We start from the raw sequence: 57,671 nt of genomic DNA, 5'->3' as shown, positions 1-57,671 counted from the left end.
TTTTTCAAAAACCGGAACCTTACAAAGCATACTGCCCGAGCTGGTGATTGATACACCAGCTCGGGCAGTATGCCTATTTTGTTACGAAGATGTGCCTAAATGTTTAGCAACGCGTGCTTAACCGACGCGTTTAACCAAACAGCGCAGCAGCTGCGCGGTAACGGCCATCCGGCACAACCTTCAACTCAGCAACCGCATCGTCGATGTCGATACGCTCGATGTTCTCACCGTGCAGAGCGACGATCTTGCCGAAGTCCCCCTCGTGTACTGCTCGGGTGGCGTGGACACCGTAGCGGGTAGCAAGCACGCGGTCGTACGCAGTCGGCGTACCGCCACGCTGAATGTGACCCAGCACCGTGGTGCGAACGTCGTACCCGGTGCGCTTCTTAATCTCCGCACCAATAACCTGACCAATGCCGTTGAAGGTTTGGTGGCCGAACTGGTCGACACCGCCCTCTTCGTACTCCATGGTGCCCGGCTTCGGGGTGGCGCCCTCAGCGACGACGATAATGCCGTACTTCTCACCCATCTGGAAACGGCGCTCCATCGACTTCACAATCTCGTTGATGTCGAATGGCTTTTCCGGAATGACAATGTGGTGAGCACCGCCGGCCATACCCGCATGCAAAGCGATCCAGCCCACGTGTCGACCCATGACCTCAACAATCATGACGCGCTGGTGGGATTCCGCAGTGGTGTGCAGACGGTCAACCGCGTCGGTGGCAACAGCCACAGCCGTGTCGAAACCGAAGGTGTAGTCCGTACCGTTGACGTCATTATCAATAGTCTTCGGAACACCGACGACCGGCACCCCATTGTCCGAAAGCCACTTGCCGGCCTTCAGCGTACCTTCGCCACCGATTGGGATCAGGGCATCGATGCCCGCATCAGAGAGATTTTCCTTGATGCGGTCGAGGTTAGACATGAGAATGTCCGGATGCACGCGGCCGGTGCCCAGCATCGTGCCGCCACGCAGCAGCATACGGTCAATCCGCTCATCGTCGTAAAGCTGGACCCTACGGTCTTCCATAAGACCAATCCAACCGTCCTCAAAACCGACGACGGTTGAGCCGTACTCGCTCGAGCTGGTACGGACAATTGCACGGATAACGGCATTCAGACCGGGACAATCTCCACCGGAGGTAAGGGTCGCAATTCGCATGATGCCCACCTTAGTCGCGTTAGTCAGTTCGTGCTTGACGGCCTTGGTCGAAACTACTTCTGCAGGTACTCCTGCCCTGGTAGCTCAGACGGTAGCTCCATCTTCGTCGTCACCTCCGACGCCGGCACAAGACCATATTCCTCGAGCGCCTTGCGCACGTACTCTGCGGCATCGACGTTCAGCGGAGACTCCGTCCACAATGCAATCGGCAGGTTAATAAAGCGGTTCTCCTTGACCGCCTCGAGATCCTTCGTTGCCGGATTCGTGCGCAAAACCTTGATTTTCTCTTCGAAGGTCTGACCTGGGTAGTCCACAAGCGCGATGAAGTCAGGATTCATCTCCGCGACATGCTCCCAGGAGGTCGTAGTCCAAGTGTCCTTAATCGACTCGGTCGCATTGATTGCACCGGCCTTTTCCAGGATGCCCTGCGGTGCGCCAAAGGAACCCGAGGTAATTGGTGCTTCACCGACAGAATCAAAGAGGAAGCCCACTGGCTTCTTATCTCCCTTTGGCGCGGCATCCAGGGCTTGCAGTCGGTTATCAATATCTGCAATAACCTTGTCGCCCTCACCGTCGTGTCCGGTCAAGGTAGCGATATTCTTCAAATCAATTTTGACAGCTTCCCACGGATCCACCAGACCACGAGTATGCCCCGGGTCGCCACTGCCTTCCTTGCCCGCCGAGGCTGCGTCACCAGTACGGCAAGATTCCGTCAGGGTGTAGGCACCGATACCGTGCTCGGAAAGCGATTCCGGGGTAATGCCCTTGTCTTCACTAAAGCCATAGCCCCAGCCCGCCAGCATCACATCCGGTTCGGCCGCAATGACCTGCTCCAGATTCGGGTATTCCTTCGCAACTTCTGGCTTCTGCGCAATTGCATCGCCATAAGCTGCGGTCAACACCGGCAGATGCGAGGCCATAGAGCTCACCGCTGTGATCTCATCCGCAGCACCGACAGCCAGCGCCAGCGAAGCAATATTGCCGTCATTAATCAGCAGCTTTTTAGCTACACCCGGGTAGCTGACTTCTTCACCGCAGTTGGTGAGGGTAAGGCCTGACGACGAGGCCTGCGTTCCCTCATCAGAGCCACAGGCGGCGGCTCCGAATGCCAGAGCAGCCACAGCGATACCAGCTGCTGAGGCACGAAGGGGACGTCGGAAAGCATGTGCGTTATTCAAGGGAGTACTCCTAGTTGATGGTGGCAGCATCCAGCTCGCTATCGATTGCGAGGTGGCGGCGGCCAGCGGGGGAATTGAGCTGACAGGATTCAACCTGAAAGATTTGGGCGACAAAGTCGCGGGTAAGCACTTCTGCGGGAATGCCGTCGGCCGCGATACCGCCGTCCGCGACCACGATGACGCGGTCGAAGTGGTTCATCACCAGGTCCAAGTCGTGGATCGCGGCAATGACACACGCTCCGCTGGAGCGGGCCAGACGGAGGACGGATTGTTGATGGCGCACGTCGAGGTGGTTAGTGGGCTCGTCGAGAAGCATGATTGGCGAGTCCTGGGCGATGGCACGCGCCAGACACACGCGACGACGTTGCCCACCCGAGAGTTGCCCACACAGGCGTTGCGCAACCGCTTCCAACCCCACGAGCTCCAGCGCACGGTCGACGTGGGAATTGTCCTCGGCGGTGTTGCCACCAAAAAGGCGCTGGTAGGGCAAGCGCCCCAGGGAGACAAAGTCGCGCACGCGCATTTCGGCGGGTGGAACCTCGTTTTGCGCGACGAAAGCCAGATCGCGGGCGCGGTGCTTCGAGCTGATTGAGCTCATCGATTTGCCGTTAATCTCGACCTCGCCCGTGGCCGGTTTCGTGATTCCACCGAGCGCACGCAGCAACGTGGATTTACCCGCGCCGTTAACACCAATGATGGCGGTCATGGGTTCTGCACCGAAGTTGAGGTTGACTCCGCTGACAATGGTGCGCCCAGCGATATCACAGCGCATATCTTTAGCGGCGAGTACAGATTTTGGTAGAGCGCTCATTTACTCAGCACCTCCGTAGCTGTAGTGCGAGCGGCTCATGAGGTAGAGGAAAAGTGGTGCGCCAACCAATCCCGTGACTACTCCCAGCGGCATTTCCTGGCTTCCGCCCACTACGCGCGCGATGATGTCCACCCAGATGAGAAACAGTCCACCCATGAGGGCAGCAACCGGTAGGACAACGCGGTGCGTGGCCCCTACCAAGATGCGGGTCAAGTGTGGAATCACCAGGCCGACAAACCCGATGCCGCCAGAGACCGCAACGAGCGTGCCAACGAGGACAGCCTGGAGCACAAATACCTGTGTGCGTAGCCGAGAAACATCAATACCTACGGCCGCTGCGGTGCTCTCACCAGTTGCCAGCGCATCCAGATGACGGGCTTTGACCAGGAAAAACAACAGTACTGCGATGAGGACAATGAGCGGGAAGAGCGTCTTCAGCCATGTCGCACCGGCAACAGAGCCCAGCATCCAAAACATCACGGACTGCGCGGCCCTCGGGTCTGGCCCAGCGAAGACCATGAAGCTACTCAGCGCGGAAAACGCAGCGGAGAGCACAACGCCGGAGAGCACCAAACGCAGCGGAGTCAGCCCACCGCCTGCAGTGGCGAAAGCACCGACCGCGAGGGTGGCCATTACTGCACCGAGGAGTGCACCGAATGTCAGCGGCGCGATGGGGCTACCGGAGAAAGCACCAAAGATAATCACCGCGGTCGCACCGGCACCGGCGCCGGCGGAAATACCTAGCAGATATGGGTCTGCCAACGGGTTACGGACCAATGTCTGCATAGCCACACCGGAGACAGCTAGCCCCGCCCCTACAATCGCTGCGAGAATACCCCGGGGAGCGCGGAGATTCCAGACGATGGTGTCCGAACTGGCGGGCACAGATTCATCGAGCTCAATGCCGAAGATGTGATGCGAAATGACCTGTGTCGTGGTGGACCAGGTGATATCCGCCGAGCCGAAGACCACCGCAGCGACCAGACTGACGGCAATGGCTATGACAATGACCAGCCCATAGATCCAAGGCATAAACCGCGGTGGGTTTTTAAATCTAACTCTCTCCATGTTTGCGTACCTGCGCATGTATGAAACTCTCCCCGACACGACAACAACCGCCGCTCTCCCACTTCAGTGAGAAAACGACGGTTGCAGAAAACCGACTAACGCTTATTGAGCGCTTCTATGCAATCGAGCCGCGAACCTTTTCGTAGGCAGCGCCGACCTTGTACAGACGATCGTCACCGTGGCGCGGAGCCATAATCTGCAGGCCTACCGGCAGACCCGTGTCTTCAGCCAGGCCCGACGGCACGGACATGCCACACATGCCGGCCAGGTTGAGCGGCAGAGTACACAGGTCGAACATGTACATGCTCAGCGGGTCGTCAACCTTCTCGCCCAACTTAAACGCAGTGGTCGGAGTGGTCGGCGAGATCAGGACATCCACCTGTTCGAAGGCCCGCTCGAAGTCCTGCTGAATCAGGGTACGGACGCGCTGTGCCTGGATGTAGTAGGCGTCGTAGTAACCGACCGATAGCGCGTAGGTACCGATGATGATGCGTCGCTTAACCTCATCGCCGAAACCAGCGGCACGGGTCATAGCCATGACCTCATCGGCCGAGTGCGAACCGTCATCACCAACACGCTGGCCGTAACGCATGCCGTCGAAACGAGCCAGGTTGGAGCTGACCTCACACGGCAGAATCAGGTAGTACGCGCTCAGTGCGTGGTCGAAGTTCGGGCAATCGACCTCGACCACCTCTGCGCCAGCTTCCTTAAGCTTGTCGACGGCCTCGTGGAAGCTGTCCAGTACGCCGGCCTGGTAACCCTCGGTGCGGTCGAACTGCTTGACGATGCCGACCTTAACCCCCGTGAGGTCACCGGTAGCACCTTCCTTGGCAGCAGCAACCACATCGGCAATCGGCTGCTCCGTGGAAGTCGAGTCATTCTCGTCGTGACCAGCAATGATTTCGTGCAGCAGCGCGGTGTCCAGAACGGTTCGCGCGGTCGGCCCACCCTGATCCAACGAGGAGGCGCAAGCGACCAGGCCGTAGCGGGATACCGTGCCATAGGTCGGCTTCACGCCGACCGTTGCGGTCAGAGCTGCTGGCTGACGAATCGAGCCACCGGTGTCAGTACCGATAGCCAGCGGAGCCATACCGGAGGCCAGCGCCGCGGAAGAGCCACCACCGGAACCGCCTGCGGTGCGCTCAACATCCCACGGGTTGTGAGTCGGGCCGTAAGCGGAGTTTTCAGTCGACGAGCCCATGGCGAACTCATCCATGTTGGTCTTACCCAGAATTGGGATGCCAGCTGCACGCAGCTTGGCAGTAACCGTTGCGTCGTAAGGGCTCATGTAGCCCTCGAGCATCTTGGAAGCGCAGGTGGTCGGCGCATCGGTGGTAGTGAAGACATCCTTCAGCGCCAGCGGAACACCGGCCAGCGCGGAGGCCGGCTCCTCGCCAGCATCCAGCGACTCATCGACCTTGCGAGCTGCAGCCAGGGCCTCTTCGGCACCGACGTGCAGGAATGCGTGAATGTCCTCATCAATTGCCGCGATACGGTCGAGGAACGCCTGGGTGACCTCTACCGAGGTCAGCTCACGAGCGTGAATCTTCTGTGCGAGCTCAAAAGCGCTCAGCCCCAGAATCGGGTCCTCAGCAACAGCGGCATGCAGGTTCGGGTTAGCTGCAATCATTTCTTCCACGTACTCCTACTCGCCGAGAATCTGGGGAACTTCGAAGCGCTGGCGGTCCTGCGACGGCGCCTGGTCCAGCGCCTGCTCCGCAGTCAGCGTCGGCTTGACGACGTCCTCGCGCATCACACCGGACAGCGAAGAGGGGTGACTCATCGGTTCAACATCATCCGCAGCCACCTTTTGAACGGCCTGGACGTGGTTAATAATGCCGTCGATCTGACCGGCGAACTCGTCGAGTTCCGCGTCAGTCAGAGCCAGACGGGACAATCGCGCTAGGTGGGCGACCTCATCGCGTGAGATAGCTGGCACGCTAGTACCCCTTTCATTTCTTCGTACGAAGCTAGTGCACAGAAGTTTAGTTGAAACTGATTTTGAACCGCGCGAGCGGGCTGTACTTGCCAACAGTAGTCGTTGTCGCCAAGTAGTTGTCCGCAGGGTCTTACATTTCAAAGGTTTACCCTGTAGCCTAAATCACTACTTCTATAGTTACACCGCAAGCATCACTATCAATTATTCGAAAGGTTGTGCACACAGCCATGAGTTACCTCCTTCGCATCCAGCTTCCCGACGAACCAGGCGCACTTGGCTACGTCGCGGCTGCCCTGGGCGAAGTAGAAGGTGATATTCGCAGTGTCGATGTCGTAGATTACGGCGCTAATGGCGTTGTTGTTGACGACATCGTGGTTGACCTGCCCATGGGCCTGCTACCAGACACACTGATTACAGCGGCTCAGTCCATTAGCGGAGTGGAAGTCGATTCAATTAGGCCTTTCTCCGGCTCGGTTGACCGCCGCGGACAGATTGCACTGCTGGCCAAGTTCTCACAGCACACGAAGAACTTGGATCGTGCCCTCGGAGATGTCGTCGACGGCCTGCCTCAGACTATGACTGCCGGCTGGGCTATCGTCCTCGGCGAACAGAGCGATGGCCGCTGGGTACGTCGCGCTTCCTCTACCGCTGCTCCAGAGGATAACGGCCGGACTCTGCCGGAAGCCCCAATTGACTCGCCGCGAAACCTGGATCCGGACGAGGAAACGTGGCTGCCGGAGGACTGGACAGTTATGGACTCCTCCATTGCCGCCACTCCGATGGGCAAGGGCCTCGTTCTCGTTATTGGCCGGCCCGGCGGGCCGGACTTCCTACCAAGTGAGGTTGAGCACTTGGGCCGGATTGGCACGATTGTCGGCGCAATCATCGACTAGCAGCGGCTAATGGGCTGCCCTCTTCTGAGGGCAGCCCCCTTCCGCTCGAAGCTCTTACCCTAAGGCTCCTCCCCTATGGAGCGCAGTGATTCACGCTTAGCGGTAAAGTCTGGAACTGATACCAGTCAATAAGGAGCTTCTTTGATGTCGAACTTGAGTGACCTCGTCGGATCCCACATTCGTGCCGAGTCCGGCCGTGTCCCCCAGTCGTCCACTGAGATGGAATTCTGGTCCGGTCTGTCACGGGTTGTTGTCGATAACCTAGCGGACAACTGGCAGCGCACCACGGAGGCATACGCTGCTACCCGCCAGCAGCACTACTTCTCCGCCGAGTTCCTCATGGGTCGCGCCCTGCTGAATAACCTGCTCAATGCAGGTCTGGTGGATGAGGCCTCTGCTGCCGTGAAAAAGTACGGCAAGAATCTGACAGACGTGCTCGAGGCTGAACACGACGCCGCTCTCGGTAACGGTGGCCTGGGTCGTCTGGCCGCCTGCTTCCTGGATTCCTGTGCCACGCAGAATCTGCCGGTGACCGGTTATGGCATCCTCTACCGCTACGGTCTGTTCAAGCAGACCTTCGAAGATGGCTTCCAGGATGAGCACCCGGACCCGTGGATGGAAGAGGGCTACCCCTTCGTCATTCGTCGCGAGGAACTGTCCAAGATTGTCACCTTTGATGACTTGGTGGTGCGCGCTGTTCCATATGACATGCCAATTACCGGCTACGGCACCGATAACGTCGGCACGCTGCGCCTGTGGCACTCGGAGCCGATGCGTGAGTTCGACTATGACGCCTTCAACTCGCAGCGCTTCACCGACGCCATTGTCGAACGGGAGCGCGTCCATGACCTGTGCCGCGTGCTCTACCCGAATGACTCGACCTATGACGGCAAGGTCCTGCGTGTCCGCCAGCAGTACTTCTTCGTCTCCGCTTCGCTGCAGACGATGATCGATTCTTACATCGAGAATCACGGCGAGGACCTGCGCGATTTCCACAAGTACAACTCCATTCAGCTCAATGACACCCACCCGGTGCTCGCTATCCCAGAGCTGATGCGTCTGCTCCTGGATGAGCACGATATGAGCTGGGACGACGCCTGGAACGTCGTGTCCAACACCTTCGCCTACACCAACCACACCGTTCTGGCAGAAGCGTTGGAGACCTGGGAATACTCCATTTTTGACCGTCTCTTCGGCCGCGTTCTGGAGATCACCCGCGAGATTGACCGCCGCTTCCGCGAAGACCTGGCGGAGCGCGGCTTCGACCAGGGCAAGATTGACTACATGGCGCCGATTTCTCACGGTCGCATCCACATGGCGTGGATCGCCTGCTACGCCGCGTACTCCATCAACGGTGTTGCTGCCCTGCACACGGAGATTATTAAGCGCGAAACGTTGAAGGACTGGCACGATATCTGGCCGGAGCGCTTCAACAACAAGACCAATGGCGTCACCCCGCGCCGCTGGCTCAACCAGTGCAACCCGCGCCTGTCGGCACTGCTGACTCGCCTGTCGGGTTCGGACGCCTGGGTCACTGACTTGGACAAGCTCGCTGAGCTCGAAAAGTTTGCTGACGACGAGGCCGTGTTGCGTGAGATTCTCGACATCAAGCACGAGAACAAGAAGGACTTCGCCACCTGGCTGGAGCACCGCCAGGGTATTTCGGTGAACCCGGACGCCATCTTCGATACCCAGATTAAGCGTCTGCACGAGTACAAGCGCCAGCTTCTCAACGCGCTCTACATCCTCGATCTCTACTACCGCATCAAGGAAGACCCAGCGCTGGACGTGCCACCGCGCGTGTTCATCTTCGGTGCCAAGGCCGCCCCAGGCTACGTTCGCGCGAAGGCCATCATTAAGTTCATCAACGCTATCGCGGACAAGGTCAATAACGATCCGGACATGGACGGTCGCCTGCAGGTCGCCTTCGTTGAGAACTACAACGTCACCCCGGCAGAGCACATCATCCCGGCCACCGACGTCTCCGAGCAGATTTCCACTGCCGGTAAGGAGGCTTCGGGTACCTCGAACATGAAGTTCATGATGAACGGCGCACTGACGCTGGGCACCATGGACGGCGCAAACGTCGAAATCGTCGACGCCGCCGGCGAAGAGAACGCCTACATCTTCGGTGCGCTGGAAGAGGAACTGCCGGAGCTGCGTCGCACCTACAGCCCGCGTGGCACTTACGAAACGGTGCCGGGTCTCAAGCGCGCGGTCGATTCGCTTGTCGACGGCACTTTTGCTGACGGTGGCAGCGGAATGTTCCACGACCTGCACTTCTCGCTGCTGGAGTCCAACGGGTACGAGCCAGCCGATGTCTACTACGTCCTCGGCGACTTCGCTGACTACCGCGAGACCCGCGACCGCATGGCCGAGGACTACCGCGACGAGCTGGCGTGGGCCAAGAAGTGCTTCCTGAACATCATCCGTTCGGGCCGCTTCTCCTCCGACCGCACTATCCGCGATTACGCCAATGAGGTCTGGAAGCTGGAAGAGACCAAGATTTAGGCCCGGCTGGGTCAAATCCTGGCTGGGCCAAGCCCCAGCTAGGCCTGACCAGTTTCCAGCAATCGCTTGAACCCATCCTCGTCGAGGATGGGCAAGCCCAGCTCCTCGGCCTTTGTGGCCTTGGAACCGGCGTTTTCGCCAACCACCACGTAGTCGGTCTTCTTCGACACCGACCCTGCGGCCTTACCGCCACGGGAGATAACGGCTTCCTTCGCGCTGTCGCGAGTGAAGTCCTCCAAAGAGCCGGTGACTACCACGGTCAATCCCTCTAGCACCTGATCTGGACGATCGGCGACCTCATCGGCCATACGCACACCGGCAGCTTCCCAGCGCTCGACAACCTCGCGGTGCCAGTCCACCTCGAACCAGTCAGCCACGGAATCGCCGATGATCTCGCCAATGCCATCGATGGCCGAAATCTCCTCGCGGCTCGCAGCGCGCAGCGCCTCCATCGAGCCGAACTTCTGTGCCAAGGTCCGCGCCACTGTTGGACCCACATGACGAATGGACAGGCTGACCAATACGCGCCACAGCTCTTTATCCTTAGCTGCCTCGATGTTGGCCAACAGTTTCTTACCATTGGCGTTCAGGGTTTTCCGCGAAGCCGTAGTGTAGACCTCAGTGCCGAGCAAATCTTCCTCGGTGAGGTCGAAGAGGCGGGACTCGTCGGCAAGCACGCCGCGATGAATCAAATCGGCAGCGCCCCTCTCCCCCAGGTTTTCGATATCGAACCCGGAGCGGGAGGCGAGGAATTCAATTCGACGCCGCAGCTGACCTGGACAGTAGCGGGTATTGGGGCAACGCCAATCGGCATCGCTGTCCTTTGCCGGAGCCAAACGAGTACCGCACTCGGGGCAGAGAGTCGGGTAAATGTACTTTCGCTCGCTACCATCTCGGAGATCGGCTACGGGGCCGAGTACCTCTGGAATCACGTCACCGGCCTTGCGGATGGTCACACGGTCCCCGATGAGCACACCCTTTCGGTGCACCTCGGAAGGGTTGTGTAGCGTCGCCATCTCGACAGTTGACCCGGCCACGAAGACCGGCTTCATCACGGCATATGGCGTCGCACGACCAGTTCGGCCGATGGAGACTCGAATGTCCAGCAGGTCCGTGGTGACCTCTTCTGGCGGATACTTGTAGGCAATCGCCCAGCGCGGCGCCCGCGAGGTCGCGCCCAACGCGCGCTGCTCGGAAAGGGAGTCAACCTTGACCACAAGCCCGTCCATCTCGTGGATGGCGTCGTGGCGGTGCTCGCCCCAGTACTGCATCTGCTTAACGACGTCATCCGCGGAATGAACCTGCTTTGTATACGGCGACACGTGGAAACCCCACTCGTCCAAGGCACGATATGCCTCGTGCTGGGACTGTGGACGCCAGCCCTCGATATGACCAATTCCATGGCAAATCATGGACAACCGGCGCTTGGCCACTTCTGCAACATCCTTCTGTCGCAGGGAACCGGCGGCGGCGTTACGGGGGTTGGCAAACGGCTTCTGACCCGCTTCGACGCGATCGGCGTTGATGCGTTCGAACTCTTCCAACGAGATAAAGACTTCACCACGCACCTCGAGCACGTCGGGGATGTTCTCGCCGCTGATTTCATGCGGAATATCTTCGATAGTGCGCGCATTGGCGGTGACGTTCTCCCCCACGCGGCCGTCTCCGCGGGTGGCCGCCCGGACAAGGCGGCCATTCTCATAGACCAGATCGATAGACAGGCCATCGATTTTCAGCTCGGTCAGATACGTGCTGGCCGGGGTGCGGGCCAGCCAGCCGCGCAACTCCTGCTCATCGAAAACATTGTCCAAGCTGTAAAGGCGTTCGAGGTGCTCAACAGGCTCGAACACTTCCCCGTCGGCAGGCGTGTCGACCTGCGCACCGACCTGCTGCGTGGGGCTGTCCGGCACCACCAGATCGGGCCACTGCTCCTCTAACCGCTGCAGTTGACGGAACATCTCGTCATACTCAGCATCGGAGATAACCGGCTGCGCGGTGTAGTACAGCGCAGCGTTTTCACGAATGCGAGTTGCTAGATCTTGCCACTTCTCCCGGACGTCCGCCGGCGCTGGCTCGGAGGCGGGGGCGCTGGAAAACGAAGACAAATCGGAGGTTGACAGGTCGGAGTTCTCATCGGTCGAGGAAGTCACGTCGCTCATTCTATGTCATTGCCCGGATGCGCCGGAGGACACGGAAATTCTCTTGACCTTGTTCCTGCCCCTCAGCGAATCCGCACTCTCCGCTACAGTTGAGACATGCATAATTTCGATCCGCGACGCATGCTCGCGTTTGATCTGGAGACTACCGGCACGGATCCTCGCACCTGCAAGATTGTCACTTCCGCACTGGTCCGACTGACTGAGCAGGGCAAAGATTCCACCATCATGCTCGCTAATCCCGGTGTCGAAATTCCGCAAGCTGCGTCTGATGTGCATGGCATCACCACTGAAAAAGCTCGCGCGGAGGGACGCCCGCACGATGAAGTGCTAGCGGATACCATTGCCGGCCTTCGAGCTGCCTGGCGCGATGGTCTGACCGTAGTGGCCTATAACGCGGCTTATGATCTGACGGTACTGCGCTCGCAGGATCCCAATTTTACTGTTGACGGCCTCGTCGTCGACCCCTTTGTGCTGGATAATTACTTCGACCCAGAACGCCGTGAAAAACGCACATTGACTGATGTCTCCCGCCATTATCAGGTGCGCCTGGACGGGGCACATGATGCCACCGAAGATGCTCTGGCGGCTGCGCGCATCGCATGGGTGATGGCGCGCCACTACCGGGAGCTAACCGAAAAATCGGGAGAAGAGCTGATGGAGCTGCAGGCCGTCGCGTACTACCAGTACAAGAAGAACCTGCAGCAGTACCTGACCGAAAAGGGTAAGGATACGTCGGACTTCACCTTCGGGTGGCCGATGGACTGAGCAGCGACCCCTTCACCCTCCCCGGCTCTCCCAATATCCAGAGTTTTGTGATTATCCAATGGAAATCGAATATCCAAAATTCGGCGGAATATCCAAGTTATCCAAGCCGATGTGGATTATCCATTGCTATGATTGATGCGTGACCACTCGCGGCGACAAGGCCATCTCCATCCCACGCAATCCTTTCCACCCCACATTCGGCCGATCCCCGGCCATCATCGGTGGGCGCGATGTCGAGCTGGACTCGTTTGAGCTGGCTCTGGCGGAAGGCCCCGGTAATCCCTGGCGAACCGCGCTAATTTCCGGTACCCGCGGAATCGGTAAGACGGTACTTCTCAACGAGTTTGAAGCCGCAGCAAAGCAACTGGGATGGATTGTGCTGCGTGCTCACATCGGCTCTGAAATGATTTCTGAACTCACCGATGTCACCATTCCGCGCACTTTCAGTGCCATTGACAGTGCACCGATGGGCAAGGGCCGTCACCTCACCGGCCTGTCCATCGCCGGCATTGGCGGGTTTAAGACGGAAGTCAGCACTTCTCAGCCCGAGCCCGGCAGGAATCTGCTCAGCCAACTTCAGGATCTCTCGGCTCTCCTCATGCCACAGGGATCCGGCATCTTGCTCACTCTCGACGAGGTTCAAAGTGCAGACCCCGCACAGCTCAACGAAATTGCCCATGCAATCCAGGACCTAAATCGCGACGATGCGGAGATTGCCTTTGTCGCAGCCGGGCTGCCCAGCGGTATCGAAGACTTGCTCCAGCTAGAGGGCGCAACATTCTTACGCCGTGCCGAGCGCGTGTCTCTGGGCCGATTGGACGTGGAGACCACCAAGGACATCATTCGCAGAACTGCAGAACTCGGCGAACGCGCGATGACCGAGGATGCCGTCGAGCTGGCCGCTGAACTCAGCCACGGCTACCCGTATCTCATACAGACCATTGGCTCAGTCGCTTGGGCTAAGGCCAGGTTGGCCCACTCGGACACCATTACCGCTCAGCATGTCTCGGATGCCGCAGCGGAATCCATCCGCCGCATCGGGCTGCAAGTTCATGCGCCCAGCCTGCGGAAAGTGCCACCTCGCCAGATTGATTTTCTCAAAGCGATGGCGCGCCTCTCCCCCAATGGAAAGCCCGTGGCCACGAGCGCCATCGCAGAGACCATGGGACGCAAACTCTCTGGCATCTCACAGCTTCGCCATGACCTGATTTACCGCGAGTTGATTGTGTCAGCGTCGACGGGATACGTGGAATTCACACTTCCCTACTTCGCCGACTACCTCAATACGCTGGTGGAATAAGGTCGCTATTCGTCGCGAGCCAAGTCACCGGCTGCCCGACGAAGAAGTTCCGTGGCATTACGGCCTGCGCCGAGTTGCGCCTGTGCTTCTTCATTGGAGCTGGCAGCAAAGCCGCCCATCGGCGCCAGATTCAAGCTCTCAGCAATCTGTAGGCGCGAATAGCCCAGCTCATCCCAGAACAGCGCTGCTTGCTCAGCGAGTGCTCGAGCCGGTGTCGCCACCGGGACGCCCGTGTGCTCTTCTCGCTCCGTGACCGTCACTGGCACAATACCCAGCTCCAGGGACATATCGGCACCGACCACGGCAGCCGCAAAATCCAGTTGCTGCGTGGTGGTCAGTTCTTTGCGAGGTAGCCACACTCCGGCCGCACCGGAATCCGCCAAGGCCTGAACAGCCAGGCCATCGGGGCTCGACAGCGCGATGGTCACTTCGATGTCGTCGTCACGCAGCGGCCCCGTGACCTCGAGGAAGATCTCCGCGATCTCGCGGTGCCCCTGGGCGGGGAGATAGCCCGCGTTGCCCATCAGCATGGACGGAGCCTTGATCTTGCCCTGTACGACTGCGCCGAGTGCGGGTTCTGCCAGAAGTACCTCGATGTCGCTGTCGAAACGCCGACGGACATCGGCGATGTGGGAAGCCAATCCCGCGGCCAGCGACTGCGCGAAGTACTTCACGGCGCCGCGGTCAACGGCGATGAGATGGCCTGCGGCATTTTCCACCGAAGTCGCCATCGTCCATGGGCCGAGAGCGGTCAGGCGAATCTTCTGCGGGGTGCGTCCCCACGCTTCCTCGCACGCGTCGATGTCTCGGTGGAGATAATCAGTGGCCAAGGCACTCGCGCGACCACGACGGTCGGCGACTTTCCAGGAGCGCGCTCCCCTGTCCACGACGAGGTCAGCCATGAGGGCGGCCGTGCGACCGACGGCATCGGCGCCGAACCCACGGGCGGGCAACGTCGGTAGCGTGAGGTGACCTTCCAGGCATTCGCCAATGACAATCTCTGCCGCCTCGTGTGGATTGCGGCCCGGCATCGGGCCAAGGCCGACAAAGGAGGTCACGACAAGTCCTCTTCACGGGCGGTCGAGACAATCGTGCCGGAGCCCAGCACGTAGTCGCCCGCAGTGTCAGTGTGGTACAAAACAGCGGCCTGGCCAGGAGCGACACCACGGAGCGGATCGCTCAGGCGCAGCCGGAAGGCGCCACCGCGTCCGGTGATGTCATCGTCAGGTCCTGCCAGCACTTCAATACGGCAGTCGATGGGGCGACCGTGCGCACGCACCTGCACCTGCAGCTTGCCGGCCTCCGAGGCAGCGAGTACTTCATCCGGGTTGGCCAGCCAGATGGCACGGTCGGCCTCGAGCACGTTGACATTCAAGTCCGCAGCCGTGCCGATTGTCACCGTGCCGGTCTCTGCATCAATGCCGGTGACATAGCGCGGCTTGCCATCCGGCATCGGCCCCGCCAGGCCAATCCCCTTGCGCTGACCAATGGTGAAACCGTAGACACCGTCGTGCTCAGCGACGGTGTCGCCAGTTTCCTTATCCACAATGGTGCCCGGGCGACGGCCAATCTTCGCGCCCAGGAACGCCTTGGTATTGCCATCCGGGATGAAGCAGATGTCGTAAGAGTCCGGTTTGTTGGCAGTGCCTAGTCCCATCCCGCGGGCTTCTTCACGAATCTCTGGCTTCTCGGTGTTTCCTACCGGGAACATCGAGCGCTGCAGCTGCTCGCGATCCAGCACGCCCAGGACATAGGACTGGTCCTTCTTCGCATCGCGGCCACGGCGCAACAGGCCGTCGTCGCCAAGCAAAGCGTAATGCCCCGTGACCACCGCGTCGAAGCCGAGCGCCAGACCTCGTTCCAACAGGGCTGCGAACTTGATGCGTTCATTGCAGCGCAGGCATGGGTTCGGCGTCTCGCCGCGCTCGTAGGAGTCGTAGAAGTCATCCATGACCTCTTCTTTGAAGCGCTCGGAGAAATCCCAGACGTAGAAAGGAATGCCCAGCTCATCGCAGACGCGGCGGGCATCGCCGGAGTCCTCTAGCGAACAGCAGCCGCGGGATCCGGCGCGAACGGACTGAGGATCTTTCGACAGCGCCAAGTGCACGCCAACGACCTCGTGACCTGCGGCCAATGCACGCGCCGCAGCCACGGAAGAATCCACACCACCGCTCATTGCTGCAAGAACTCGCATTGCGTTGCAACCTTTCCCCTCTAGATTTTGTGCACGTGTCACCGTACCACCACGGGGCAAAAACTAAGCCATGCCCGCACGCCGCGCCCGCTCGACCGTTTCCGGCAGCGCCGAAATGACGGCGTCGACATCCGCCTGCGTCGAGGTGTACCCCAGCGTAAAACGAATCGACGACCGCGCTTCCGGCTCCGAAACGCCCATCGCCATCAGCACGTGCGAGGGACGGTTAACGCCCGCGCTACATGCCGATCCCGTAGAGCAGTCAATTCCCGCCGCATCGAACAGCATGATCAAACTATCGGCCTCCGCGCCCGGGAAGCTGGCGTAGACATGCCCCGGCAAAGCGAGCTCGCTGGTGTGGATAATCGCACCGTCGATGTGCGCGATTGCCCTGATGAGCTGCTGCGTCAGACCGCGGATTCGCTCATTGTCCGCCGCCATCGCGTCCACCGCCGCGCGCAGTCCCGCCGCCATGCCCGCCGCCGATGCCACGTCCTGCGTGCCCGAACGCAGTCCGCGTTCCTGCCCGCCGCCGTTGTTATGCGGGGTAAGTTTCGCTTCACGACGAACAAGCAGCGCCCCAATCCCACGGGGACCGCCGAACTTGTGCGCGGAGATGGCCATTGTAGAGGCGCCACTTGCGTGGAAATCAATTGGCAGATGTCCGGCTGCCTGCACAGCATCGATATGGAAAGGCACGCGAGCCTCCTTCGCCCGCTTGCCAATCTCCTCCACCGGCTGGATGGTGCCGGTCTCATTGTTCGCCCACATGCACGTCACCAGCGCGGTGTTCTGCCGACTAATCTCCGGGAACTGCACCATGTCAACGCGACCATCAGCACCTACAGGAGCCTCAACAATCTTGGCCCAGTGTTCCTTTTCCAGATGGTGACATGTCTTCAACACTGCATCGTGCTCGATTGGTGGAACCACAATGTCCGAGCCAGAGGCCTTGAAGTACAGGCCTGAAATCGCTAGATTGTCGGCCTCAGTTCCACCGGAAGTAAAAACTACTTCGATGGGATCGGCACCGAGCAGCTCTGCAATTTCTTCTCGGGACTCTTCCAGAACCTTTTTCGCAATGCGTGCGGTGGCGTACTGCCCCGAGGGGTTGGCCAGACCTAGGTTCCCGACCATTGCCGTGCGCGCTTCTGGGCGCAATGGTGTAGTCGCGGCATGATCCACAAAGTGACGGGTCTTCGCAGCAGACTTCATTTCACTCTTCTCGTCCGGAGCGGCAACGATGTGGTCATTAAGCATGCAGGCAGTATAACGCTGCGTGCGGCTTATGCTCACTATCCGCCATAGTTAAACCTCACTGTCTGCACGAACAGATGAGTAGGACCAAAAAATGCTCGGGGCGGGAGCAGACTTGAAAAATCTGCGCCCACCCCGAGCGGGTAGTTGCTAGCCGAGTTGACTCTCGGCCAGCAGCCTTACGCAACTAGTAGCCTTAAGGCAAGTGCGTATTACTTCAGGTTCTCGATGGCCTGCGGGACAACGTCGAACAGGTCGCCGACGACACCGAAGTCAGCAATCTCGAACAGTGGAGCCTCTTCGTCCTTGTTGACCACAACGATGGTCTTGGAGGTCTGCATACCTGCCTTGTGCTGGATAGCACCGGAAATACCCAGAGCAACGTAGAGGTCCGGGGAAACGGTCTTACCGGTCTGGCCAACCTGGAACTGACCCGGGTAGTAGCCAGCGTCAACAGCAGCACGGGAAGCACCAACAGCTGCGCCGAGAACGTCTGCCAGCGGCTCAACAACGTTCTTGAAGCCATCCTCGGATGCGACACCGCGGCCACCGGAAACAACCAGCTTAGCCTCGGTCAGCTCCGGACGGTCGCCGCCCTCAGCCGGTGCGAAGGAAACGATCTCGACAGCGTTGTTGCCGATCTCTGGGAATGCAATCTCGGTAACGTCAGCGGAACCGGACTTCTCCTCCGGGTCAACGGAGCCCGGACGCAGAGCGTAGACCGGGGATGCGCCGTAGCCGACACCGTCGACGATGTACTCGCCACCGAAGATGGAGTACTTAACGGAAGCGTCATCGTTGATAGCAACAACGTCGGACAGCAGACCGGAACCGGTCAGCGCAGCGACGCGGCCAGCGATTTCCTTGCCGGTTGCGGAAGCGGAAACCAGCACCGGAACCTCACGCTCGGAGGCCAGGCCGACGAGAACGTCAACCTCAGGGGTGATCAGGTACTTGTCGGCATCGTCGGACTCAGCAGCGAGAATCTCGCCGGCGCCGTAGGAGGCCAGGGTGTCTGCGAAGCCAGCAGCGGTACCCGGGGTACCCACGACAACTGCGGCCGGGGTGCCGAATGCGGAAGCAGCGGTCAGCAGTTCAGCGGTGGTGTTCTTCAGCTCGCCATTTGCGTGCTCGACGAGAACGAGGACGTCGGTCATAGTGATCTTTCTCCTACTTGTATCTCTATTTGTCTTCTATTCGCGTCAAGCGCCTTAGATGAACTTCTGGGCCTTGAGGTACTCGGCCAGCTTGGCGCCGCCGTCTCCCTCATCGTTAATGCGCTCACCAGCGGTCTTAGCCGGCTTCGGAGTGGAGCCAGTGACACCGGTAGCAGCGTTTTCGAGACCAACCTGCTCTGCCTCAGCAGCAACATCGTCCAGAGTCAGCTCGGTGACCGGCTTCTTCTTAGCGGCCATGATGCCCTTGAAGGATGCGAAGCGCGGGCTGTTAGCCTTCTCAGTGACGGAAACGACTGCCGGCAGGGATGCCTTGAGCTGGTAGATGCCGTCTTCGACCTCGCGCTCACCGGTGATGGAGTCACCGTCGATAGCGACGGAACGCAGGTGAGTCAGAACCGGGAGGTCGCGGTAGACACCGAGGATAGCCGGGACGGAAGCGGTGCCACCGTCGGTGGAGGCGTTACCGGTGACGATGAGGTCAACATCTTCGAGGGTGTCAATGACGTTGGACAGAGCCCATGCGGTCTGAACAGCGTCGGAACCTTCAAGTGCGTCGTCCGAAAGAATGACGGCGTCGTCTGCGCCCATGGACAGAGCCTTGCGCAGTGCCTCGATGGCACGATCCGGGCCAACAGTTGCGACGGTAACGTTTCCGCCGTGCTCTTCCTTCAGCTGCAGGGCAGCCTCAACAGCGTTCTCATTAATTTCGTCGAGAACTGCGTCTGCAGACTCACGATCGAGGACAAACTTGTCATCGGTGAGCTTACGCTCGGACCAGGTGTCCGGAACCTGCTTGACCAGAACCACGATGTTCGGCATTTTTCTGTCGTCCTTACTGGTTGATTACTGGTGAACGTTTATCTGACCTTACTTCGCAAGCCGCCTCACAATAAAGTGAACCAGGCCACGCTCTAGGTCGTCTGTGTTGAAGATAACAGAACCTATCGCCAATGCGAAGGTGATCCAGATAACAATGTCGTTATTTTTTTAAATTTTTTTCTACACCACGAGCACAGCCTGCCCGCCAACATGCCATTTCCGCATGTCAGACGTTAATAGTACGCAATCAACTGCAGCTGTCTCCGCAGTATTCGCCGACAGCAAACACCGATCCCCAACGGGCTACCCCCACCAGTTTTCCGTCGTAAAGCGGTCCTTAACCGATCTCCCGGGGCTGACAGATAAACGCCGTCGCGCTCCGTCCGATGCGCGTGACAACCACCGCCAATGCCCTGGAGCCCTTAAGTTTCCACTGCTTGCGCAACGCGTCGGGGTTGACGTCTACGCCGCGCACGAGAATCTCCACCGATCCGCAATCCAACGCTGCCAGTGCCTTGCGAACCTGCTTCAACCCCACTTGCTCAATAACTTCGAACCCGGCAATCCCCTGCGGCAAAACATCGCCACTGACGTGCGCAATCCGCTCATCGAGCTGCCAGAGCCCATGCGCCGCCGCAAAATGCCGCACCAGCCCGGCGCGCACAATCGCCCCATCCGGATCAATGATGTACCGGCCGGCAGCGCGCACATCGACGTCGTCAGGCATGGTGTCGTCGTATGTCTGCACGTCCACCGCCGACAACTCTAACGGCCTGTGCTTATCGACGGTCTGGATAACCATCGCCGATCGCGTTACGGATTGCCCATCGGTAACTCCGGCCAGCCCCGGCGTATATAGACATGCCTCCTTGACCGCACCGTCCACCGAAGTGACAGCCACTTCCCCGCTCCACTCGCTGAAGTCGAGGCCTGGCGCGCATTTGATAGCTAGTTCTTTGTCGGGCCAGGCAGCTATGAGCGCCGGCAGCGATGGGAGCAAGTCCTCCGGGTTGGTGATTCTACGCCCACCGGAGCGGCGGGCAGGGTCAGCGACAATGACAGGTGCGTCAAAGGCCGGTTGCAAAGCATCGGCCTGCGCGAAGATGTTCTTGCCGACGTTATGCCGCGCCATGGCCAACCGTGCAAGGTCGAGATCAGACCCGACGACGGTCAGGCCCTCGTGGTCAATTGCTGCCACTTCAGTACCAATGGAGCAGGTCACATCGGCCACTGCTTCGACACCGAGATCCGCAAGCCTACGGGCGCGAGCCATCGCGACGACAAAGGGCGTGGCCTGTTGCGCTGCTTCGGAAGAGAAGATCCAGTCCCCTGGCAGTTTGCTGACCGCCGAACGCCGAGCTGCCGCAACTTCAATGACCGCGCGACCAAACTCGCCACAGTGTTGGCGTAGATGCGCGGAGTCTGCAATCAGAGACTTTTTAGTGAGCGCGAGCTGGTCGGCCTCATCTAGCCACTCCGGGTGAGCAGCAACAGCGGCCACCTCTGCAGCGGACAGGGACACTCGTTATCTCCTTCCAACTAGGGATCAGCCGGTTAACGGGGGTTGAGTAGTCGGCTAACGGTTCATACGTTTGCGCAAATGCCCCATGTGGGTGGCAACGGCAAAGTACTCATCCATAAAAGGTTCCCCGAGGAAGTCACTACTGGTGCGTCGCACCGGAGTGTTTCTGGCCGCCTCGAGAGCCTCGGCCACAGTACTGACGCCGTCCAAGCGAGTTAGTTGCGCCCAGGTCGGAGGCATGAGGCCAAGTAGCCCACGGCGCCATCCATCCAAAATCGTAGTCGGTCGGAACCAACCTGAAGATGATGCCTCAGAGGTGTCACCGTCGGCCCTTTGACCGTCGGGAAGCGCGGCGAGGAAGAAATAGGTGTCGTAGCGAATGGGGTTGGATTCGGGTGTCACCCAGTTAGCCCAAGGACTGACGAGTTCGGCATCGAGCGCCAGATTTTCATTGCTAAGGAAATCCGTCAATGACAACTCGTGGGCTTCCAACTGTCGTCGCTGACGGTGGAAGCGGTGACCATCTGCGACAATCTCACCGCCAGCATCGCGAACCAACAGAGTGCCTGTTTCCTCAAAGGTCTCACGCACGGCCGCGCAGGTGAGCGCGTGCGCCCGCGCGCAGTCGACGTTAAAAGCCTGCGCGATCCGCGACTCAGGGTCGGCTTCCGACGGCTCGGTCACGGCCATGACCTCATTCGCGACAGCGGGGAAATCACGCTGGTCTACTCCACCGCCGGGGAACACGGTCATGTTGGCCGCAAAGCGCATTGAGGATACGCGTTCTTGAACGTAGACCTCGAGCCCGCAGTGGGTGTCGCGGAGCAGCAACACAGTCGCAGCCAGTTTCGGCGACGCGGGTGTATTCGGGGTTTCAGGTGTCGGAACCGCCATGAGCGTCTACTTCTTCCGGTGCTTTCCAGCAGGCCGTGCCCGGCGCGCAAAGTAGCGATCATCGATGCGATCGACGACGATTTCCTGGTGGAAAGCCTTGGTCAGGTTCTCACTGGTCAGGACGTCGTCAATAAGCCCTTGTGCGATGACATTGCCTTCGTCGAGGAGCATCGCATGGGTGAAGCCGTACGGAATTTCTTCCGGGTGGTGCGTAATCATCACCATCGCCGGCGCATCCGGGTCGAGTGCGAGTTCGCCTAAGTAACCGACGAGGTCCTCGCGACCGCCGAGGTCGAGTCCGGCTCCCGGCTCGTCGAGAAGCAGCAATTCGGGGTTGACCATCATGGCTCGTGCGATGAGTACGCGCTTGCGCTCTCCCTCACTGAGAGTGCCCCAGGTGCGGTCTGCAAGATGCTCAGCACCCATGCGCTCGAGAATCTCGGAGAGCTGTTCGAAATCCATCTCTTCATAGGTCTCACGCCAGCGCCCCAGGACGGAGTAACTGGCGGAAATAACAAGGTCCGCGACCTTTTCGTCATTGGGAATGCGGTGAGCAATCGACGATGATGTCAAACCAATCATGGTGCGCAGATCACGCATGTCGGTGCGCCCAATCTGCTCGCCCATCACATGGGCCACCCCTGAAGACGGGAACTCCTCCGCTGCAGCAATGCGCATCAAAGAAGTTTTGCCTGCACCGTTCGGCCCCATGATGACCCAGCGTTCGTCAAGTTCTACTTGCCAATCGACCGGCCCGACCAGCGTACGGCCACCACGGATGAGGTTTACGTCGCGAAAGTCGAGTAGCAAATCTTCGTTAAAGTCTTCTTCCAATTCAGCCACACATCCATGGTGCCCTAACTTTGCCCAAATGTGCGCTTGGACATTCTCATCTATCCTCGGTAGAGAGCAAATCGAGTTCACTCGAGATGGTTTTGCTTCGATTTTCACCTAGCTCGCCGACAATTAGGAGAACGTCTTTTATGACTGGTCGAATCGGTATTGATGACATCCGTCCTCAAATCAACGGTGGTGCAACTCCATCGAAGGCCGTAGTGGGTGAAGTCGTCCCAACCTTTGCCGTCATTTGGCGAGAAGGCCACGACGCGATGAACGCCACGCTCAACGTCAAGGGGCCGAAGGAATCAGCTTTTGCTTCCCGCTCACAGCGCATCCCAATGCACTTTTCTGACCATGATCCAAATCAGGTCAATGCCACCTTCGTCCCAGATGTTCCCGGGCTGTGGACCATTCGCATTGATGCCTGGTCCGACCCGATGGCAACGTGGCGCAACGCTATCACCAAGAAGTTCGAGGCCGGTCAGAGCGAAGCTGAACTCGCTAATGATCTAGAAATTGGCGCCGCTCTCTTCGACCGCGCCGCCGCTGGTGCCGCTGCTATCCACCGCAACCACCTACGCTCCATCGCCGCAGGTCTGCGCGGCGACGGCGATCTTCGCGCCCGCATTGCAGCCGCGCTTTCCGACGAGACCCGCGCCATTTTGCAGGCGCACCCGGTGCGCGACCTTTTGACCCGCGGAAAGACCCGCAAGATCAAGGTTGACCGCCGCGAAGCCCTGTACTCCTCTTGGTATGAGTTCTTCCCTCGTTCCAACGGTGGTTACGGCGAAAATGGCGAGCTGCTGCACGGCACATTCAAGACTGCGGTTGCACAGCTTGATCGCGCTCAGCGCATGGGCTTCGACACGGTCTATCTGCCCCCGATTCACCCAATCGGTGAAATCAACCGCAAGGGTCGCAACAACACCCTGACCCCGGAACCGGGCGATGTCGGATCTCCGTGGGCTATCGGCTCCGCAGAAGGTGGCCACGACGCCATCCACCCGAGCCTCGGTGACGAAAAGGACTTCAAGGAATTCATCAAGGCTGCTAAGGAGCGCGACCTCGAGGTCGCTATCGACCTAGCGCTCCAGTGTGCACCGGACCACCCCTGGGCTAAGGCTCACCCGGAGTGGTTCACCGTGCTGCCGGACGGCACCATTGCCTACGCCGAGAATCCGCCGAAGAAGTACCAGGACATCTACCCGCTGAATTTCGACAACGATGCCAAGGGCCTGTACGCAGAGGTTCTGCGTGTAGTGAAGTTTTGGGTCAAGCGTGGAGTCAAGGTCTTCCGCGTGGATAACCCCCACACCAAGCCGGGCAACTTCTGGGAATGGCTGATTGAAACCGTTCACGAAACCAACCCGGAGGTCATCTTCCTCGCCGAGGCCTTCACCGCCCCAGCCCGTCTCTACGGTCTGGCCAAGGCTGGCTTCACTCAGTCCTACATCTACTTCCCGTGGAAGACTACGAAGGAAGAGCTGACCGAATTCGGCGAGGAGATTACCCGCTATGCGGACATCGCTCGCCCATCCCTATGGGTCAATACCCCAGATATTCTGCATGACTTCCTGGTCAAGGGCGGCCGTGGAGCCTTCGCCATCCGCGCCGCGCTGGCTTCCACCCTATCTCCGCTGTGGGGCATGTACTCCGGCTTCGAGCTGTTTGAAAACGTTCCGGTCAAGGAGGGCTCCGAGGAGTACCTCGACAGCGAGAAGTACCAGCTCCGCAGCCGCGATTACGACCAGGCACTGGCCACCGGCAACTCGCTGGAGCCGTTCATTGCCACGCTGAACAAGATTCGCCGCGAGCACCCGGCTCTGCAGCAGCTGCGCAACCTGCACTTCCACGACATCGACAATGACAACCTGCTGGCTTACTCGAAGCTCGATCCGGTCACCGGCGATGCCATCCTCGTTGTTCTCAACCTCGATCCGTGGAATGCCCAGGAAGCTACCGTGCACCTCGACATGGATCGCATTGGGCTCCGCAACCACGACCGCATGGATGTCACTGACCTGATTACCGGCAACCAGTTCAACTGGGGCAAGGACAACTACGTCCGCCTGGCACCGTGGGAAAACGTCGCGCACATCATCAAGCTGCCGGAAATCGACGTCAAGCTCCGCCACAAGTTGGCTTGGCGCGACGTCCCCGACTACGAGGGCTAGAACGCTTGCTGGGAACTTTCGGGGTTAGTGGGCCGCTGACCTGACCACTGTCGCAACGATTCGTCGTTAGGCTGGCGGGTGAGTTAGCAGCCCACTGTCCCCTACCTCCCTCTATTTCTTTAGAACTGAACTCAACAACTTCACATTCACCTACCTAGAAACGCTTCGGAAGGACCTTCCATGGGAGCCCACACAGATCCCCGCCTCGCAATTGATTCCGGCGATATGGATCGCCTGCGCTACTGCACCCATCACGATCCGCACAGCATCTACGGCGCACACGTCGTGGACGGTGACACGGTTATTCGCACGAGGGTCTTCGGCGCACAGGCAGTTACTGTCGTCAGCACGCGCGGCGAGTTTGAAGCGGAGAACCTGGGCGACGGTTTCTTCACCGCCCTCGTCCCCGGCGGCGATGACTTCGACTACCGTCTGCGCATTACGTGGGACTCCGGCGAAACCGTAGAGCGTGCCGACGGCTACCGTTTCCTCCCCACTATTGGCGCTGGTGACCTGCACCTAATCGGCGAGGGACGTCATGAGGAACTGTGGAAGGTTCTCGGTGCTCACCTTCGCAGTTACGACACAGAGCTGGGTACGGTCGAAGGCACCTCGTTTACGGTCTGGGCTCCGAACGCACGCGGCGTCGCCGTGGTCGGTGACTTCTGTATGTGGAACGGCGCGCAGTACCCAATGCGCTCTATGGGTGGCGCAGGTATCTGGGAGCTGTTCATCCCGGGTGTGGGTGAGGGCGAAGTCTACAAGTTCGCCATCACGACACCGGAGGGACAGCGTCGCGATAAGGCCGACCCGATGGCGCGTGCTGCTGAGCTCCCACCGGCTACCGGGTCGATTGTTGCGACCTCCGACTACGCCTGGAGCGACCAAGCGTGGATGGAAAAGCGCGCCAACACAGACTGGACCGAAGAGCCCATCTCTATCTACGAGGTCCACTTGGGTTCCTGGAAGCAGGGCCTGAGCTACGAGGTTATGGCGGAGAAGCTGGTGCGTTACGTGGTCGACATGGGCTACACCCATGTGGAGTTCATGCCAGTATGTGAGCACCCGTTCACCGGTTCCTGGGGTTATCAGGTTTCCGGCTACTACGCTCCGACCAGCCGCTTCGGCACCCCAGATCAGTTCCGCGGTCTAGTTGATGCCTTCCACGCCGCTGGCATCGGTGTCATCATGGACTGGGTTCCGGGGCACTTCCCGAAGGACGAGTTCGCACTTGCCCGCTTCGATGGCACGGCTTGCTACGAGCACCCGGACTGGCGCCGCGGCGAGCAGCGCGACTGGGGCACCTACGTTTTCGACTTCGGCCGCAACGAGGTACGCAACTTCCTCTACGCCAACGCACTGTACTGGGCAGAAGAGTTCCACATCGACGGTCTGCGCGTCGACGCAGTGGCTTCCATGCTGTACCTGGACTACTCCCGCAATGAAGGCGAGTGGCTGCCGAACCAGTACGGTGGCCGTGAAAACCTCGATGCTGTTCAGTTCCTGCAGGAATTCAACGCCACGGTACACAAGCACAACCCGGGCTTCCTCACCGTGGCCGAAGAATCTACTTCTTGGCCGGGTGTGACCGCACCTACCGAGCACGGTGGCTTGGGCTTCTCTATGAAGTGGAACATGGGCTGGATGAATGACACGCTGGAGTACTTCAGCAAGGAGCCGATTTACCGCTCCTACCACCACCATGAGCTCACCTTCGCTATGGTCTACGCCTACTCGGAAGAGTTCATTCTGCCGATTAGCCACGACGAGGTCGTGCACGGCAAGGGCTCGCTGTGGGAGCGCATGCCGGGCGGCGATTGGGATAAGGCCGCAGGCCTACGTACTTTCCTGACCTTCATGTGGGCGCACCCGGGCAAGCAGCTTCTATTCCAGGGTCAGGATCTTGGCCAGAACCACGAGTGGAACCACGATGAGTCCGTGGCTTGGGACAACCTCGAAGGTTGGAGCGGCGAATTCCACCGCGGCATTCAGCTGCTGGTTAAGGACATCAACGCCATCTACAAGGAAAACCCAGCGTTCTACACCCAGGATGACCGCCCAGAGGGCTTCCAGTGGATTAACGCGGATGATTCCACAAACAATGTTGTGTCCTTTGTCCGTTACGGCACCGATGGCTCGGTCGTCGCCTGCGTCTATAACCTGTCGGGAACCACGCAGGAAATCTACAAGATTGGCGTACCGCGCGGTGGCCAATGGACGGAGATTCTGAACACAAACGCATCGCGTTACGAGGGCTCCGGCTACGGTGAAAACGGTACTGTGACCGCGGTCGAGCACGGTTGGAACGGCCAGGCTCACTCGATTGATTTGGTGCTGCCGGCCAACACCGCCGTTTGGCTGAAGTGGCAGGGCTAGTCCCGAATCCAGCCAAACAGAAGGCAATCACATAGGAATTGCCCGTGTTGCACGGTTTTCAGTGGCCTGACTTTCGGCCTGAAAATCTGATACACGGGCAATTTTGTTTTGGGGAGCGTATCCAGGTCCTATCCTCGGAACGGATTGAACCAGTCAGGTTCCAAAGATTCGTTGTAATTCGCAGAATCTGAATCATCGGTGTACGTGGATCCATCCATGCTGTCGGTTCCGATACGATCCGGAATGCCGTCGCCATCCTCATCCGCGCTCCACGTCGCAGCCTGCTTAGCAGTCAGTGGCTTGCCATCCTTACCAAGGCGATTGTAATCCGGCAGAAGCGGGGCTATTTGGGAACCCAGCTGGCCGAGCAGGCCGTCGGTAAGCTCATTGAGCGGCACCTCATCAAAGCGCGTCGTAATGGCGTAAGCGATGGGTCCGGCTGCGGTGTACAAAATACCGTGGTCATTAACGCCCTCGGCAGTGTCACCGGTCTTCTGGACCGCGGAGCCGACGTACATCACAAACTTCTGCGAACCACCGTAAGTGAGGTAGGTCAATGCAGTTTGTGCCGTGTCCTTGGTAATGAAGTTGTGCTTTGAGGTGCCATCGGCCACTTCCTGGAGACGTGCCATGAACAGCGCAGCCTGAGAGGGAGTAAACCAGGACCGATCACCGCTGGGATTGGGGATGTTGAACTTGTTTCCCAGGTGGTAGCGCTTGTCGTCAACACCGGCTTCCTTGATGGTTTTGTTGACCTCGTCGAAACCACCGACAGCGTCAATCAGCCCATTCGCCGCGGTGTTGTCCGAATACCGCATCACGTACTGCAACAGCCCGTCGAGCGTGTATTGGCCAGGACCAATCACGCTTCCGCCAACACCATTGTCCCAATCGACCGTCACCGTCTTGTCTAGGTCATCGCCGAATTTCTTCAGCGCAGTAACCACTAACGGAGCCTTGATGGTCGATGCGGAGTACTCCTTCGTATCCTCGCCTACCGACGCCGTGAGCCCCTTGTATGGACCGTCAATGACGCGCAAATAGACACCTAAATCAATGCCATAGTTGTCGGAGAAATTCTTAGCCGCAGTATCGAGGACGTCCTGTGCATCAGACCAAGCGACTTCCTCAGAAGCATCCCAACCGTTATCTGGAGCATTAGGTTTTGCGGTAGCAGTGGTGGCCTTGGACCCGGTGGTGCTTGGGCCATCGATGGTGCACCCCGCCAACAGAGTCGAGGCCGAAAGCGCAACAATGACCGAGGCGGAAGTAGCGCGAAGGGCTTTGGGGCGAAGTCGCATGCAAAACTCCTGGCTGCAGAAAACTGAAGACCAAAGGCACCTAGCGCAGTATGAACTGTCTGAGGTGAACAGGTGGATGAGATGCAGTGGTAACTGCTGTAAACCACTGAGAACTGTTGGAAGATTACCACCTTCCGAAAAATCTCGTTGCACTGGGGAGCAGCTTTTGTGCAACAATGGATTAAATATAGACATGATTAAAAGAATCAATGTCCAATGGTGCACCCAGGCAGTTGAGCTGCACATTTGATGCTTAATGCTTCAACGATGCCTCGTTCGAGACCGCCGCTAGAAATAGCGCACGGCACCGAAAATCGGAGGAAGTGAATCGCAATGGAGGAAAAGGTACATCGCTTGATGGACCGCATGCAGATTCGCCATGCCCATATGCGCAACACCTGGTACGGGCCGGTACTCTCCCCGGTTCTTCTCGTCGCAGGCTTCGCACTGCTCATTGTTGGCATTATCATTTTGCCAACTCCTGCTCCCGGATGGCTCTGCATCTTTGTTGCACTGGGAATTCTCTCGTTGGTGCACCCGCCGACACGTCGCCTGAACATCTGGTTGGCAGCAAAATTGGACGCCTTTTACGCCTGGTATGCGGAGCGTCATGTGGCAATGAAAGCAACACTTTTCCTGTTGCTAATGGCGTTTATGGCCGCTGTAATGGGCAGCGTCTACTACTTCATGGCTCCGGATGACTGGCCATACACCGACGCTTCAAGCTAGGAGCCTGAGCGTTTTCCAGGCTCCTAGTGCAGTGCTCCTAGTACAGTGCGCTGGCCATCCTCCGGCGTGCATCCAATGCCACTGGATCTGCTGTATCGAATAGCACAAGCAGCTCTAGTAGACGCGACTTGATGGCCTCACGGTCATCGCCAAACACCTGCGGGAGCAACTTCAACAAACGATCGAGCGCCTTCGCTGGATCGTCGACAAGCATCGTGACATCCGCGGCATCGAGGGCGAGCGCGACGTCCTTCGGCGCAGCGTCGGCCTTTGCAATTGGATCTGCGCTGCGATCGATTTTGGCAGCGCGGGCGAAGAAGGACACATTCGCGTGAGCGCGCTTCAGCCCCTGATTTGCGGGCTCGGACTGCAGCATAGCGTCATACAGCTCCAACGCTCCGTCGAAATTGCCCTCCTCGAGCAACTCTTCGGCCTGCTCCAAACGCGGGTCATCGGTGGGTACGGGATTGCCGAAGAAGTCAGTAGGCTCCGGAGCCTCCGGCCCGCTGCTCTCCCCAGCCATACGAGTTCCCGCCGGCAACCCCTTGAGACGCCCCCGAGTGGCCTCCATAACCTGCGCCAGCCACTGCTCCAGCCAATCCCTGGTTTTCTCACCCACAAACATGCCAATGGGACTGCCCATAGCCACAGCCGTGACTGTCGGCACTGCCTGCACACCGAATGCCTGGGCCAGCTGTGGATGCTCCTCAGCATCTGCCCACGCCAGGATCCAGTTCAAATTGGCCTCACGAGCCATGCCTTCTAGCTCAGCCCGAAGACGCAGCGAATCAGCTGCTCCAGCCATGCCGATCAAGACAATTACCGGTACCTGCTCCGAGCGCAGAACGACTTCTGCCTCAAGAGTCTGCGGGGCAATCTCAACTACAGGAGGAAGCCCATTTCCCTGATCACTGGTTGCCCGCTCGATCTCCTCTCGGCGTTTACGTTCGGCTTCGGCGCGCTGGTGGAGCTGCTCCAAATCAACCGTGCCGGGCGGTGGTGGCGGAGTCGAGCACTCGCGGTGACCGTGTGCTCCATGCGAGTGACCATGAGAATGGCCATGGGCGTGACCATGTCCAGCTGGCATCGTAAAAGGGTTCCTCTCCAGTGTCGTCGTAAAGCCTATGTGAAGACCTATGTAGAGCCTACGTGTCCAATCCGAACAAGAGACTAGTCGGTGGCTTTCAGCGCATCCTCGACCGCATCCACTTTCGCACGCAGCTGCCCGGTATATCCGTTGCGAATGTCCGCCTTGATGACCAGAGAAGTGCGCGGACTGACACGGCTGACTGCTTCCGTGGCTCGCTTAATGACATCCATCACCTCATCCCATTCGCCTTCAACAAGGGTGAACATGGCATTGGTCTCGTTGGGCAGGCCAGATTCGCGCACAACACGCACGGCTTCAGCAACGGCCTCAGCCATTCCCTGCTCAGGATCGGAGAAAGTGGGGGCAACAGAAAATGCGACAATCATGGCGCCGATAATAGCGAGTACCCTGGAAACTATGAGTGAGACACAGATTCCCGTTCCCCATAAGTACGTAGTCGCTGTCGATCACGTCGGCGTCGCAGTCCCGGATTTTGATGCCGCTATTGAGTGGTACCGCGCAAACCTTGGTTTCATCAACTACCACGATGAAGTCAATGAAGAGCAGGGCGTCCACGAGGCCATGGTCGGCCCGGCCGACAAGGTTGAAGGTGGCACTCTGGTTCAGATTCTCGCGCCACTGAATGACCAGTCCACGATTGCAAAGTACCTGGACAAGAAGGGTCCAGGAATCCAGCAGTACGCAGTTCGCGTCACTGATCTGGAGGCGCTGATGGCGCACCTGAAGGAGCAGGGCACCCGGGTGCTGTACCCGGAGCCGAAGATCGGTACCGCAGGTTCGCGCATCAACTTCATCCACCCGAAGGATGCCGGCGGCGTCCTGCTGGAGCTCGTTGAGCCGGCTAAGTAAATCTATCCCCAGCGGCGCGTGATAGTGCGGTGAGCTCTATTGCGCCAGCAGTTAGTGTGCCAATGGCGCCGGTCATCGGCGCCTGCACCATAATCCTGCGGCCAAGCTACGATGTGCGAGGTCCCGGGCATGATTTCCTGGTCGCACCCTGGACAGCGATAAACCTTGTTCGACTGGCCAGCGCTGATGTTACGCACCGCAAAGTCCACGTCCTGCCAACCGGCAGGCCCGGATTCAGTGCGGGTGTTTTGGAAAGAACTGCCAAATGCGGGCAGGCTGCCGCGATTCTGGCCGTGGTTATTACGCCCGCCGCGTTGGTTGCCTCGTTGATTACCGCGCCGCTTGTGGTTTCGCCTAGGCATGGCTAGAATAACCGCAATTCATTGGACTCCAGGCCACGCAGGGCGTCGTAATCCACGGTCACACAGCGAATCCCACGATCCTCTGCCAGAGTCTTGGCCTGTGGCTTAATCTCCTGGGCAGCAAAAATCCCTTCCACCGGTGCCAACAGCTCATCGCGGTTCAGCATCTCCAAGTAACGGGTTAGCTGCTCAACACCATCGATACCGCCCCGACGCTTAACCTCTACTGCAACAGTGGCGCCGTTTTCGTCGCGGCCAAGCAGATCCACCGGCCCAATCGGGGTTGGGTATTCGCGCCTAATCAGGGTGTAGCCCTCGCCGAACGTTGTGAACTGATCTGCAAGCAGTTCCTGTAGATGCGCTTCTACCCCGTCCTTCTCCAGGCCAGGGTCCTCTCCCAGTTCGTACGTGCTATCAGCCAGCACCTTGCCGATAGTGATACGAAGCTGCTCGCCCTTCTTATTCTCAACGACCCAGAGCTTTTCACCAGTGTCTTCACCCGACTCGTCGAGAATCTCCTTCTCCGTCAGCGTGCACGGCGGTGTCATCCAGTTCAGAGGCTTATATGCACGGTCGTCGGCATGCACAGAAACAGAACCGTCAGCTTTCACCAACAGCAAGCGCGGGGCATGAGGCAGATGGGCATTCAAGCGACCGACATAGTCAACGGTGCATTCAGCAATCACAAGGCGCATTCCCCTACCCTAACGTGACTGCCGCGCGGGAGAAAACAATACCCACTAGAGCCTTAGCAATAGCCTGTCGTCCGAGGCTAATACTGACTTCCTCGGCCACGGTTATAAGCCGAACGGAAACGTCGCTCAATATCTGTAGGAAACTCACGAGTCTGGCGTGACGACGGCTTCGACTCCACCCACGCCACCAGCGCAGTGTCCGAGGACGAGTCCACGGCAAACTCCCATTCGGTATTTTTCCCCGTTTTAATCCTGACTACCCGAAGCCCGGGCGCGAAAAAACCCGCCTCGATGTCAGTCGGATCTCGGCGATCCACAATAGTGACATCGTGACGGGCAAATTCGGCATCACAGCCAGGACGCAGCGAACGTAGCTTGTACATCTTCAACGTCGACTCTGAATAAACAATGACACCATGGCGCCAATGACTGCCATCACCTGCAGGAAGGCGACGAGCAATAACAGGAGTACCTTTTGCATGCAGGCTGGCGAAACGCCACAGGGCAAGGACCCCGCCGACGATCAACATCGCACCGATAATCATGAACATGATTGACATCATGGTTACGCTTGAAAACACTATCTGCCAGCCTCGCATCCGGGTGAATAGACGACGAACCTTGGTTCAAAAGCGCTTTAGAGGCTTTTTACAAACCCTACCCGATTGTTGCACTGACATGAAAAATAACTAAGAAAAACGGGGCGGGAAGCTGGCAAGATTTCTCTTGCGAGCTCCCCGCCCCGTTTAAAGAAGCAGGAAGAATACGGTCGTGCGACCGGATGTTCAGGCGAAAAGACTAGTTGGTGGAAGCGCGACGAGCCGCGCGGACCTCCGACTCAGCCTGTGCCTTTACTGCAGGGTCATCCGAAGTCAGGTTGGACTCGGCCTCGGAGAGGTTAACCTCGTCAGCCCAGATTGCCTTATCCGCGAGGATCGAAACCTTCGAGGTAGACACGGAAATGAACCCACCCTGTACCGAAGCGACAAGAACCTTGCCGTCTGCGGTCTTGATGGTCACCGTGCCGTTGTTGACCAGCTGGCCAAGCAACGGCTGGTGTCCGGGCAGCACGCCGATCTCACCCTCGGTGGTCTGGGCAGAGACCAAGGTGGCCTTGCCCTTCCAGAGCGGTCGCTCAACGGCAACCAGTTCAGCGGTGATTTCAGCCATGAGGATGCCCCTTACTTCTTCTGCATTTCAGCGTACTTCTTCTCGACATCGTCGAGGCCACCCAGGCCGTCGAAGGCCATCTCCGGGTAGTTGTCGAAGTCGCCCTTGCAGATGCGGTCGAAGGCAACGATGGTGTCCTTCAGCGGGACGTACGAACCAGGCAGACCCGTGAACTTCTCAGCAACGAAGAAGTTCTGACCCAAGAATCGCTGGATACGACGTGCACGCTGCACGGTCACCTTGTCCTCCTCGGACAGCTCGTCCATACCGAGGATGGCGATGATGTCCTGGAGTTCCTTGTTCTTCTGCAGGATGTTAATAACCTGCTGAGCAACGCGGTAGTGCTCCTCACCGACGATCGACGGCTCGAGGATACGAGAAGTCGAGGTCAGCGGGTTCACTGCCGGGTAAATACCCTTCGATGCGATCGAGCGGTCGAGCTCGGTGGTTGCATCGAGGTGGGCGAAGGTCGTTGCCGGAGCCGGGTCGGTGTAGTCATCGGCAGGCACGTAGACGGCCTGCAGAGAGGTAATCGAACGGCCCTTGGTGGACGTAATGCGCTCCTGCAGAACACCCATCTCGTCAGCCAGGGTCGGCTGGTAACCCACGGCGGAAGGCATACGACCCAGCAGGGTCGAAACCTCAGAACCGGCCTGGGTGAAACGGAAGATGTTGTCAATGAAGAGCAGCACGTCCTGGTGCTGAACATCGCGGAAGTACTCCGCCATGGTCAGACCCGACAGCGCGACACGCATACGGACTCCCGGCGGCTCGTCCATCTGGCCGAAGACGAGGGCGGTGTCCTGGAGAACGCCCATCTCTTCCATTTCCAGGAAGAGGTCGGTGCCCTCACGGGTACGCTCACCAACACCGGCGAAGACCGAAGTACCGGAGAACTCGCGTGCAATACGAGTAATCATCTCCTGGATCAGAACGGTCTTACCGACACCGGCACCACCGAACAGACCAATCTTGCCGCCCTTAACGTACGGGGTCAGCAGGTCGATGACCTTAATACCGGTTTCCAGAATCTCTGTCTTGCCCTCGAGCTGATCGAAGGCCGGCGGCTCACGGTGGATGCCCCACTGCTCGCCATCGCGACCCAGGCCCGGCTCGTCCAGGCAGTCGCCCATTGCGTTAAAGACGTGACCCTTGACGACGTCACCAACCGGAACCGAAATCGGCTTACCGGTGTCCTTGACCTCTGCACCGCGGACCAGGCCGTCGGTCGGGGCCATAGCAATGGTACGAACCATGTTGTCGCCGAGGTGCTGTGCAGTCTCGAGGACAATGGTCTTGGCGACCGAAGGAAGGGTAACTTCCACGGTCAGCGCGTTGTAAAGTGCCGGCAGTTCGTTACGCGGGAACTCCACGTCGACGACGGCACCGATGACACGCACAACACGGCCCACAGCCGTGGTGGTGTTCTGCTCACTTAGAGCTGTGCTCATATCTAGTCACTTTCTCCGCTGTCGTCGAGCGCACCGGCGCCACCGACGATTTCTGTGATTTCCTGGGTAATCTGTGCCTGACGTGCCTGGTTAGCAACACGCGAGAGGTCCTTGACCAGCTCGGTAGCGTTGTCCGTCGCGGACTTCATAGCGTTACGACGGGCAGCGGACTCAGAGGCAGCGGCCTCGAGCATCACTGCGAACAGGGTACGGGACACGTACTGCGGCAGAAGCTCTGCCAACAGGGTGTCTGCATCAGGCTCGAATTCGTAGTCCGGCTTGAGGTCATCTGATCCATCGGACAGCATGTCCTCGCCCTGAGCAATCTCGACATCCTCGTACACAGGCTCAATCGGGAGCATCTGGTGTGCACGCGGAATCTGAGAAAGCATGGACACGAATTCCGTGTAGACAACGTGGACCTGGTCGAAGCCCTGAACGGCCTCGCCGTTGGTGCCACGCAGGCCTTCGCGGTACTTGGCAGTGCCCTCGGCCGTAGCGTTGAAACCATCAATGAGGTGACGACGCACGTCGTGGGTTGCGGCGTAGTCCGGATCCTGGGAGAAGCCCTCCCACGTACCGGCGAGCTCGACACCACGGAAGTCGTAGTAGTCGGTGCCCTTACGGCCAGTCACGTAGAGAACGACCTCATGCCCCTGCTCTTCCAGAGCGGTACGCAGCTCTGCAGCCTTCTTCAGGACGTTGTGGTTGTAGCCGCCACACATGCCGCGGTCACTGGTGACAACCAGGACTGCAACACGCTGGTTACCCTCACGCTTTACGAGCATCGGGTGATCCAACGACGAAGCCGATGCGAGACGTCCGATGACCTTCTCGATTTCGTCGGCGTACGGCTGGGAGTCTGCTACGCGACGCTGCGCCTTGGTAATGCGCGAGGTTGCGATAAGCTCCTGGGCCTTGGTGATCTTCTTGGTCGAGTTCACCGACTTGATTCGGGCTCGAAGTTCACGAAGATTCGCCATGTCCTATTCCCTCCCTTCAATTGCGAAAACGGTCATTGAGTAGCTCAACCTGCCTAGTTCTGGGCAGTCTTGCGGGAGACCGTAATCTGCTGCTTCTTGAGCTCGCCCTCGTCGAGTGCCTCGACCGGAGCCTCGGAAGCCAGCGGTGCGCCCTCAGAAGTCTGGAAGGACTTCTTGAAGTTAGCGGTAGCGGACTTCAGAGCAGCCTTGGACTCGTCAGAGAAGGCGACGCCGCCGTCAATCTGCTCGAAGACTGCAGGCTGAGTGTCCTGCAGGTGCTCAAGCAGCTCGGCCTCGAAGCGACGGACGTCCTCAACCGGGACATCGTCGAATTCGCCCTCACCAGCGAGGTAGATGGAGGTCATCTGGTACTCGACCGGCTGCGGGTGGTTTTCCTTCTGCTTCAGCAGCTCAACCAGACGCTGACCGCGCTCCAGCTGACGCTTGGAGGCATCGTCCAGGTCGGATGCGAACATTGCGAATGCTTCCAGGTCGCGGTAGGACGCGAGGTCCAGACGCAGGTTACCGGAAACCTTCTTCATGCCCTTGGTCTGTGCGGCACCACCAACACGGGAAACCGACACACCGACGTTAATAGCCGGGCGGACACCCTGGTTGAACAGGTCGGACTCGAGGAAGACCTGGCCATCGGTAATGGAAATGACGTTGGTCGGAATGAAGGCCGACACGTCGTTTGCCTTGGTCTCGATGATCGGCAGTGCGGTCAGCGAGCCTGCACCCATGTCGTCGGAGAGCTTCGCAGCACGCTCCAGCAGACGGGAGTGGAGGTAGAAGACGTCACCCGGGTAAGCTTCGCGTCCCGGCGGGCGACGCAGCAGCAGCGAGATGGCACGGTATGCCTCTGCCTGCTTAGTCAGATCATCGTAAATGACCAGGACGTGCTTGCCCTGGTACATCCAGTGCTGACCCAGTGCGGCGCCTGCGAATGGTGCAAGCCACTTGAAGCCTGCGGCATCCGACGCCGGGGCAGCAACGATGGTGGTGTACTCGAGTGCGCCCTGCTCCTCGAGGGTCTGGCGCACACCAGCAATGGTGGAGCCCTTCTGACCGATAGCAACGTAGATGCATCGCACCTGCTTGCTCGGGTCACCGGACTCCCAGTTAGCCTTCTGGTTCAAAATGGTGTCCAGGCAGACCGCGGTCTTACCGGTCTTACGGTCACCAATGATCAGCTGACGCTGACCACGACCAATTGGGGTCATTGCGTCGATGGCCTTAATACCAGTAGCCATCGGCTCTTCAACCGGCTGACGCTGCAGCACGGTCGGTGCCTGCAGCTCGAGGACGCGGTCCTCTTCAGCCTCAATGTCGCCCAGGCCGTCAATCGGCTGGCCCAGGGGGTTAATTACGCGACCGAGGAACTTGTCCCCGACCGGAATCGAAAGGACGTCACCCGTCCGCTTTACCTCGTCACCCTCTTTAAGCGACTCGAAGTTACCCAGCACCACAACGCCGACCTTGTCGGTGTCAAGGTTCTGAGCGACGCCAATAACGCCGCCCGGGAACTCCAGAAGCTCATTCGTCATGACCGACGGCATTCCCGAAACCTGGGCGATACCATCAGCTGCACTGATAACAACGCCAACCTCCTCACGGGAGGCCTCCGGGGAGTAGCTCGAGGTGTAGTTCGCAATCGCGCTACGGATCTCGTCGGAGGAGATCGTCAGCTCCGCCATGTTCTTCCTGCTCTCGGTAATATTCTTCCAGTGATTAATCGTCTAAACCATCCGTCAGCCGAGGCCGACGCGCAGCTTCTCAAGCTTTGTTGAAAGGCTACCGTCGATGACCTCGTCGCCAACCCGGATGACCAGTCCACCGAGAATCGACTTGTCGATCACGGTGTGGATGGACATCGCCTTGCCGTAGACTCGGCCGAGCTTGTCCGCCAGTGCTCGCTCTTGCTCGTCAGAGACGGCCGTGGCACTGGTCACGCGAGCGACGACGTGGTTCCGCAGGCCGGCGGCTAGCCGGGACAGGGAGTCAATGTCGTCCGCGGGGCGCTTGGATGGGCGGCCAACAGCCTGCAGTGCCAGGGTTTCGGTCACGGAAGTGACCTTGCCGTACAGCACAGAGGCGAGGAGCCCACGCTTGGCTTCGGGGGTTGCGGCCTTGTCGGCCAGCAGCTGTTCAAGCTGCGACTGCTCAGCCAGGATGTGTCCCAGTTGGAACAGCTCAGACTCAACAGTCTCAAGCTGTCCCTGGCCTTCGGCAGAGCGAAGGAGGGCTCGACGGCCCAGCTCTACCAAACCCTCACGCATTTCACGCGGGGTGGACCATACCTGCGCGGCAGCATCCACGACGAGGTTAAGAGTCGTCTCAGATACCTTGCCCGCGAACAGGCTCCGGACAAGGCCGGAACGCTGTTCCGCAGTCGCCGAGGTGTCGGCGACAGCGACACGCAGGCCGCGGTCGGAGTCCAGGACCTCGACGATGTCGAAAAGCTCGGAACCAGTCTGAGCAGCCTGAGCAACAGCGACATTGTCGCCACCGATAGCGGCGTCCAGTCGCTGGCTAAGGGCTGCCAGGGATTCGCGGCTTGCTGCGTGCATGTCGCCTACTTTCCGGCCGGGGCCACGGTGTCAAGGTTGGACAAGAAGTTGTCAATCGTCGACGAGTTACGAACGTCGTCGGAAAGCTGCTCGCCCAGAAGGCGCTCAGCGAGATTGATGGAGTTCTGGCCCATTTCCTTACGCAGCTCTGCGACTACCTGCTCACGCTGGGCAGCGAGCTGCTTCTCACCGGACTCGATGATTCGTGCGCTCTCGTCATTAGCCTTGGTCGTAGCGTCTGCAATGATGCGCTGACCCTGTGCACGGGCTTCGTCGCGAATCTTTGCTGCTTCAGTACGGGCCTCTGCGAGCTGACTGTTGTACTTTTCCAGAGCGGCCTTGGCTTCAGCCTGTGCAGCTTCAGCGCGTTCAATGCCGCCCTCAATCCGGTCCTCCCGCTCGGTCAGGACCTCCTGGAACTTCGGAAGAACGAGCTTCCAGAAGAGAACCAGGATAACTACCAGCGGGACAACGGACCAGACGATGTCATAGGTCTTTGGCAGCAGCGGGTTAATGGACTCTCCCATCGGGAGGTCACCCGCCGCTAGCAAAAAGGTGAAATCTGTCATGGTTTACGTGTTCTCCGCTTGAAGGTCCGGACTTAGAAAACGAAGCCTGCGACCAGGCCGATCAGGGCGAGAGCCTCAGTGAAGGCGATACCCAGGAACATGGTGGTACGCAGCTGGCCGGCCATCTCAGGCTGGCGTGCCATACCCTCAACGGTCTTGCCGGCGACGATACCGATACCGAGGCCCGGGCCCAGGGTGGACAGACCGTAACCGATGGTCTTCAGGCCAGCGTTGGTGTCGACAGCCTGGACAGCGTCCTGGGCGGAGAGGATGACGTCGTTCATTATGAACCGTTCCCTTTCTTAAAGGATGGCCCCGGATTAAAGATTGTTCTAAGTAGGCCCGGGGCTTTTGTGGGTCAAGTGGGTCTTGCTATTAAATTTGCGAGGCCTTGTTGCCGAAGTTGCGGCCTCATTAGTTATGGGTTAGTGCTCGTCTGCGTGCAGCGACAGTTCGATGTAGACGGCGCTCAGCAGGGCAAAGATGTATGCCTGCAGGAAAATCACCAGCATCTCGAACAGCGTGAATGCTACCGCAGCGACAAGGGTCAACCCGGACAGGGCGGTCCAACCATTCAGCTGCCAGAAGAAGAAGTTCGTGGCACCGAAAAGCAGGACTAGAACCATGTGGCCCGCCAGCATGTTGGCCATCAGACGGATGGTCAGCGTAACTGGGCGGAGAACGAAGTTGGAGAAAATCTCGATCGGCACCACGATGAGGTGGAGTACCGGTGGCAAGTTCGGAATAACGACTGCCGACTTCACAAACTTGAAGAAGCCCATCTTCTTCGAGCCCGCGTAAATGAAGGCAACGTATGCGAACAGGGCCAGAACCAGTGGCATACCGATTCGGGCGTTCGGCGAAATATTGAGGCCAGGAATAATAGCCGCAATATTCATCGAGATAACAAGGAAGAAGATGGTGGCCAGAACCGGAAGGAAACGACGCCCCTCCTTCTTACCCAGAATCTCCTCCGCGATGTGGATGCGGACGAAGTCCAGCATCAACTCCGCAACGTTCTGCAGACCAGTCGGCACGAGCTTCGGACGACGCATTGCGACGACGAAGAACACGGCGACGATCACGGCCATCAAAAGACGAACAATCATCAGGCGGTCCATGGCGTACCAGTCGCCACTGCCACCTAAAATGAAGTCGCCAAATTGTTCACCCGGGAAATACTCCTCCTGCAAGTTGGGTGAGTGAAACTCACCCCGCATCTCGGCAAGTGTTGTAACGCTCAGCGTTCTCTCCCGTGATTGGGCCGCTAGAACTATTGTCAAGCGGTGCGAAGGACGTCATTTAACGTGTCGCGCCGCGGATTCCATTCGCTCATCAGCACGGCGCTCACGGGGACCGTACCTGTGGAAATGATAGTTATTTCGCTACAGGCCGTCTTACCCGAAACTCAGGATAACAGTTCTGACTCATTTTCCCCACCCGGTACACCCCCGCGTTTCCGACCCCGAAACCAACAAAGAGGCCGACCCCCGCTGTGGGTTTCGGCCTCTATTTGTGGCATCTTCTGCACAAACTGGACAATATGCTTATTACCTGCGGTTTTAGAGGCGCATTGCAGCCTCTCAGCAGGTCAACAAGTTATTAACGAGCTATTCGTCCTTCATTGGTTGCACATAAGTGAGGTTAGATTGCGACATTCCCCACACTTCTGCACCCAGCGTCACCATCAGCGTGAGTACAACAGTGACGAAGAAAGTCATGTTGTCATAAAACTCAAGATTTCTAATAACAACCAGGACACCGATCAATACGACAATCTTCAACAACCAGCCACCCAGTACAACGGCAAGCGTGACGGACGGCGAAGTTCGAGCAGTAAAGAGGATGCCTAGAACGGTAAGCAATACGAAGCTTCCGCTAATGCCCGCACCAAGGAGTACGCCCCAGACACCGGGCATACCGTTTTTGCCACCCCAGACCAGCAGCGAAAGCACGGTAATCACAGCGAGCGCGATTGCGCCCGAGCGAGCAGCAGCCAGCAGCGGTCGCCGCGAATCGTCGTATTTAGACTCGGGCTCCGGAGTTGTTTTTTCAGTCACGGTCGAAGATTGTACCTTCTGCGTCCACGTCGACGTCTTATAACCTGCCGGACCCCACTTCCACTTCTGGGACGCGCTCCCGTTGAACGGTCGTCGGCAAGCGCATTGCGACGGCGGAGGGTGAAGACAACCGCGATGATAAGCAGGATTCCGAAGGTGAGAGCGACAAATTCAAAGGGGAAAATGGTAGTGGCAACGGCGGCGTACGCGACGACCGACACCCATAGGTAAAGCACTAGCACCACGCGGCGATGACTGTGCCCCATCGACAGGAGGCGGTGGTGAATATGCATTTTGTCGGGTGAGAAAGGTGACTTGCCCTGACTGACGCGGCGAACGACAGCGAGAAGTAGGTCGAGCATTGGCACGCTAATTGCTGCGATGACGACCACAACCGGCGAGATTAGAGCGATGACGTCAGCGGTGCCGTACATGGAGGGCGCGATGCGCCCCGACGCCGACACCGATGCCGCAGCGAGCAGCAAGCCGATCATCATGGCACCGGAATCGCCCATGAAAATGCGTGCGGGCTCGAAGTTGTGCGGCAAGAAACCCAGGCAAGCGCCGAGGAGGCACGCGGAAATCATCGCGGGTGGATAGGCGGAAACGGTGCCACCTTGGTCGTGAAGCATGACCATCGAATAGACAAGGATTGCAGCTGCGGCAATCATGCCGAGTCCAGCTGCGAGACCATCGATGCCGTCAACAAAATTGAAGGCGTTAATCAATGCCACAGTAAATAGGACAGTCAACACTGTGGACATGATTGGATCGAGAATGAGCGTGGCGCCGCCGCTAAAAGGGATATAGAGCAGATACCAGTTGACGCCCATAAATGACATCAAAAGTGCCGCCGCGACCTGCCCCACCAGCTTGGTGAGGGCATCTAAGTCAAAGAGGTCATCCCAAATACCGACGATTAGCAGGAGCGACGCGGCCGCCACGACTGCCCTCATATCTGGAGTCATAGGTGGAAAACCACGGTTGAGGGCCGGCATCACGGAGGCAAGGGCGATAGCTGCGACCACGCCGGAGTACATCGCCACGCCTCCGAGTCTGGGCTTCGGAATATCGTGGACATCGCGCGTGCGGGGAGCATCCAACCAGCCCGAACGGACCAGCACATAACGCACCACTCCAGTGAGCAAATAACTGACAGCAGCGGAAACTAAAACGAGCATGGCGAGCTCGCGGATGGGCACACCTGCCCCACCCGACTGGGCTGCCAATAAGCTCATGTCCGCCACTAGGTACTACTCACCCACACAATCGCTGCAGATACTAAACAGGAAAAGCCTTAGGTAGACAAGACTACTGACCCAGCAGTCGCTCGGGCGTAGTACTCAAAACCTCGGCAACCGCCGCTGCTGACACAGCGCCTTCGCGCAGAATCCGCGGCGCTGGAGTCGAGATATCGACAATCGTCGATGGGGTGCCAATCGTGGCTTCGCCGCCGTCGACGTAGACAGCCGCTTCCCCACCCAACATCTGCTTGGCACGCACGGCATTGGTGGCCGGTGCCTGGCCGGAGATATTCGCGCTGGATACCGCCATCGGACCGGTTCGGCGCAGAATCTCGATGGCGATTGGGTGCAGCGGCATGCGCAGCATGACCGTACCCGCGGTATCACCAAGGTTCCACGGCAAGCTCGGCGCCTGGTTCACAACCAGCGAAAGGCCACCCGGCCAGAAAGCCTCCACCAGCGTGCGAGCAGCTGGTGAGTATTCGCGGACGAGCCCCTCAATCGTGTTCCAGGAACCCACGAGCACCGGTACCGGCATATCCGGGCCGCGGTGCTTGGCACGCAGCAAGGAGGCAACGGCCTGGTTATCAAAGGCATCGCAGCCAAGACCATAGACGGTATCGGTAGGCATAACGACCAGCCGTCCTGCCTTCACTGCATCTACTGCTGCTGCAATTGCGCGTTCGCGGTTTTCATCTGTGCTGCAGTCCATAATCCTGCTCATCAGATTTGTGCTCCTGCTTCAAAGTTTGCTTTTAAGATCAATTTTTGCGTCCCACCGTAAAACGGTCACGGTCCGCAAAGTCACGGTGGACCTCTACATCAGCGTAATCCCAGGTGTCCTTTAGCAGTGAACTGACATCGTCTCCTGAAGAGTCATCGTGCTCGATGCCGATGACTCCACCCGGCCGCACCAGCGCATCCACTAGGTTCATCATAGGTCGAATGACATCTAGCCCATCGTCGCCACCGAAGACCGCAGAGTGCGGATCAGCTCTCACCTCGGGGGCAACCTCGGTGTCTTCGGGCACATATGGAGGGTTGGACACAACAATGTCGGTCTCGCCTACCCATTCTGCGAGCTCAGCGCCATCATCAATCAGCTGAACATCCGTGACATCGCCAGCAATCAGACGCACACGCCCATCGCCGTACGTCTCGATATTCTTCGCAGCCCACGCTCGTGCCCGCTCAGAGAGCTCCACAGCCACCACGTCCGCTTCGGGTACGGCATCGGCGATCGCCAACGCCAACGCACCGGATCCAGTACACAAGTCAACGATTTTCGGCTTGACGACGCCACTTGCGACCAGTTCACAGGCTCGATCGATTGCCCACTGCGCGAGCAGTTCCGTCTCCGGCCGGGGTACAAAAACACCGGGCCCAACCTGTAGTTCCAGGCTCATCATCGGCGCCGTACCGAGGATGTGCTGCAGTGGCTCACGAGCCACTCTGCGGGCCAGTACCTCGGCCAGATACTTGCGACCGTCCTCATCGGTGTACGGTTCGTCTCCGCGGAAGATGATGTCTGCCGGTCCCGCATTGATAGCAGCTGCAAACAGCGCCCGCGCGTCGGCATCCGGAGAAGCCAGCGCCGCGTCGTCAAGCGTGCGACGCGCATAGCGAAACAGCTCGCCGAGAGTACGGACGGAATCCGGTAACGTCGGCGAGCTATTTTCTGCGGGCGTGGGGCTACTCGGCTTCAAGACGCTCAGCGCGCTCCGCGTCGTGGAGGGCCTTGAGCAGGTCATCCATGTCGCCGCCCAGCACCGAGTCCAGGTTGTGAGCCTTGTAACCGATGCGGTGATCGGAAACGCGGTTCTCCGGGAAGTTGTAAGTGCGGATGCGCTCGGAGCGATCCATGTTGCGCACCTGAGACTTACGCTGGTCAGAGGCGGCCTCGGCGATCTCCTCTTCCTTCATCTGCTGCAGTCGAGCAGCAAGGACCTGCATAGCGCGGGCCTTGTTCTGAATCTGCGAGCGTTCCTTCTGACAGGTAACAACGAGACCAGTCGGCAGGTGCGTCAGGCGAACGGCGGAGTCAGTGGTGTTAACACCCTGACCGCCCTTACCGGAGGAGCGGTAGACGTCAACGCGCAAATCCTTTTCATCAATCTGGATGTCTTCGACCTCGTCGGGCTCCGGGTAGACCAGCACACCAGCCGCGGAAGTCTGAATACGGCCCTGAGATTCGGTAACCGGCACGCGCTGCACACGGTGAACGCCACCTTCAAACTTGAACACGCTCCACGCACCGTCACGGGACGGAGTCTTAGCTCGGATGGACATAGTCATGTCCTTCACGCCGCCGAGATCAGACTCGGACAGACCGAGAATCTCGGTGGTAAAGCCGTGCTTTTCTGCATAGCGCTGGTACATGCGAGCGAGCTCACCTGCGAAGAGCGCTGCCTCCTCACCGCCGGCACCGGACTTGAGCTCCATAACGATGTCATCGCTGTCGTGCGGATCGCGCGGAGCCAGCAGGTCGGCGAGCTTTTCCTCGAGCTCCTCTGCCTCGGCAGCGAGACGCTCAGCCTCAGCTGCGAATTCGGAGTCCTCGTATGCCATCTCGCGAGCTGCCTCCAGGTCATCCTGGACCTCAGTCAACTTCTTGTGAGTCTGAATGACCGGCTGCAACTCATTGAAGCGCTTGCCGACCTTACGGGCAGCCTTCGGGTCGTTGTGCAGCTCGGGGTCTGCCAGCTGCGCCTCAAGCCCGTGGTATTCGGAGAGGATGTCGTCAACTGCGGAAACCTGATTAGCCATTGAATATTCCTTCAGATTGTGATGGGTGAAATGCTGGTTGGTGCTGTGGTTTGCGGCTAACCCCAGCTAAAGCATGTCGTCCACATCAACGTCGGCGGCCATTGGTGCAGAAGAAGCCACCTGCATCAGGAATTCCTTATTGTTCCGGGTCTTCTTCAACTGCTTAATCAACAGGTCAATAGCAGCCTGCGACTCCAGCGCGGAGAGGATGCGGCGCAGCTTGTGCATAATGCGAGCCTCCTCCGTGCTGAGCAGCAGCTCATCCTTACGAGTACCCGACGGGTTGACATCCACTGCCGGGAACACGCGGCGCTCGGAGATTTTACGGTCGAGCTTCAGCTCGGCGTTACCGGTGCCCTTGAACTCCTCGAAGATGACGGTGTCGCCTGCGGAACCGGTCTCCACCATCGCAGTGGCGATGATGGTGAGGCTGCCGCCTTCTTCGATGTTTCGGGCAGCACCCAAGAAGCGCTTCGGTGGGTACAGAGCGTTGGAGTCCACACCACCGGAGAGGATTCGTCCCGATGCCGGCGAAGAGTTGTTGTACGCACGGCCAAGGCGGGTAATGGAGTCCAGCAGTACGACGACGTCCTGCCCCTGTTCCACCAGACGCTTTGCACGCTCAATAGCCAACTCGGCCACTGCCGTGTGATCTGACGGCGGGCGGTCGAAGGTAGAAGCAATAACCTCGCCACGGACACTGCGCTGCATGTCGGTGACTTCCTCCGGGCGCTCGTCGACAAGCACGACCATCATGTAGCACTCGGGGTTGTTCGTCGCGATAGCGTTCGCAATGTTCTGCAGGATCGTGGTCTTACCGGCCTTCGGCGGCGAAACGATGAGCGCACGCTGACCCTTACCAATCGGCATAATCAGGTCGATGACGCGAGTGGTGAGAATCTTCTGCTCGGTCTCCAGGCGCAGGCGGCGGTTCGGGTACAGCGGAGTGAGCTTAGCGAAGTTCGGGCGCTGCTTTGCCTGCTCCGGATCGATGCCGTTTACGGTTTCAACCTTGACCAGCGGGTTGTACTTGCGGCGATTACGGCCGTTGCCATGAGTGACCTGGCCCGAGCCATTCTCGCGCGGCATGCGGACCTGACCGGTGACGGCGTCGCCCTTGCGCAGGCCGTACTTACGAACCATTTGCGCGGACACCAGCACATCGTTAGAGCCCGGCAGGTATCCGGACGTGCGCACGAATGCGGTCTTGTTATCTAGCACATCGACGATGCCAGCCACCGGCTGGAGAACGTCATCCTCGCGGATCTCGTCCTGACCGCCGTGTCCCCCACCGTTGTTATCGCGTCCGCGACGGTCGCGGCGATTGCGACGGTTGCGGCGGTTACGGTTGCCACGACCGTCATCGTCATGGTTATTGCGATTGTTGTTGCGACCGCGGCGGTTGTTGCGGTTGCCGCGGCCTTCATCGTCGTTGTCTCGATCGTGGTTGTTGCGATCGTTGCGGTTATTACGGTCGTTGCGATCACCGCGGTCATTACGATCATTACGATCGTTGCGATTGTCGTTGCGATCACCGCGGTCGTTGCCGTTATCGGAATCGTCGCGGCTATCGTTGCTGCGATCGTCCTGATTCTCCTGCTCGCGCTGACGAGCACGGTTACGACGATTTCGACGCTGCTGAGAACGGGACATCTCCTCGCGACCATCCGCGTTGGCGTCGTCTCGCTTGTCGTTGCCCTTGTCGCTCTTGTCGGCGCTCTTACTGGAACCCTTATCCGCGCTTTCCGACGGCGATTCCTTGGCATCCTTCGCCTTGGAGCCGGTATCCGCAGCCCCAGCCGCAGCCTTCTTCGCGCGGGATTTCCGAGCTGGAGCGGAACCAGCAGCCGGGGCACCATTCTTAATGGCCTCAATCAGCTCATGCTTGCGCATGGCGGAGATGCCGCGAATGCCCTTGCTGGAAGCGATTTCACGCAGTTCTGCCATTCGGAGGGCCGCAAGATTCTCTGGGCCGCCTGCCGTGGCAGTGGTGTCCGTATCGGTCACGGATGTCCTTTCATCGACCTTCCCTGCAGTCACTCTCTACAGGGGGCTATGTCATTGACACTTTTTCGCTCTTACTGCCCGCCACCGCGTGTGCTCCGTCGTCGAACCTTTACCACGTGCGGAAAAGTAGCCGCAGCTGACGGGAAACTATCGAAAAAGCCAGGCAAAAGACCTCGACGTTGAAACTAAACCGAGGCATCTTGCCTACATTATTTCCGCATCTCAAACCCGAGCGTCCGGGCTGAAGATGGTTAGGAAATTTTAGGTCCACAGCACCGCAAGACTATGTAGTCGCACTACTGATTTATGTGTTTTCAATGTCACGTTGCGCCATCGCGTTGTGTGAACAACTGCGAAGGTCAACGGCATGCGGAGTACATGAAGAAGTACGTATCTAGCCGCGTATTGAAAACGACCTATTGCCCAAGGATAGTCACCAAATAGTCAGGTAGCAACACTAGTTCTCACCTGCGTTTCGCTAGGTCGCGGGGCTGTGAGTCGGTACTGTAGAGCTCATGCGCAGTACGATGCCTCATATTCCTCTCAATATCGCTCAGATTGTGGAATACGGTCGCACCATTCACGGTCGGACTCCGGTGACCTCCTGGAACAGTGACGGCCCCGAGACCACCACTTTTGCCGCCATCGCCGCACGCGCTAGTGCGCTGGCACATGCACTTCGCGATGAGCTCGGCATCGACGGGGATCAGCGCATCGCTACCCTGATGTACAACTGCGCCGAACACTTCGAGGTCTTCCTCGGCGTCGCCTCCATGGGCGCGGTATTCCAGCCGCTGAACAAGCAGCTCATGCCGGATCAGATTGTGCACATTATCAATCACGCCGATGACCAGGTCATCATCGCGGACCCGACCGAGATCGAACTGCTCGCCGAGGTTCTTCCGCACTGCCCGCGCGTCCGCGCTGTCATCATTATCGGTATCGGTGATCTGTCTGACGTGGCTGAGCAACTGCCGGATGGTATCCCGTGGTACTCCTACGAATCGCTCATCGACGGACGCCCCAGCCGCTTCGACTGGCCTGAGCTCGATGAAAACTCCGGTGCAGCCATGTGCTATTCGACGGGCACCGAGGGCGCACCTAAAGGTGTCGTCTACAGCCACCGTTCGCTGTACTTGCACAGCCTGAATATGCGCACCACTGACTCCTTTGCCATCTCGCATGGAAACCCGTGGCTTTGCTGTGTGCCCATTTATCACGTCCTGTCCTGGGGCGTGCCGCTGGCCTCCTTCATGTGCGGGGCGTCGCTAATCTTCCCCGGCGCGGACCTGTCCGCACCGCGTCTGGCAGAAATCATCGAAACCTCAATGCCGCGCGTAGCTCAGGGCGTGCCGACGCTGTGGATTAACCTCATGGCACACTACCTCAGCAATCCTCCGAAGCGCATGAGTCTGCAGGAGATTTTCTCGGGCGGTTCTCCTGTCCCACCTGCATTGATTCGGCTATGGGAAGAGCGCTACGGTGTCGATGTCATCCACTTCTGGGGCATGACCGAGACTTCGCCTATCGGTACCGTGGCACGACCTCCGTACGGCGCCTCCGGTGAGGCCCGCGAACGCTACCGTGTCAGCCAAGGACGTTTCCCGGACATCATGCAGTTCCGCATTGTTGATGACAACGACCGCGTGCTCGACCTGCATGACCGCAACCAGGGTGAGCTGCAGGTGCGCGGCAACACGGTCACCGGAGGCTACTACAGCTCTCCGGAGGCTCAAGATGGAGGCACCGCGCACTTCTTCCGCGGTGCGGAGGTCGACGAGGCTAGCGAACAGTTCACCGAGGACGGGTGGCTCCGCACTGGCGATGTCGGCTCGATTACTCACGACGGCTACCTGACTATTCATGACCGTGCTCGCGATGTCATTCGTTCCGGTGGTGAGTGGATCTACTCCGCTCAGCTGGAAAACTTCGTAATGGAAAGCCCACAGGTACTCGAGTGCGCGATTATCGGCATGCCAGATAAAAAGTGGGGTGAGCGCCCACTGGCCATTACGGTGCTGATGCCGGAAGTTGAACAGAGCAAGGAGACCGCTGAAATGCTCCGCGATGAACTGCGGCCAAAGCTGCCAAAGTGGATGCTGCCGGAGTACTGGGCCTTCGTGGACTCAATCGATAAGACCTCAGTGGGCAAGTTCGACAAGAAAGACCTGCGCTCGCACTTGAGCGCAGGTCAGTACAGCATCGTGAAACTGAAGGGGCCGGGCGAAAAGTAGGTAGCAGGCTAAGCCACTGGCCCGGCACCTGGCCGCAGCTGCGGCTTAGCCGTCGACCACGACCTTAACCGGCTCACCGATTCCCAGCTCCATGACCTTGATGCCAGCCTCGCGGGCATCGTCCAAGATCTTCTCATCTACTGCAGTAGTTCCCAGAACCATACAGGTCGGACCAGCACCCGAGAGGAATGCCGCGTAGCCACGGTTGCGCAGGCGGTTGACCCACTCTGCGGTCACCGGCAGCACGTCGGAGCGGTACGGCTGGTGCAGGCGATCTCGCGTTCCCTCCCACAGCAGTTCCGGGTGGGACTGCAGCGCTGCGGTCATAACCGCAGTACGGGAGACATTGAAACGAGCGTCGACATGCGAAACATCGCTCGGCAGCACCTGACGGACTGCATTCGTGGAGGCGTGGAATGCCGGTACGAGTGCGGTCGCCTGAATGGACTCATGCACCGGAATGCTCACTGCTCGGTACTGAGGTGCGGTGCGACCATCGACAGGCTTGTCAGTCCAGCTGACCACTGCCCCGCCGAGAACGGATGCGCCAGCGTTATCCGGGTGGCCTTCGAATACCGAGGATTCTTGGATTACCTGGTCATCGGTAAGCGGGAAGCCCGCCAGACCGTTAGCGGCAGCGACACCAGCAACGGCGGCGGCTGCGGAAGAGCCTAGACCGCGCGACTGCGGAATGGTGTTGTGGCAAATAACCTTCAGCCCCGGTGCCTCGACTCCTGCGGCGCGAAGGCCCGCGCGAATCGCGCGCAAAACCAGATTAGATTCGTTGCGCGGCAGGTCGACTTCGCCCTCGCCGTGAATTTCAACGACGACACCGGACTCGATGACCTCGACCTCGACGATGTCGTAGAGCGCAACTGCCAACCCCAGGGTGTCGAAGCCCGGGCCCAAGTTCGCTGACGAACCTGCAACCGTGACGGTGACCTTCTGACCCGGGAAAAGCTCCTGTGCCATTTAGATATCCATTCCTTCGATACGAATGACGTTGTTGACGGCCAAAACCGCGTCGTTGGCGCGCAATTCATCGACCGTTGCTTCCAAATCCTTCTCCAGTGCCTTGTGGGTCACGATGACCAGGCGAGCGCCGTTGGCGCCCTCTTCCTGGCGGACGGTGCGCAGGGAGATGTTGTGATCAGAGAAGGTACGAGCGACATCGGCAAGCACTCCGACGCGATCGTCGACGTGCAGGTCGATGTGGTAGCGGGTGCGAACGTCACCGAAGTCGAGAATCGGCAGGTTAGCGTAGGTGGAATCTCCCGGTGCGCGACCACCGTGGACAATGTTGCGAGCAGCTGCAACGAGGTCACCGAGCACTGCGGAGGCGGTCGGATTACCACCAGCGCCGTTGCCGTAGAACATCAGGCGACCAGCGGCCTCGGCCTCAATGAAGACAGCGTTGAAAGACTCACGCACAGTTGCCAGCGGGTGACGACGTGGAATCAGCGCTGGGTACACGCGGGCGGAAATGGACTCCTTGCCATTTTCGTCCGTAACCCGCTCACAGGTAGCCAGCAGCTTAATGGTGCAGTCTGCGCTCTTGGCGGCTGCGATGTCGTCAGCGGTGATCTCGGTAATACCCTCGCAGTGAACATCATCAGCAGTCACGCGGGTGTGGAATGCCAGGCTGGCCAGAATAGCTGCCTTGGAAGCGGCATCGTGGCCCTCGACGTCTGCAGTCGGGTCGGCCTCGGCGTAACCCAGGCGGGTGGCCTCTGCCAGCATCTCGTCGTAGTCCGCACCAGTGGAGTCCATCGCATCAAGGATGAAGTTGGTAGTGCCGTTGACAATACCCATGACCTTATTGACAGTGTCACCGGCCAGCGAACGGCGCAGCGGCCCGACGACCGGGATAGCTGCAGCCACAGCTGCCTCGAAGAAAAGGTCGACACCCGAGGAATCGGCAGCCTCAGAGAGCTCCTCGCCGTGAGCGGCGACGAGTGCCTTGTTGGCGGTCACGACCGACTTGCCGGCACGCAGTGCCTCCAGCACAACGCGACGTGGGTAATCAATGCCGCCGATGACCTCGACTACCAGGTCAACGTCATCGCGCTGAACCAGCGAAAAAGCATCGTCGGTAAGAAGATCCTGATCCACATTCGGACGCGGCTTGGTCTTGTCGCTCACAGCAATACCAACGACCTCGACCGGTCCGCCGATGCGGCGCTCGAAGTCCTCAGCCTTCTCGTTGAGCAGGCGGTAAACCTCAGTACCGACTGTGCCAAGACCTAAAATAGCGACACCAACTTTGTGGCCCTCGCCCTTTCCAGGATTATTCGTTGCGGCAGTCATCGTGGCGTTTCACACTCCAGGCTTAGTAAGTCTTGTACGGTTTCTCGTCTTAATATTTGGGTCACTTGACCATCGCATACCGACACTACTGGTGGTCGCGTCAGCATGTTGTAGCGGCTGGCCATTGCGTAACAGTATGCCCCAGTAGCAGCGAGCGCGAACAGATCACCCTCGACAATGTCGTTCGGGTAGTTCGCATCGTTAATCAGAATGTCTCCCGATTCACAGTGCTTTCCGACGACGCGGGTGGGAATCCTGGAACCGGACACCTCGCGATTAACAACGCGACCATCATAGTTCGAGCCGTAAAGCGCCGGACGAATATTGTCGCTCATGCCGCCATCGACCGATACGTAACGACGGGTCATGCCGTCATCGATGGTCACATCCTTCAAAGTGCCCACTTCGTACACCGTGACCATGGACGGGCCAACGATGGCACGACCTGGTTCAACAGCCACTGTCGGAGTCGCAATGCCGATACGCTGCGCAAGCTTGTCTACGGCAGTGAGGATCTCGTCGGCAAGCGGAGCAACGTCGAGGGGCTGCTCGCCTGCGGTGTAGGCGATTCCGAAACCGCCACCGAGGTCGAGGGTGTTGAAGTGTTCCGAGATTTCAGTGCCGTGGCGTTCGACCAGCTTTTCCACCAGTGAGAACACGCGCTCGGCGGCGAGAATGAAACCGTCGGAATCGACAATCTGGGAGCCGATGTGGCAGTGCAGACCAACCAGGCGCAGATTGTCGTCCTCTTCTACGAGGTTGGCAGCTTCCAGCGCCGAACCGGACGCGAGGGAAAAGCCGAACTTCTGATCTTCATGCGCAGTAGCAATGAACTCGTGGGTGTGCGCTTCCACACCGGGCTTCACGCGAACGAGCACGTCCTGCACCACGCCTGCTTCAGCCGCCACCTGGGACAGGCGACGCAGCTCCGAACGGGAGTCAAGCACAATCTTGCCCACGCCAGCGGAGATAGCATCACGCAGCTCAGCGGTGGACTTGTTGTTGCCGTGGAAGGTCATGTCCTTGGCTGGGAAACCCGCCGCCAGAGCGATAGCCATCTCGTTGCCCGAGGCGACATCGAGATGCAGCCCCTCCTCCATTACCCAGCGGGCAATGGTCTTCGACAGGAAAGCCTTGGATGCGTAGTGGACATTCTCCGCGCCGCGGAAGGCCTTGGCCATCGAGCGGCAGCGAGAGCGGAAGTCCTGCTCATCGACGACAAAAACCGGAGTGCCAAACTCCTTGGCAATGTCGACCAGGCTCACGCCACCAATTTCCACCGAGCCGGGATTCTCTTCGTCAGCGCCCCGACGACGGGCGGTAGTTGGCCAGACATGCGCTGGTAGTTCATTAAATTGGGTGGAGTCGGGTCGGGTGTAGCCACCCAGTTCGAAACCATTGCCGTCGATAGGCACGAAACAGCTCTCTTTCTCCGTTACCCGGGCGGAGCAACGGGGTGTAGTTTTACGGGCGCGTTCGACTACATGCGCTCAGGTGCAGTAACACCGAGCAGCTGCAGAGCATTGGCCAGCGTCTGGCGGGTAGCCTCAGCCAGGCCGAGACGAGCACGGTGTAGCTCGGATACCTCTTCGTCTGCCTTTGGCAGGATCTGGCAGGTGTCGTAGAAGCGGTGGAAGACACCGGCAAGCTGCTCAGCGTAACGGGCAATACGGTGTGGTTCCCGCAGGTCAGCAGCAGACTTGATGATGGCCGGGAACTCACCGATAGTGCGGATGAGCTCACCTTCGCGGTCCTCTACCAGCAGGGAGAAGTCAGCGTCTTCGCTGGTCACACCGGCCTCTTCGGCACGGCGACCGATTGAGCACAGACGAGCGTGACCGTACTGGACGTAGTAGACCGGGTTGTCGCTGGACTGCGAAGCCCACAGCCCCAGGTCGATATCCAGGCTGGAGTCCACGGAGGAACGGATTAGCGAGTAGCGAGCAGCATCGACGCCGATTGCCTCAACCAGGTCGTCCAAGGTGACCACTGTGCCCGCACGCTTGGACATCCGGACAGCCTTGCCGTCGCGAAGCAAGTTGACCATCTGACCGATGAGCACCTCGACGCCATCGGCGTTGTAGCCGAGCGCTGCAGCGGCCGCGCGCAGACGTGCGATGTAGCCGTGGTGATCGGCACCCAGCATGTAGATGCACAGGTTGTGGCCGCGGTCGAACTTGTTCTTAACGTAGGCGATGTCACCTGCGATGTAGGCTGCGTCGCCGTCGGACTTGATGACCACGCGGTCCTTGTCGTCACCGTAATCGGTGGACTTCAGCCACCATGCGCCGTCAGCTTCGTAGAGCTTGCCGTTTTCCTTCAGGGAATTGACAGCTGCTTCCACCTGACCGGACTCGAACAGCGAGTTTTCGTGGAAGTAAACGTCGAAATCGGTGCCGAACTCGTGCAGAGACTTCTTGATGTGCTCGAACATCATGTCCACGCCGATGGCGCGGAAGTGCTCCTGGACCTCTTCCTCAGAGCCCTCGAGTGCCTGCGGGTTCTTCTCCAGCACAGCAGCGGCGATGTCCTGGATGTACTCTCCGCCGTAGCCATCTTCCGGAGTCGGCTCGTTGCGAGCGGCTGCAACCAAGGAGTCGGAGAAGCGGTCAATCTGGCGACCGTGGTCATTGAAGTAGTACTCGCGGGTGACCTTGGCACCGGTGGCAGACAGGACACGACCGAGAGCGTCACCGACTGCTGCCCAGCGAGTACCACCCAGGTGAATCGGCCCGGTCGGATTTGCGGAGACAAACTCCAGGTTCACGTCGAGGTTGGAGTTGAAGTCGGCATGGCCCCACTTCTCCCCCGCTGCCAGGACGTCCTCGACGATCTTGCCCTGGGCATCGGAGGCCAGGCGGATGTTAATAAAGCCCGGGCCTGCGATGGTTGCTTCATCGATGCCCTCAGAAGCGCCGAGCGCTGTGGCAATTTCAGTTGCCAAGTCACGCGGCACCATGCCGACGCGCTTGCCCAGCTGCATGGCGATATTGGTTGCGTAGTCGCCGTGCTCAGGGTTACGCGGACGCTCGACGGTCGGGTTTTCCGGCACGATAGAGACATCGGCATCGTGGGCAGTCAAAACCTCGACGGTGACTTTTCGGACTAGTACAGCAAGATCAGCAGGATTCACGATTGCCTATCCTATTAGGTCAATCGCAGTCGTGGAAACATCAGCCACCAAAAGATTGATTTGAGGGGTATCTGCAGGCCACCGCCTCCGGCTGTCCTGCGCCCCTTTCACGATCCAGCCGAATTCAGGTTGAGAACAGATTTAATCCGGGGCTAGGCGTAGCATTCAGGTAGGAAATTATTGCCTTACCCCTCAACCCTTTTTGGAGCGACCGTGAAAGTAGCACTTTTCGCGACCTGCATCGGGGACATGATGTTTCCAGATGCAGTGAGTGCGACCGCCAGAGTTCTCACGCGCCTAGGATGCGATGTGGTCTTTCCACCACAACAAACCTGCTGCGGCCAAATGCACGTCAACACCGGGTACCAGAAGGAAGTCCTTCCTCAGCTGGACACCTACGCTGATGCTTTTGCAGATTCCTCGATTGATTACGTTGTCGCCCCGTCCGGTTCCTGCGCCGGCGCCGTTCGCCACCAGCATCCGATGATTGCGGGCCGCTACGGTACCCGTGCCCAAGTCCACGCGGCACAGGCCTGCGCGAACAAGACGCTGGATCTCTCCGAGTTCATCACCGATGTCGCTGGTGTGACTGACGTCGGTGCTTACTTCCCCCACTCAGTGACCTACCACTCCACCTGCCACAGCTTGCGGGTACTCAAGGTGGGTGACCGTCCGTGGCGGCTGCTCAGCGCGGTCGATGGAATCGATCTGCGCGAGCTGCCTGGCGCGGCGGAGTGCTGCGGTTTTGGCGGCACCTTCTCGGTGAAGAATGCGGAGACCTCCGCTGCAATGGTTGCCGACAAGACAGCCAATATTCGCGCTACGGAAGCGGAGTTCGTCACCGCTGGCGATGCTTCCTGCTTGCTCAATATCGGTGGCGCGTTGCGTCGCCAGGACTCTGGCGTGCACGCCATCCATATGGCCGAGATTCTGGCCTCCACCAAGGAGACCCCGTTTGATGTGCACAACCGCCAAGAAGCTTCCCTGCGAGGTGAACAGTAATGGTCGCAATTAACGTCGGCATGCCAGCCCTTCCTCCCCGCGCGCCGCACAACGTCGGGCATCTGCGCGGTACGCGCGGGTTCACGGCCGCAGCGCACGAGGAGCTCAAGAACACTCGCATGCGCGAAAATGTCGGTCATGCCACGCGTTCGATTCGTCAGAAGCGCGCGCATGTCGTAGCCGAGAAGAATGACTGGGAGCAGCTGCGGCTCGCGGGCAGCCACATCAAGCGCGATGTTATGGCGCGTCTGCCGGAACTGCTGGAGCAGTTTGAAGAGTCAGTTACGAATGCCGGCGGTCACGTCCACTGGGCGCGCGATGCCGCCGAGGCAAACCGCATCATCACGGACTTGGTGAAAGAGACCGGCGAAGAAAAGGTCGTCAAGATTAAGTCGATGGCCACGCAGGAAATCGGCTTGAACGAAGCACTTGCCGACGCCGGCATCACCGCCCGCGAAACCGACCTGGCGGAACTCATCGTTCAGCTTGCCGACGACATGCCGAGCCACATCCTGGTTCCTGCTATCCACCGCAATCGCGAAGATATCCGCGAGATCTTCCTCAATGGAATCCCCGGAGTCGACCCGGACCTGAAAGCCAATCCGGCCGATCTCGCCGAGGCATCCCGTAAGTTCCTGCGCGAGCAATTTATGAAGGCCAAGGTTGCGATTTCTGGCGCCAACTTCGGTGTGGCCGAAACCGGTACTGTGGCCGTCGTCGAGTCAGAGGGCAACGGCCGTATGTGTCTCACGCTGCCGGAAACACTGATTTCGGTGATGGGTATTGAGAAGCTGCTTCCCACCTTCCAGGATCTGGAAGTCTTCTTGCAGCTACTGCCACGGTCGTCGACAGGCGAGCGTATGAATCCCTACACCTCTCTGTGGACGGGAACGACCGACGGCGACGGCCCGAAGAATTTCCACATTGTGTTGCTGGACAATGGGCGCTCGGCCACTCTTGCAGATCCGATTGGGCGTGAAGCGCTGAAGTGCATTCGCTGCTCGGCATGCCTGAATATCTGCCCTGTTTATGAGCACGTGGGCGGTCACGCTTACGGTTCGGTCTACCCGGGTCCGATTGGTGCGATTTTGTCTCCGCAGCTCACTGGCATGGATTCCTACGATGATCCGAATGCTTCGCTGCCCTATGCGTCTTCGCTGTGCGGGGCTTGCTTTGAGGTCTGCCCGGTGCGAATTGACATCCCTGCGGCACTGCTGGAGCTGCGCCACCGTAAGGTCACGGAACACCGCCCGCCGGTGGAGGGCAAGCTGTTTGCCACGCTCGGGGTCATCATGGGCAATCAGAAGCTCTGGAATATGAGCGCAAAGATGGCCTCCCTCGCCCGCGTACTCGGTTTGAAGGACGGCGAGATTCACGCCCTGCCGCTCTTCCTCAGCGGGTGGTCGGATGCGCGTGATACCCCGGTTCCGCCGAAGAAGCCGTTCCGCTCACTGTGGGGTTCGAAGGATTTCTCGGCGCAGCTGACCCGCGAATCGGCCAATCAGGTTCCGACGAAGATTAATGGGCTATCGGGTTCTGATCAATCTGACTCGTCCGACACATCCGGCAAGTCTGACGCGACCAACAAGGAGGCCTAGCTATGTCCCACTCCTCAGCATCCGCGAACATTGCCAAGAGCGAAATCCTCGAGCGTATCCGTAATGCTCAGAAAATCGCCTTCGAAGGCCGTGACTTGGCCTCTGACGTGGGCATCATCCCTGGCGAGCCCGGCGCGCATTTCGACATCCCCCGCGACTACGAGCGCTCCTCCGACCTGACGGCCAAAGAGATCATTTCGCTTGCCGACGAGCGCATCGCCGATTACAAAGCCGACGTGCGCCGCTGTGGCAGCTCGGCAACCGACATCAATGAGGCTGTGAAGAAGGCAATTGCTGATGTCGGGGCCTCGTTGATTGGTATTCCCGAAGGTCTGGACCGCGAGTGGGTTGCGGGGTTGGAGTCTGGTGGAGGTAAGGCCACCACCGAGATTCGCGTCGACACCGGTTTCACCGCCGAAGAGCTGGACGAGCTCGACGCGATTGTCACCAGCTCTGCTGTCACCTGCGCCGAGACCGGCACCATTTTCCT

Annotated in this window: 50 protein-coding genes (1 of these 50 only partly in view); 12 read left to right on the top strand and 38 right to left on the bottom strand. The window is 59.0% G+C overall.

Features of this window, described 5'->3' with window-relative positions:
• Positions 1 to 130: 130 nt before the first annotated feature.
• The 6 genes from CRD18_RS02800 to gatC all read right to left on the bottom strand — a co-directional run bounded on the left by CRD18_RS02800 (position 131) and on the right by gatC (position 6,158).
• Positions 131 to 1,162 (bottom strand): ATP-dependent 6-phosphofructokinase, encoded by a 1,032-nt coding sequence (locus CRD18_RS02800; protein WP_038628534.1) that lies wholly within the window; start codon positions 1,160 to 1,162, stop codon positions 131 to 133.
• A gap of 53 nt (positions 1,163 to 1,215) precedes the next feature.
• Entirely contained in the window at positions 1,216 to 2,340 is a 1,125-nt protein-coding gene (locus CRD18_RS02795; protein WP_049172092.1) for an ABC transporter substrate-binding protein, read from the bottom strand.
• Between the two features lie 10 nt (positions 2,341 to 2,350).
• Entirely contained in the window at positions 2,351 to 3,151 is an 801-nt protein-coding gene (locus CRD18_RS02790; protein ID WP_049172090.1) for an ABC transporter ATP-binding protein, read from the bottom strand.
• Entirely contained in the window at positions 3,152 to 4,219 is a 1,068-nt protein-coding gene (locus tag CRD18_RS02785; protein ID WP_370449368.1) for a FecCD family ABC transporter permease, read from the bottom strand.
• A 115-nt stretch (positions 4,220 to 4,334) separates the two neighbouring features.
• Positions 4,335 to 5,849, bottom strand: a complete 1,515-nt coding sequence (gatA, locus tag CRD18_RS02780) for an Asp-tRNA(Asn)/Glu-tRNA(Gln) amidotransferase subunit GatA (protein WP_049172086.1) — start codon at positions 5,847 to 5,849, stop codon at positions 4,335 to 4,337.
• A 15-nt stretch (positions 5,850 to 5,864) separates the two neighbouring features.
• The gene (gatC, locus tag CRD18_RS02775; protein WP_005509328.1) at positions 5,865 to 6,158 is read right to left on the bottom strand and encodes an Asp-tRNA(Asn)/Glu-tRNA(Gln) amidotransferase subunit GatC; all 294 of its coding nucleotides are present in this window, start codon (positions 6,156 to 6,158) and stop codon (positions 5,865 to 5,867) included.
• A 227-nt stretch (positions 6,159 to 6,385) separates the two neighbouring features.
• On the opposite strand from gatC, the gene CRD18_RS02770 reads away from it, so the two are divergent.
• Both CRD18_RS02770 and CRD18_RS02765 read left to right on the top strand, forming a co-directional pair.
• Positions 6,386 to 7,051 carry an amino acid-binding ACT domain protein gene (locus CRD18_RS02770; protein ID WP_048735304.1) on the top strand — a complete coding sequence of 222 codons (666 nt, stop codon included), beginning with the start codon at positions 6,386 to 6,388 and terminating at the stop codon, positions 7,049 to 7,051.
• Between the two features lie 144 nt (positions 7,052 to 7,195).
• Positions 7,196 to 9,562, top strand: coding sequence for a glycogen/starch/alpha-glucan phosphorylase (locus tag CRD18_RS02765; protein ID WP_070546736.1), 2,367 nt, complete (start codon positions 7,196 to 7,198; stop codon positions 9,560 to 9,562).
• A 38-nt stretch (positions 9,563 to 9,600) separates the two neighbouring features.
• Here CRD18_RS02765 and ligA read toward each other — a convergent pair whose 3' ends face one another.
• Positions 9,601 to 11,721 carry an NAD-dependent DNA ligase LigA gene (gene ligA, locus CRD18_RS02760; protein WP_101738712.1) on the bottom strand — a complete coding sequence of 707 codons (2,121 nt, stop codon included), beginning with the start codon at positions 11,719 to 11,721 and terminating at the stop codon, positions 9,601 to 9,603.
• A 96-nt stretch (positions 11,722 to 11,817) separates the two neighbouring features.
• On the opposite strand from ligA, the gene CRD18_RS02755 reads away from it, so the two are divergent.
• Both CRD18_RS02755 and CRD18_RS02750 read left to right on the top strand, forming a co-directional pair.
• A complete protein-coding gene (locus CRD18_RS02755) occupies positions 11,818 to 12,486 on the top strand; it encodes a 3'-5' exonuclease (protein WP_070652913.1) in 669 nt (222 codons plus the stop codon).
• 139 nt (positions 12,487 to 12,625) lie between these two features.
• Positions 12,626 to 13,786: an ATP-binding protein gene (locus CRD18_RS02750; protein WP_070652912.1), complete on the top strand. Its 1,161-nt coding sequence runs from the start codon at positions 12,626 to 12,628 to the stop codon at positions 13,784 to 13,786.
• Between the two features lie 5 nt (positions 13,787 to 13,791).
• Here the strand turns inward: CRD18_RS02750 and CRD18_RS02745 are convergent, their stop codons facing one another.
• The 8 genes from CRD18_RS02745 to CRD18_RS02710 all read right to left on the bottom strand — a co-directional run bounded on the left by CRD18_RS02745 (position 13,792) and on the right by CRD18_RS02710 (position 22,493).
• A complete protein-coding gene (locus tag CRD18_RS02745) occupies positions 13,792 to 14,844 on the bottom strand; it encodes a methionine synthase (RefSeq protein WP_070652911.1) in 1,053 nt (350 codons plus the stop codon).
• The gene (gene mnmA, locus CRD18_RS02740; protein WP_070866738.1) at positions 14,841 to 15,980 is read right to left on the bottom strand and encodes a tRNA 2-thiouridine(34) synthase MnmA; all 1,140 of its coding nucleotides are present in this window, start codon (positions 15,978 to 15,980) and stop codon (positions 14,841 to 14,843) included. The genes CRD18_RS02745 and mnmA overlap by 4 nt, the downstream gene beginning before the upstream one ends.
• A 63-nt stretch (positions 15,981 to 16,043) precedes the next feature.
• Positions 16,044 to 17,195, bottom strand: coding sequence for a cysteine desulfurase family protein (locus CRD18_RS02735; RefSeq protein ID WP_187406554.1), 1,152 nt, complete (start codon positions 17,193 to 17,195; stop codon positions 16,044 to 16,046).
• A gap of 254 nt (positions 17,196 to 17,449) precedes the next feature.
• Entirely contained in the window at positions 17,450 to 18,394 is a 945-nt protein-coding gene (locus CRD18_RS02730) for an electron transfer flavoprotein subunit alpha/FixB family protein (RefSeq protein WP_016422471.1), read from the bottom strand.
• Between the two features lie 54 nt (positions 18,395 to 18,448).
• Positions 18,449 to 19,234, bottom strand: a complete 786-nt coding sequence (locus CRD18_RS02725; protein ID WP_049194091.1) for an electron transfer flavoprotein subunit beta/FixA family protein — start codon at positions 19,232 to 19,234, stop codon at positions 18,449 to 18,451.
• Between the two features lie 337 nt (positions 19,235 to 19,571).
• Positions 19,572 to 20,756, bottom strand: coding sequence for an SAM-dependent methyltransferase (locus CRD18_RS02720; protein WP_070866737.1), 1,185 nt, complete (start codon positions 20,754 to 20,756; stop codon positions 19,572 to 19,574).
• A 54-nt stretch (positions 20,757 to 20,810) separates the two neighbouring features.
• Complete coding sequence (locus CRD18_RS02715) at positions 20,811 to 21,650, bottom strand: hypothetical protein (protein ID WP_016422468.1); 840 nt, start codon at positions 21,648 to 21,650, stop codon at positions 20,811 to 20,813.
• Positions 21,651 to 21,656: 6 nt separating this feature from the next.
• Positions 21,657 to 22,493 (bottom strand): ABC transporter ATP-binding protein, encoded by an 837-nt coding sequence (locus CRD18_RS02710; RefSeq protein ID WP_048735276.1) that lies wholly within the window; start codon positions 22,491 to 22,493, stop codon positions 21,657 to 21,659.
• A gap of 140 nt (positions 22,494 to 22,633) precedes the next feature.
• On the opposite strand from CRD18_RS02710, the gene CRD18_RS02705 reads away from it, so the two are divergent.
• Both CRD18_RS02705 and glgB read left to right on the top strand, forming a co-directional pair.
• A complete protein-coding gene (locus CRD18_RS02705) occupies positions 22,634 to 24,664 on the top strand; it encodes an alpha-1,4-glucan--maltose-1-phosphate maltosyltransferase (protein ID WP_187406500.1) in 2,031 nt (676 codons plus the stop codon).
• A gap of 180 nt (positions 24,665 to 24,844) precedes the next feature.
• Positions 24,845 to 27,040 carry a 1,4-alpha-glucan branching protein GlgB gene (gene glgB / locus CRD18_RS02700; RefSeq protein ID WP_070643856.1) on the top strand — a complete coding sequence of 732 codons (2,196 nt, stop codon included), beginning with the start codon at positions 24,845 to 24,847 and terminating at the stop codon, positions 27,038 to 27,040.
• A gap of 128 nt (positions 27,041 to 27,168) precedes the next feature.
• On the opposite strand, the gene CRD18_RS02695 is transcribed toward glgB, so the two are convergent.
• Positions 27,169 to 28,341, bottom strand: a complete 1,173-nt coding sequence (locus tag CRD18_RS02695; RefSeq protein WP_187406499.1) for a serine hydrolase — start codon at positions 28,339 to 28,341, stop codon at positions 27,169 to 27,171.
• 333 nt (positions 28,342 to 28,674) lie between these two features.
• On the opposite strand from CRD18_RS02695, the gene CRD18_RS02690 reads away from it, so the two are divergent.
• Entirely contained in the window at positions 28,675 to 29,070 is a 396-nt protein-coding gene (locus CRD18_RS02690; RefSeq protein WP_048735265.1) for a TIGR02611 family protein, read from the top strand.
• A gap of 37 nt (positions 29,071 to 29,107) precedes the next feature.
• On the opposite strand, the gene CRD18_RS02685 is transcribed toward CRD18_RS02690, so the two are convergent.
• Both CRD18_RS02685 and CRD18_RS02680 read right to left on the bottom strand, forming a co-directional pair.
• Positions 29,108 to 30,157: a co-chaperone YbbN gene (locus CRD18_RS02685; RefSeq protein ID WP_187406498.1), complete on the bottom strand. Its 1,050-nt coding sequence runs from the start codon at positions 30,155 to 30,157 to the stop codon at positions 29,108 to 29,110.
• Between the two features lie 83 nt (positions 30,158 to 30,240).
• A complete protein-coding gene (locus CRD18_RS02680; RefSeq protein WP_049172056.1) occupies positions 30,241 to 30,546 on the bottom strand; it encodes a thiamine-binding protein in 306 nt (101 codons plus the stop codon).
• Positions 30,547 to 30,577: 31 nt separating this feature from the next.
• Here CRD18_RS02680 and mce point away from each other — a divergent pair, with 31 nt between their 5' ends.
• On the top strand, positions 30,578 to 31,030 hold the full coding sequence (gene mce / locus CRD18_RS02675) for a methylmalonyl-CoA epimerase (RefSeq protein ID WP_005509354.1): 453 nt from the start codon (positions 30,578 to 30,580) through the stop codon (positions 31,028 to 31,030).
• A gap of 364 nt (positions 31,031 to 31,394) precedes the next feature.
• Here mce and nucS read toward each other — a convergent pair whose 3' ends face one another.
• The 16 genes from nucS to rho all read right to left on the bottom strand — a co-directional run bounded on the left by nucS (position 31,395) and on the right by rho (position 46,907).
• Positions 31,395 to 32,087, bottom strand: coding sequence for an endonuclease NucS (nucS, locus tag CRD18_RS02670; protein ID WP_101738705.1), 693 nt, complete (start codon positions 32,085 to 32,087; stop codon positions 31,395 to 31,397).
• Between the two features lie 77 nt (positions 32,088 to 32,164).
• Positions 32,165 to 32,668, bottom strand: a complete 504-nt coding sequence (locus CRD18_RS02665) for a DUF2550 domain-containing protein (protein ID WP_016422460.1) — start codon at positions 32,666 to 32,668, stop codon at positions 32,165 to 32,167.
• A 217-nt stretch (positions 32,669 to 32,885) separates the two neighbouring features.
• Complete coding sequence (locus CRD18_RS02660; protein WP_016422459.1) at positions 32,886 to 33,257, bottom strand: F0F1 ATP synthase subunit epsilon; 372 nt, start codon at positions 33,255 to 33,257, stop codon at positions 32,886 to 32,888.
• A gap of 11 nt (positions 33,258 to 33,268) precedes the next feature.
• On the bottom strand, positions 33,269 to 34,708 hold the full coding sequence (atpD, locus tag CRD18_RS02655) for a F0F1 ATP synthase subunit beta (RefSeq protein ID WP_005509621.1): 1,440 nt from the start codon (positions 34,706 to 34,708) through the stop codon (positions 33,269 to 33,271).
• Between the two features lie 2 nt (positions 34,709 to 34,710).
• Positions 34,711 to 35,691, bottom strand: coding sequence for a F0F1 ATP synthase subunit gamma (locus CRD18_RS02650; protein ID WP_005509705.1), 981 nt, complete (start codon positions 35,689 to 35,691; stop codon positions 34,711 to 34,713).
• 53 nt (positions 35,692 to 35,744) lie between these two features.
• On the bottom strand, positions 35,745 to 37,388 hold the full coding sequence (gene atpA / locus CRD18_RS02645) for a F0F1 ATP synthase subunit alpha (RefSeq protein WP_005509387.1): 1,644 nt from the start codon (positions 37,386 to 37,388) through the stop codon (positions 35,745 to 35,747).
• Between the two features lie 54 nt (positions 37,389 to 37,442).
• Positions 37,443 to 38,261 (bottom strand): F0F1 ATP synthase subunit delta, encoded by an 819-nt coding sequence (locus CRD18_RS02640; protein ID WP_048735245.1) that lies wholly within the window; start codon positions 38,259 to 38,261, stop codon positions 37,443 to 37,445.
• Between the two features lie 5 nt (positions 38,262 to 38,266).
• Positions 38,267 to 38,830, bottom strand: coding sequence for a F0F1 ATP synthase subunit B (locus CRD18_RS02635; RefSeq protein WP_005509352.1), 564 nt, complete (start codon positions 38,828 to 38,830; stop codon positions 38,267 to 38,269).
• A gap of 32 nt (positions 38,831 to 38,862) precedes the next feature.
• Complete coding sequence (locus tag CRD18_RS02630) at positions 38,863 to 39,114, bottom strand: ATP synthase F0 subunit C (protein ID WP_016422456.1); 252 nt, start codon at positions 39,112 to 39,114, stop codon at positions 38,863 to 38,865.
• A gap of 141 nt (positions 39,115 to 39,255) precedes the next feature.
• Positions 39,256 to 40,050, bottom strand: a complete 795-nt coding sequence (atpB, locus tag CRD18_RS02625) for a F0F1 ATP synthase subunit A (RefSeq protein WP_016422455.1) — start codon at positions 40,048 to 40,050, stop codon at positions 39,256 to 39,258.
• A 390-nt stretch (positions 40,051 to 40,440) separates the two neighbouring features.
• Complete coding sequence (locus CRD18_RS02620; protein WP_005509564.1) at positions 40,441 to 40,890, bottom strand: hypothetical protein; 450 nt, start codon at positions 40,888 to 40,890, stop codon at positions 40,441 to 40,443.
• Positions 40,887 to 42,119 carry a glycosyltransferase family 4 protein gene (locus CRD18_RS02615; RefSeq protein WP_224783720.1) on the bottom strand — a complete coding sequence of 411 codons (1,233 nt, stop codon included), beginning with the start codon at positions 42,117 to 42,119 and terminating at the stop codon, positions 40,887 to 40,889. Before CRD18_RS02615 ends, CRD18_RS02620 begins: the two co-directional genes overlap by 4 nt.
• 82 nt (positions 42,120 to 42,201) lie before the next feature.
• Complete coding sequence (locus tag CRD18_RS02610; RefSeq protein WP_070866735.1) at positions 42,202 to 42,858, bottom strand: L-threonylcarbamoyladenylate synthase; 657 nt, start codon at positions 42,856 to 42,858, stop codon at positions 42,202 to 42,204.
• 37 nt (positions 42,859 to 42,895) lie between these two features.
• Positions 42,896 to 43,840: a peptide chain release factor N(5)-glutamine methyltransferase gene (gene prmC, locus CRD18_RS02605; protein WP_049194098.1), complete on the bottom strand. Its 945-nt coding sequence runs from the start codon at positions 43,838 to 43,840 to the stop codon at positions 42,896 to 42,898.
• The gene (prfA, locus tag CRD18_RS02600; RefSeq protein ID WP_005509382.1) at positions 43,827 to 44,900 is read right to left on the bottom strand and encodes a peptide chain release factor 1; all 1,074 of its coding nucleotides are present in this window, start codon (positions 44,898 to 44,900) and stop codon (positions 43,827 to 43,829) included. The genes prmC and prfA overlap by 14 nt, the downstream gene beginning before the upstream one ends.
• Positions 44,901 to 44,966: 66 nt before the next feature.
• Positions 44,967 to 46,907, bottom strand: a complete 1,941-nt coding sequence (gene rho / locus CRD18_RS02595; protein WP_070866734.1) for a transcription termination factor Rho — start codon at positions 46,905 to 46,907, stop codon at positions 44,967 to 44,969.
• 515 nt (positions 46,908 to 47,422) lie between these two features.
• Between rho and CRD18_RS02590 the strand changes: the two genes are divergently transcribed.
• Complete coding sequence (locus CRD18_RS02590; protein ID WP_049172045.1) at positions 47,423 to 49,141, top strand: long-chain fatty-acid--CoA ligase; 1,719 nt, start codon at positions 47,423 to 47,425, stop codon at positions 49,139 to 49,141.
• Between the two features lie 45 nt (positions 49,142 to 49,186).
• Here CRD18_RS02590 and thrB read toward each other — a convergent pair whose 3' ends face one another.
• The 4 genes from thrB to argS form a co-directional block, all read right to left on the bottom strand.
• Positions 49,187 to 50,113 carry a homoserine kinase gene (gene thrB, locus CRD18_RS02585; protein ID WP_049190091.1) on the bottom strand — a complete coding sequence of 309 codons (927 nt, stop codon included), beginning with the start codon at positions 50,111 to 50,113 and terminating at the stop codon, positions 49,187 to 49,189.
• Positions 50,114 to 51,448: a homoserine dehydrogenase gene (locus CRD18_RS02580; RefSeq protein WP_016422448.1), complete on the bottom strand. Its 1,335-nt coding sequence runs from the start codon at positions 51,446 to 51,448 to the stop codon at positions 50,114 to 50,116.
• Entirely contained in the window at positions 51,445 to 52,863 is a 1,419-nt protein-coding gene (gene lysA, locus CRD18_RS02575) for a diaminopimelate decarboxylase (protein WP_049194100.1), read from the bottom strand. The genes CRD18_RS02580 and lysA overlap by 4 nt, the downstream gene beginning before the upstream one ends.
• 65 nt (positions 52,864 to 52,928) lie before the next feature.
• Complete coding sequence (argS, locus tag CRD18_RS02570; RefSeq protein ID WP_070866733.1) at positions 52,929 to 54,581, bottom strand: arginine--tRNA ligase; 1,653 nt, start codon at positions 54,579 to 54,581, stop codon at positions 52,929 to 52,931.
• Between the two features lie 213 nt (positions 54,582 to 54,794).
• Here argS and CRD18_RS02565 point away from each other — a divergent pair, with 213 nt between their 5' ends.
• The 3 genes in view from CRD18_RS02565 to CRD18_RS02555 are tightly spaced (at most 2 nt apart) and all read left to right on the top strand, a layout consistent with a single transcriptional unit that may run on beyond the window.
• Complete coding sequence (locus CRD18_RS02565) at positions 54,795 to 55,583, top strand: (Fe-S)-binding protein (protein WP_042388597.1); 789 nt, start codon at positions 54,795 to 54,797, stop codon at positions 55,581 to 55,583.
• Entirely contained in the window at positions 55,583 to 57,181 is a 1,599-nt protein-coding gene (locus CRD18_RS02560; RefSeq protein WP_070866731.1) for a LutB/LldF family L-lactate oxidation iron-sulfur protein, read from the top strand. Before CRD18_RS02565 ends, CRD18_RS02560 begins: the two co-directional genes overlap by 1 nt.
• 2 nt (positions 57,182 to 57,183) lie before the next feature.
• Positions 57,184 to 57,671 carry the 5' portion of an LUD domain-containing protein gene (locus tag CRD18_RS02555; RefSeq protein ID WP_076771929.1) on the top strand. Its footprint extends 241 nt past the window's final position, so the window shows 488 of its 729 coding nt (coding positions 1–488); it begins with the start codon at positions 57,184 to 57,186; its stop codon lies beyond the right edge, outside the window.

Origin of the sequence: Corynebacterium sp. LK31 (assembly GCF_014335015.1) — a bacterium.
In the GTDB taxonomy this organism is placed as follows: domain Bacteria; phylum Actinomycetota; class Actinomycetes; order Mycobacteriales; family Mycobacteriaceae; genus Corynebacterium; species Corynebacterium jeikeium_D.
The sequence above is the reverse complement of the archived record's forward strand: the minus strand, read 5'-3'. Positions and strand labels throughout refer to the sequence as shown.

What these genes read in the sequence shown, in the direction of transcription:
- mce (WP_005509354.1), top strand. Translation starts at nt 30,578, where the DNA reads ATGAGTGAGACACAGATTCCCGTTCCCCATAAGTACGTAGTCGCTGTC.
- atpD (WP_005509621.1), bottom strand. Translation starts at nt 34,708, where the DNA reads ATGAGCACAGCTCTAAGTGAGCAGAACACCACCACGGCTGTGGGCCGT.
- CRD18_RS02590 (WP_049172045.1), top strand. Translation starts at nt 47,423, where the DNA reads ATGCGCAGTACGATGCCTCATATTCCTCTCAATATCGCTCAGATTGTG.
- CRD18_RS02610 (WP_070866735.1), bottom strand. Translation starts at nt 42,858, where the DNA reads ATGAGCAGGATTATGGACTGCAGCACAGATGAAAACCGCGAACGCGCA.
- CRD18_RS02800 (WP_038628534.1), bottom strand. Translation starts at nt 1,162, where the DNA reads ATGCGAATTGCGACCCTTACCTCCGGTGGAGATTGTCCCGGTCTGAAT.
- CRD18_RS02640 (WP_048735245.1), bottom strand. Translation starts at nt 38,261, where the DNA reads ATGCACGCAGCAAGCCGCGAATCCCTGGCAGCCCTTAGCCAGCGACTG.
- glgB (WP_070643856.1), top strand. Translation starts at nt 24,845, where the DNA reads ATGGGAGCCCACACAGATCCCCGCCTCGCAATTGATTCCGGCGATATG.
- mnmA (WP_070866738.1), bottom strand. Translation starts at nt 15,980, where the DNA reads ATGCGAGTTCTTGCAGCAATGAGCGGTGGTGTGGATTCTTCCGTGGCT.
- gatA (WP_049172086.1), bottom strand. Translation starts at nt 5,849, where the DNA reads ATGATTGCAGCTAACCCGAACCTGCATGCCGCTGTTGCTGAGGACCCG.
- CRD18_RS02770 (WP_048735304.1), top strand. Translation starts at nt 6,386, where the DNA reads ATGAGTTACCTCCTTCGCATCCAGCTTCCCGACGAACCAGGCGCACTT.
- CRD18_RS02635 (WP_005509352.1), bottom strand. Translation starts at nt 38,830, where the DNA reads ATGACAGATTTCACCTTTTTGCTAGCGGCGGGTGACCTCCCGATGGGA.
- CRD18_RS02660 (WP_016422459.1), bottom strand. Translation starts at nt 33,257, where the DNA reads ATGGCTGAAATCACCGCTGAACTGGTTGCCGTTGAGCGACCGCTCTGG.
- CRD18_RS02690 (WP_048735265.1), top strand. Translation starts at nt 28,675, where the DNA reads ATGGAGGAAAAGGTACATCGCTTGATGGACCGCATGCAGATTCGCCAT.
- CRD18_RS02715 (WP_016422468.1), bottom strand. Translation starts at nt 21,650, where the DNA reads ATGGCGGTTCCGACACCTGAAACCCCGAATACACCCGCGTCGCCGAAA.
- atpB (WP_016422455.1), bottom strand. Translation starts at nt 40,050, where the DNA reads ATGCGGGGTGAGTTTCACTCACCCAACTTGCAGGAGGAGTATTTCCCG.
- CRD18_RS02680 (WP_049172056.1), bottom strand. Translation starts at nt 30,546, where the DNA reads ATGATTGTCGCATTTTCTGTTGCCCCCACTTTCTCCGATCCTGAGCAG.
- CRD18_RS02630 (WP_016422456.1), bottom strand. Translation starts at nt 39,114, where the DNA reads ATGAACGACGTCATCCTCTCCGCCCAGGACGCTGTCCAGGCTGTCGAC.
- atpA (WP_005509387.1), bottom strand. Translation starts at nt 37,388, where the DNA reads ATGGCGGAGCTGACGATCTCCTCCGACGAGATCCGTAGCGCGATTGCG.
- CRD18_RS02560 (WP_070866731.1), top strand. Translation starts at nt 55,583, where the DNA reads ATGGTCGCAATTAACGTCGGCATGCCAGCCCTTCCTCCCCGCGCGCCG.
- thrB (WP_049190091.1), bottom strand. Translation starts at nt 50,113, where the DNA reads ATGGCACAGGAGCTTTTCCCGGGTCAGAAGGTCACCGTCACGGTTGCA.
- CRD18_RS02695 (WP_187406499.1), bottom strand. Translation starts at nt 28,341, where the DNA reads ATGCGACTTCGCCCCAAAGCCCTTCGCGCTACTTCCGCCTCGGTCATT.
- CRD18_RS02735 (WP_187406554.1), bottom strand. Translation starts at nt 17,195, where the DNA reads ATGAAGTCTGCTGCGAAGACCCGTCACTTTGTGGATCATGCCGCGACT.
- CRD18_RS02785 (WP_370449368.1), bottom strand. Translation starts at nt 4,219, where the DNA reads ATGGAGAGAGTTAGATTTAAAAACCCACCGCGGTTTATGCCTTGGATC.
- CRD18_RS02765 (WP_070546736.1), top strand. Translation starts at nt 7,196, where the DNA reads ATGTCGAACTTGAGTGACCTCGTCGGATCCCACATTCGTGCCGAGTCC.
- CRD18_RS02790 (WP_049172090.1), bottom strand. Translation starts at nt 3,151, where the DNA reads ATGAGCGCTCTACCAAAATCTGTACTCGCCGCTAAAGATATGCGCTGT.
- ligA (WP_101738712.1), bottom strand. Translation starts at nt 11,721, where the DNA reads ATGAGCGACGTGACTTCCTCGACCGATGAGAACTCCGACCTGTCAACC.
- CRD18_RS02725 (WP_049194091.1), bottom strand. Translation starts at nt 19,234, where the DNA reads ATGCCGAACATCGTGGTTCTGGTCAAGCAGGTTCCGGACACCTGGTCC.
- CRD18_RS02730 (WP_016422471.1), bottom strand. Translation starts at nt 18,394, where the DNA reads ATGACCGACGTCCTCGTTCTCGTCGAGCACGCAAATGGCGAGCTGAAG.
- nucS (WP_101738705.1), bottom strand. Translation starts at nt 32,087, where the DNA reads ATGCGCCTTGTGATTGCTGAATGCACCGTTGACTATGTCGGTCGCTTG.
- CRD18_RS02705 (WP_187406500.1), top strand. Translation starts at nt 22,634, where the DNA reads ATGACTGGTCGAATCGGTATTGATGACATCCGTCCTCAAATCAACGGT.
- prfA (WP_005509382.1), bottom strand. Translation starts at nt 44,900, where the DNA reads ATGGCTAATCAGGTTTCCGCAGTTGACGACATCCTCTCCGAATACCAC.
- CRD18_RS02650 (WP_005509705.1), bottom strand. Translation starts at nt 35,691, where the DNA reads ATGGCGAATCTTCGTGAACTTCGAGCCCGAATCAAGTCGGTGAACTCG.
- CRD18_RS02685 (WP_187406498.1), bottom strand. Translation starts at nt 30,157, where the DNA reads ATGCCAGCTGGACATGGTCACGCCCATGGCCATTCTCATGGTCACTCG.
- CRD18_RS02580 (WP_016422448.1), bottom strand. Translation starts at nt 51,448, where the DNA reads ATGACTGCCGCAACGAATAATCCTGGAAAGGGCGAGGGCCACAAAGTT.
- CRD18_RS02755 (WP_070652913.1), top strand. Translation starts at nt 11,818, where the DNA reads ATGCATAATTTCGATCCGCGACGCATGCTCGCGTTTGATCTGGAGACT.